At 72.0% G+C, this 57,038-nt stretch carries 50 protein-coding genes (2 of these 50 running past the window's edge); 28 read left to right on the top strand and 22 right to left on the bottom strand.

Annotated features, from left to right (window positions below):
• Positions 1-121, top strand: partial view of an alpha/beta hydrolase gene (locus CGL27_RS36370; RefSeq protein ID WP_119991975.1) — the final stretch only. Its footprint begins 647 nt before the window's first position; the window shows 121 of its 768 coding nt (coding positions 648-768); the start codon falls outside the window, past its left edge; it ends in the stop codon at positions 119-121.
• A 20-nt stretch (positions 122-141) separates the two neighbouring features.
• Here the strand turns inward: CGL27_RS36370 and CGL27_RS36365 are convergent, their stop codons facing one another.
• Entirely contained in the window at positions 142-1,167 is a 1,026-nt protein-coding gene (locus tag CGL27_RS36365; protein WP_119991974.1) for a membrane dipeptidase, read from the bottom strand.
• 176 nt (positions 1,168-1,343) lie between these two features.
• Between CGL27_RS36365 and CGL27_RS36360 the strand changes: the two genes are divergently transcribed.
• From CGL27_RS36360 to CGL27_RS36350, 3 genes are all read left to right on the top strand, one after another.
• On the top strand, positions 1,344-2,126 hold the full coding sequence (locus CGL27_RS36360; protein ID WP_119991973.1) for an MBL fold metallo-hydrolase: 783 nt from the start codon (positions 1,344-1,346) through the stop codon (positions 2,124-2,126).
• Positions 2,126-2,797 (top strand): VTT domain-containing protein, encoded by a 672-nt coding sequence (locus CGL27_RS36355; protein ID WP_119991972.1) that lies wholly within the window; start codon positions 2,126-2,128, stop codon positions 2,795-2,797. Before CGL27_RS36360 ends, CGL27_RS36355 begins: the two co-directional genes overlap by 1 nt.
• A 253-nt stretch (positions 2,798-3,050) precedes the next feature.
• Entirely contained in the window at positions 3,051-4,679 is a 1,629-nt protein-coding gene (locus CGL27_RS36350; protein ID WP_119986369.1) for an ISAzo13 family transposase, read from the top strand.
• Positions 4,680-4,692: 13 nt separating this feature from the next.
• On the opposite strand, the gene CGL27_RS36345 is transcribed toward CGL27_RS36350, so the two are convergent.
• On the bottom strand, positions 4,693-5,277 hold the full coding sequence (locus tag CGL27_RS36345; protein WP_119994728.1) for a DinB family protein: 585 nt from the start codon (positions 5,275-5,277) through the stop codon (positions 4,693-4,695).
• A 263-nt stretch (positions 5,278-5,540) separates the two neighbouring features.
• Positions 5,541-7,184 (bottom strand): FAD-dependent monooxygenase, encoded by a 1,644-nt coding sequence (locus CGL27_RS36340; protein ID WP_119991971.1) that lies wholly within the window; start codon positions 7,182-7,184, stop codon positions 5,541-5,543.
• Positions 7,185-7,349: 165 nt separating this feature from the next.
• Here CGL27_RS36340 and CGL27_RS36335 point away from each other — a divergent pair, with 165 nt between their 5' ends.
• From CGL27_RS36335 to CGL27_RS36295, 9 genes are all read left to right on the top strand, one after another.
• Positions 7,350-8,528 (top strand): SchA/CurD-like domain-containing protein, encoded by a 1,179-nt coding sequence (locus CGL27_RS36335; protein WP_119991970.1) that lies wholly within the window; start codon positions 7,350-7,352, stop codon positions 8,526-8,528.
• Positions 8,529-8,602: 74 nt separating this feature from the next.
• Entirely contained in the window at positions 8,603-9,010 is a 408-nt protein-coding gene (locus tag CGL27_RS36330; protein WP_078647270.1) for a cupin domain-containing protein, read from the top strand.
• Entirely contained in the window at positions 9,007-10,275 is a 1,269-nt protein-coding gene (locus CGL27_RS36325; protein ID WP_119991969.1) for a beta-ketoacyl-[acyl-carrier-protein] synthase family protein, read from the top strand. Before CGL27_RS36330 ends, CGL27_RS36325 begins: the two co-directional genes overlap by 4 nt.
• On the top strand, positions 10,272-11,522 hold the full coding sequence (locus CGL27_RS36320; RefSeq protein WP_240450753.1) for a ketosynthase chain-length factor: 1,251 nt from the start codon (positions 10,272-10,274) through the stop codon (positions 11,520-11,522). Before CGL27_RS36325 ends, CGL27_RS36320 begins: the two co-directional genes overlap by 4 nt.
• Complete coding sequence (locus tag CGL27_RS36315) at positions 11,522-11,779, top strand: acyl carrier protein (protein WP_014055766.1); 258 nt, start codon at positions 11,522-11,524, stop codon at positions 11,777-11,779. The genes CGL27_RS36320 and CGL27_RS36315 overlap by 1 nt, the downstream gene beginning before the upstream one ends.
• A 2-nt stretch (positions 11,780-11,781) precedes the next feature.
• Complete coding sequence (locus CGL27_RS36310; protein ID WP_119991968.1) at positions 11,782-12,246, top strand: SRPBCC family protein; 465 nt, start codon at positions 11,782-11,784, stop codon at positions 12,244-12,246.
• A complete protein-coding gene (locus CGL27_RS36305; RefSeq protein ID WP_078640277.1) occupies positions 12,243-12,578 on the top strand; it encodes a TcmI family type II polyketide cyclase in 336 nt (111 codons plus the stop codon). The genes CGL27_RS36310 and CGL27_RS36305 overlap by 4 nt, the downstream gene beginning before the upstream one ends.
• A gap of 321 nt (positions 12,579-12,899) precedes the next feature.
• Positions 12,900-13,517: a hypothetical protein gene (locus tag CGL27_RS36300; protein WP_119991967.1), complete on the top strand. Its 618-nt coding sequence runs from the start codon at positions 12,900-12,902 to the stop codon at positions 13,515-13,517.
• 149 nt (positions 13,518-13,666) lie between these two features.
• Positions 13,667-14,392, top strand: a complete 726-nt coding sequence (locus tag CGL27_RS36295; protein WP_119991966.1) for a class F sortase — start codon at positions 13,667-13,669, stop codon at positions 14,390-14,392.
• A gap of 85 nt (positions 14,393-14,477) precedes the next feature.
• Here CGL27_RS36295 and CGL27_RS36290 read toward each other — a convergent pair whose 3' ends face one another.
• The 4 genes from CGL27_RS36290 to CGL27_RS36275 all read right to left on the bottom strand — a co-directional run bounded on the left by CGL27_RS36290 (position 14,478) and on the right by CGL27_RS36275 (position 19,202).
• Positions 14,478-15,551: a methyltransferase gene (locus tag CGL27_RS36290; protein ID WP_119991965.1), complete on the bottom strand. Its 1,074-nt coding sequence runs from the start codon at positions 15,549-15,551 to the stop codon at positions 14,478-14,480.
• Positions 15,552-15,562: 11 nt separating this feature from the next.
• A complete protein-coding gene (locus tag CGL27_RS36285) occupies positions 15,563-16,648 on the bottom strand; it encodes a right-handed parallel beta-helix repeat-containing protein (RefSeq protein ID WP_119991964.1) in 1,086 nt (361 codons plus the stop codon).
• A gap of 84 nt (positions 16,649-16,732) precedes the next feature.
• Positions 16,733-17,908, bottom strand: coding sequence for an MBL fold metallo-hydrolase (locus tag CGL27_RS36280; protein ID WP_240450752.1), 1,176 nt, complete (start codon positions 17,906-17,908; stop codon positions 16,733-16,735).
• A gap of 70 nt (positions 17,909-17,978) precedes the next feature.
• The gene (locus CGL27_RS36275) at positions 17,979-19,202 is read right to left on the bottom strand and encodes an aminotransferase class I/II-fold pyridoxal phosphate-dependent enzyme (RefSeq protein ID WP_119991963.1); all 1,224 of its coding nucleotides are present in this window, start codon (positions 19,200-19,202) and stop codon (positions 17,979-17,981) included.
• Between the two features lie 104 nt (positions 19,203-19,306).
• Between CGL27_RS36275 and CGL27_RS36270 the strand changes: the two genes are divergently transcribed.
• Positions 19,307-19,849, top strand: a complete 543-nt coding sequence (locus CGL27_RS36270) for a hemerythrin domain-containing protein (protein ID WP_119991962.1) — start codon at positions 19,307-19,309, stop codon at positions 19,847-19,849.
• Here the strand turns inward: CGL27_RS36270 and CGL27_RS36265 are convergent.
• Positions 19,773-20,561 (bottom strand): GAF and ANTAR domain-containing protein, encoded by a 789-nt coding sequence (locus CGL27_RS36265; protein WP_119991961.1) that lies wholly within the window; start codon positions 20,559-20,561, stop codon positions 19,773-19,775. The two genes, CGL27_RS36270 and CGL27_RS36265, sit on opposite strands and share 77 nt — an antisense overlap.
• A 146-nt stretch (positions 20,562-20,707) precedes the next feature.
• Between CGL27_RS36265 and CGL27_RS36260 the strand changes: the two genes are divergently transcribed.
• The 5 genes from CGL27_RS36260 (at position 20,708) to CGL27_RS36240 (ending at position 28,116) form a co-directional block, all read left to right on the top strand.
• Positions 20,708-21,904 (top strand): PAS domain-containing protein, encoded by a 1,197-nt coding sequence (locus CGL27_RS36260; RefSeq protein WP_119991960.1) that lies wholly within the window; start codon positions 20,708-20,710, stop codon positions 21,902-21,904.
• Between the two features lie 497 nt (positions 21,905-22,401).
• Positions 22,402-23,367, top strand: a complete 966-nt coding sequence (locus CGL27_RS36255; RefSeq protein ID WP_119991959.1) for a TIGR03557 family F420-dependent LLM class oxidoreductase — start codon at positions 22,402-22,404, stop codon at positions 23,365-23,367.
• A gap of 157 nt (positions 23,368-23,524) precedes the next feature.
• Complete coding sequence (locus CGL27_RS36250; protein ID WP_119991958.1) at positions 23,525-25,354, top strand: thiamine pyrophosphate-requiring protein; 1,830 nt, start codon at positions 23,525-23,527, stop codon at positions 25,352-25,354.
• A 111-nt stretch (positions 25,355-25,465) separates the two neighbouring features.
• Complete coding sequence (locus CGL27_RS36245) at positions 25,466-26,020, top strand: type 1 glutamine amidotransferase domain-containing protein (RefSeq protein ID WP_119991957.1); 555 nt, start codon at positions 25,466-25,468, stop codon at positions 26,018-26,020.
• Entirely contained in the window at positions 26,017-28,116 is a 2,100-nt protein-coding gene (locus CGL27_RS36240; RefSeq protein ID WP_119991956.1) for a catalase, read from the top strand. Before CGL27_RS36245 ends, CGL27_RS36240 begins: the two co-directional genes overlap by 4 nt.
• Before the next feature lie 244 nt (positions 28,117-28,360).
• Here the strand turns inward: CGL27_RS36240 and CGL27_RS36235 are convergent, their stop codons facing one another.
• Positions 28,361-28,936 carry a TIGR03086 family metal-binding protein gene (locus tag CGL27_RS36235; RefSeq protein WP_119991955.1) on the bottom strand — a complete coding sequence of 192 codons (576 nt, stop codon included), beginning with the start codon at positions 28,934-28,936 and terminating at the stop codon, positions 28,361-28,363.
• A 76-nt stretch (positions 28,937-29,012) separates the two neighbouring features.
• Between CGL27_RS36235 and CGL27_RS52470 the strand changes: the two genes are divergently transcribed.
• From CGL27_RS52470 to CGL27_RS36210, 5 genes are all read left to right on the top strand, one after another.
• On the top strand, positions 29,013-29,315 hold the full coding sequence (locus CGL27_RS52470; protein WP_240450751.1) for a hypothetical protein: 303 nt from the start codon (positions 29,013-29,015) through the stop codon (positions 29,313-29,315).
• A 711-nt stretch (positions 29,316-30,026) separates the two neighbouring features.
• Positions 30,027-30,416: a DUF2795 domain-containing protein gene (locus CGL27_RS36225; RefSeq protein WP_078640300.1), complete on the top strand. Its 390-nt coding sequence runs from the start codon at positions 30,027-30,029 to the stop codon at positions 30,414-30,416.
• Positions 30,417-30,556: 140 nt separating this feature from the next.
• Entirely contained in the window at positions 30,557-30,940 is a 384-nt protein-coding gene (locus CGL27_RS36220) for a CBS domain-containing protein (RefSeq protein WP_078640302.1), read from the top strand.
• Positions 30,941-31,178: 238 nt separating this feature from the next.
• On the top strand, positions 31,179-31,994 hold the full coding sequence (locus tag CGL27_RS36215) for a class I SAM-dependent methyltransferase (RefSeq protein WP_078640303.1): 816 nt from the start codon (positions 31,179-31,181) through the stop codon (positions 31,992-31,994).
• Between the two features lie 23 nt (positions 31,995-32,017).
• Positions 32,018-32,371 carry a VOC family protein gene (locus CGL27_RS36210; RefSeq protein WP_014055744.1) on the top strand — a complete coding sequence of 118 codons (354 nt, stop codon included), beginning with the start codon at positions 32,018-32,020 and terminating at the stop codon, positions 32,369-32,371.
• A gap of 32 nt (positions 32,372-32,403) precedes the next feature.
• On the opposite strand, the gene CGL27_RS36205 is transcribed toward CGL27_RS36210, so the two are convergent.
• The 11 genes from CGL27_RS36205 to CGL27_RS36155 all read right to left on the bottom strand — a co-directional run bounded on the left by CGL27_RS36205 (position 32,404) and on the right by CGL27_RS36155 (position 48,148).
• Complete coding sequence (locus tag CGL27_RS36205) at positions 32,404-32,856, bottom strand: DUF5709 domain-containing protein (protein ID WP_119991953.1); 453 nt, start codon at positions 32,854-32,856, stop codon at positions 32,404-32,406.
• A gap of 680 nt (positions 32,857-33,536) precedes the next feature.
• A complete protein-coding gene (locus tag CGL27_RS36200; protein ID WP_119991952.1) occupies positions 33,537-35,756 on the bottom strand; it encodes a DUF5107 domain-containing protein in 2,220 nt (739 codons plus the stop codon).
• 117 nt (positions 35,757-35,873) lie between these two features.
• Positions 35,874-36,428 (bottom strand): GNAT family protein, encoded by a 555-nt coding sequence (locus CGL27_RS36195; protein WP_119991951.1) that lies wholly within the window; start codon positions 36,426-36,428, stop codon positions 35,874-35,876.
• The gene (locus tag CGL27_RS36190) at positions 36,421-37,164 is read right to left on the bottom strand and encodes a 4'-phosphopantetheinyl transferase superfamily protein (protein ID WP_119991950.1); all 744 of its coding nucleotides are present in this window, start codon (positions 37,162-37,164) and stop codon (positions 36,421-36,423) included. Before CGL27_RS36190 ends, CGL27_RS36195 begins: the two co-directional genes overlap by 8 nt.
• Positions 37,161-39,206 (bottom strand): prolyl oligopeptidase family serine peptidase, encoded by a 2,046-nt coding sequence (locus CGL27_RS36185; protein ID WP_119994725.1) that lies wholly within the window; start codon positions 39,204-39,206, stop codon positions 37,161-37,163. Before CGL27_RS36185 ends, CGL27_RS36190 begins: the two co-directional genes overlap by 4 nt.
• Positions 39,207-39,242: 36 nt before the next feature.
• Positions 39,243-40,583 carry a M20/M25/M40 family metallo-hydrolase gene (locus CGL27_RS36180; protein WP_119991949.1) on the bottom strand — a complete coding sequence of 447 codons (1,341 nt, stop codon included), beginning with the start codon at positions 40,581-40,583 and terminating at the stop codon, positions 39,243-39,245.
• Positions 40,576-41,409 (bottom strand): M55 family metallopeptidase, encoded by an 834-nt coding sequence (locus CGL27_RS36175; protein ID WP_119991948.1) that lies wholly within the window; start codon positions 41,407-41,409, stop codon positions 40,576-40,578. The genes CGL27_RS36180 and CGL27_RS36175 overlap by 8 nt, the downstream gene beginning before the upstream one ends.
• Positions 41,410-41,568: 159 nt before the next feature.
• Positions 41,569-42,288 carry a class I SAM-dependent methyltransferase gene (locus CGL27_RS36170; RefSeq protein ID WP_119991947.1) on the bottom strand — a complete coding sequence of 240 codons (720 nt, stop codon included), beginning with the start codon at positions 42,286-42,288 and terminating at the stop codon, positions 41,569-41,571.
• Positions 42,285-44,687, bottom strand: coding sequence for a SpoIIE family protein phosphatase (locus tag CGL27_RS36165; RefSeq protein WP_119994724.1), 2,403 nt, complete (start codon positions 44,685-44,687; stop codon positions 42,285-42,287). The genes CGL27_RS36170 and CGL27_RS36165 overlap by 4 nt, the downstream gene beginning before the upstream one ends.
• Positions 44,688-44,937: 250 nt before the next feature.
• Positions 44,938-47,328, bottom strand: a complete 2,391-nt coding sequence (locus tag CGL27_RS36160) for an MFS transporter (protein WP_240451039.1) — start codon at positions 47,326-47,328, stop codon at positions 44,938-44,940.
• A 367-nt stretch (positions 47,329-47,695) separates the two neighbouring features.
• A complete protein-coding gene (locus CGL27_RS36155) occupies positions 47,696-48,148 on the bottom strand; it encodes an SRPBCC family protein (protein ID WP_119991945.1) in 453 nt (150 codons plus the stop codon).
• Positions 48,149-48,306: 158 nt separating this feature from the next.
• Between CGL27_RS36155 and CGL27_RS36150 the strand changes: the two genes are divergently transcribed.
• A complete protein-coding gene (locus tag CGL27_RS36150; protein ID WP_119991944.1) occupies positions 48,307-49,350 on the top strand; it encodes an Rv2578c family radical SAM protein in 1,044 nt (347 codons plus the stop codon).
• Between the two features lie 76 nt (positions 49,351-49,426).
• On the opposite strand, the gene CGL27_RS36145 is transcribed toward CGL27_RS36150, so the two are convergent.
• Positions 49,427-50,107, bottom strand: a complete 681-nt coding sequence (locus tag CGL27_RS36145) for a HEAT repeat domain-containing protein (RefSeq protein WP_119991943.1) — start codon at positions 50,105-50,107, stop codon at positions 49,427-49,429.
• A 394-nt stretch (positions 50,108-50,501) separates the two neighbouring features.
• On the opposite strand from CGL27_RS36145, the gene CGL27_RS36140 reads away from it, so the two are divergent.
• Positions 50,502-52,340: a 3-hydroxybutyryl-CoA dehydrogenase gene (locus tag CGL27_RS36140; protein WP_119991942.1), complete on the top strand. Its 1,839-nt coding sequence runs from the start codon at positions 50,502-50,504 to the stop codon at positions 52,338-52,340.
• 115 nt (positions 52,341-52,455) lie between these two features.
• Positions 52,456-53,280 carry a TetR family transcriptional regulator gene (locus CGL27_RS36135; RefSeq protein ID WP_119991941.1) on the top strand — a complete coding sequence of 275 codons (825 nt, stop codon included), beginning with the start codon at positions 52,456-52,458 and terminating at the stop codon, positions 53,278-53,280.
• An 848-nt stretch (positions 53,281-54,128) separates the two neighbouring features.
• Here CGL27_RS36135 and CGL27_RS36130 read toward each other — a convergent pair.
• Positions 54,129-55,979: a glycoside hydrolase family 97 protein gene (locus tag CGL27_RS36130; RefSeq protein ID WP_119991940.1), complete on the bottom strand. Its 1,851-nt coding sequence runs from the start codon at positions 55,977-55,979 to the stop codon at positions 54,129-54,131.
• A 149-nt stretch (positions 55,980-56,128) separates the two neighbouring features.
• On the opposite strand from CGL27_RS36130, the gene CGL27_RS36125 reads away from it, so the two are divergent.
• On the top strand, positions 56,129-57,038 hold the beginning of the coding sequence (locus CGL27_RS36125; protein ID WP_119991939.1) for a twin-arginine translocation signal domain-containing protein. Its footprint extends 1,958 nt past the window's final position; only the first 910 of its 2,868 coding nucleotides appear in the window; the start codon lies at positions 56,129-56,131; the stop codon falls past the right edge of the window.

Raw genomic sequence — 57,038 nt, 5'->3', positions numbered from 1 at the left:
CGCCGCCATTCCGGGGGCGCGGTTCGAGCTGATCCCGGGCGCGGGCCACATCCCCACCCGGGAGGCCCCGGAGGCCACGTTCGCCGCGATCGACGCCTTCGCGGCCGCCATCGGGCAGTAGCGGCCGTCTTCGGGCACCTGTCAGGCGGGACGTCCCAGCTCCTTGCGGAAGAGCTCCAGCACATTGCCGCCGAGGATCTTCTCGACGTCCCCCTCGGGAAGGCCCCTTCGGACCAGCGCCTCGGTCACCAGAGGCAGTCCGCGGGGGCCTTCCAGGCCGGGTACCAGCAGCCGGGCGTACTCGACGTCCTCGCAGCAGGGCGGGGTGGTGTCGTCGCTGACCTCCTTGATGAAGTCCGGCCCCAGACCCACCCGGCCGACGCCGATCACCTCGGCGATATGGACGATGTGGTCCGCCAGCCGGTCCACCGTGCGGTCGGCCTGGGCGGTGGCCAGGAACTCGCCGAGGAAGTTGACGCACACCATGCCGCCGGTCGCGGCGATCCCGCGCAACTGCTCATCGGTGAGGTTGCGATGGTGGTCCAGGAGCGCGCGGGCGGAGGAGTGGGTGGCCAGTACGGGGCGGGTGGCCAGCTCCAGGACATGGGCGACTCCCGAAGCGCCGAGGTGGGAGACGTCGAAGAGGATGCCCAGCCGCTCCATCTCCCTCAGCGCCTGGACCCCGGCCTCGGTGAGCCGGCTTCCGGTGGCGTCCTCACCGCTGCCGTCGGCCAGGGCGGTGCGGCCCCAGTGGGCGAGCGAGGCGATGCGCACCCCGAGGCGGTGGAGGGTCGGGAGGAGCTCCACGTTCGCGTCCAGCCCGGGGGCGCTCTCCAGGGCCAGCACCAGGGCGATCCGGCCGTCGGCGAGGGCCGCGTCGATGTCGTCGCCGTCCAGGCACAGCCGTACCTCGTCGGCGTTGCCCTCGGCGAGGGTGTGGGCGCACTCGATCATCCGCAGCGTCTCGCGCAGCGCGCCCTCGGGGCGGAACTGGTCGTCGATGAAGACCGGCAGCACCTGCAGATCCACTCCGCCCTCGCGGAGCTGCGGCAGCCAGCGCTCCCGGAAGTAGCCGGCCCAGCGGTGCGGCGGGCGGGCGGTGACGGCGATCAGCAGATCGTTGTGGGCGTCGGCGACGACGGCGCGCTGGTGGAGGTCACGGCTCATAGGGCACGGCTCATAAGGACGACGGTGGCCTTTCGTGGGACGGGAAGCGGCGTCGGCCATCGTGACGTACGCGCCTGCCGCCGAGCCAGGAGTTTTCGGTGCGGCGGGCGGAATCCCCGAGCCCGTCGGCCGGGTGAGAGGATCGGACGGACGGGCCCGAGGGACGGAGGCGGGAGATGTCGGTGGAGATCACCTGGTGGGGGCACGCCACCGCGACCGTGCGGGACTCCGGGGTGCGGGTGCTGACCGACCCCCTGTTCGTACGGCGCCTGGCCCATCTGCGGCGCCGCCGCGGGGCCGTGCCACCGCCGGCCGCGGCGGTGGCGGACGTGGCGCTGGTCTCGCATCTGCACGCCGACCATCTGCACCCCGGCTCGCTGGCCAAACTGCTGCCCGGCACCCGGCTGGTGGTGCCGCGCGGGGCCGGGCGGGCGGTGCCCGGGCTGCGGCGGGTGGTGGCGGCGCGGGGGCTGCGGGTGACCGAGATGGCGCCGGGCGATGTGTGCGCGGTCGGCGAGGTGCGGATCCGGGCGGTACCGGCCGAGCACGACGGGCGGCGGCTGCCGTACGGGCCGAGCCGGGTGCCCGCGCTGGGGTATGTGCTGAGTGGCGAGTCGACCACGTACTTCGCGGGCGACACCGGGCTGTTCGACCGGATGGCGGAGGCGGTGGGAGAATGCGATGTGGCGCTGCTCCCGGTGGGCGGCTGGGGGCCGTACCTCGGCCCCGGCCATCTCGACGCGGGCCGCGCGGCACAGGCGCTGGCGCGGCTGGGGGCGCGCTGCGCGGTGCCGGTGCACTACGGGACGTACTGGCCGATCGGGATGGACGCGATCCGTCCGCATGAATTCCACGCCCCCGGCGAGGACTTCGTGCGCCACGCCGGGCGGCTGGCCCCCGACACGGTGGTGCACCGGCTGGGGCACGGGGAGTGCGTCCGGCTGGAGCCCGCCAGGTGATGGGGGATCTGGCGAATCTGGTGGACGTGGTCGATCTGGCCCGGAGTGTGCCGTCCGAGTCGACCCAGCAGGCGGTGGGGTATCCCTCGCTGTTCCTGCTGGTGGTGTTCGGGTCGCTGGTGCCGGTGGTGCCCACCGGCGCGGTGGTCTCCTCGGCCGCGGTGGTCGCCATCCACCAGACCGCTCCCCCGCTGTCGCTGCTGGTGGTCTTCGGGGTGGCCGCGCTGGCGGCCTTCTCGGGCGACGTGACGCTCTACTGGCTCGGGCGGCGCGGGGTGGCTTCGAAGAACGGCTCGCGGTGGCTGGAACGGATCCACGACCACGCGGCGCCGGAACGGCTGGACCAGGCACAGGCGCGGCTGGAAGAGCACGGGGTGGCGGTTCTGGTGCTGTCCCGGCTGATCCCGGCCGGGCGGATACCGGTGATGCTGGCCTGCCTGCTGGCACGCTGGCCACTACGCAGATTCGCCCGGGGCGCCGGGCCCGCGGCACTGGCCTGGGCGGTGACGTACCAACTGATCGGCATCCTGGGCGGCTCGCTCTTCGCCGAGCCGTGGGAGGGCGTGGCGGCGGCCGTGGTACTGACGGTGGTGATCAGCACGGCCCCCGCGGTGTGGCGGCGACTGCGGCGCCGTACCGACCGCGACGCGCGGAGCGAAGCCACGGGCTGACCGCGCCACCCTGAGAGTCGGAGCCTCCGACCGTGCCCCCGCCCCGACCGCTTCGGCGAACGCCGGGCCCAAGGAGACTCAGAGGTTGTCTCACGTGGCACGTTTCGCGAGGTTCATCAGGAACCAGACGCTTCGATAGATCAGCACCCACGACCGGCGGCATGCCGCACGAACATCAAGTCACGTGAGCAACCTCTAAGGGCTTGCAGATCATCAAGGTGTTGCTTCCCGTCCCATGGCTCGTTGATGTGGTATGCGCATCCCAAACGAGATCCGTACCCAACTCGCTGTGAAGTTCGCGGTGTTGTTCCCACATCTGGATGAGCGGCAGCGACGGCTGCTGATGGCCGCAGAGGCCCGTGTCCTGGGACACGGTGGTGTTCGGGCCGTCGCGCGGGCGGCCTCGGTGAGTGAGACCACGGTCCGCAAGGGCGTGTTCGAGTTGGAGGCCGGCGAGGAGCCTCTGGGGCGGGTGCGGCGGCCGGGCGGGGGCCGCAAGAGGGTCGCAGATCTCGATCCGGGGCTGCGGCCGGCCCTGCTGGCGCTGGTCGAGCCGGACGAGCGCGGTGATCCGATGTCGCCGCTGCGGTGGACGGTGAAGTCGACCCGCACGCTGGCGCGGGAGCTGGCCCGGAGCGGGCACAAAGTCAGTGCGGACACCGTCGCGGACCTGCTGCGGGAGGAAGGCTTCAGTCTGCAGGCCAACGCCAAGACCATCGAGGGCAGCCAGCATCCGGACCGGGATGCCCAGTTCCGCTATCTAAATGAGCAGGCCCGTGATCACCGGGATACCGGCCAGCCGGTGATCAGCGTGGACACCAAGAAGAAGGAGCTCGTCGGCGAGTTCAAGAACAACGGCCGCCAGTGGCGGCCTGTGGCTGATCCTGTGCCGGTGAACGTCCATGACTTCGCCGACCCGCATCTGGGCAAGGCCGTCCCGTATGGGATCTACGATCTCGCGGCGAACACCGGCTGGGTCAATGTGGGCACCGATCACGACACCGCCGCGTTCGCAGTGGAGTCGATCCGCCGCTGGTGGTGCGGCCAGGGCCGGGCCGCCTACCCGCAGGCAACACGACTGCTCATCACCGCCGACGCGGGCGGCTCGAACGGCTACCGCACCCGGGCCTGGAAGCTCGAACTCGCCCGGCTCGCGACCGAAACAGGACTGATGATCACCGTGTGCCACCTGCCGCCGGGCACATCGAAGTGGAACAAGATCGAGCATCGGCTCTTCTCGCACATCACCTTGAACTGGCGCGGCCGCCCGCTGACCAGCCACGAAGTCATCGTCCAGTCCATCGCTGCGACCACCACCCGCACCGGATTGCGCGTCATGGCCGAGCTGGACACCAACATCTACCCAACCGGAGTCCAGATCGGCGACGCGGAGATGGCGGCCCTGCCACTGACCCGACACGCCTTCCATGGCGACTGGAACTATGCCGTGCACCCCCAGCCGTGCCCTGCCATCCCAGCGCCCCGGGCTCCGCAGGAACCCGCCCCGGAGTGGGACCATGCTCTCCTGTCCGACCCCGTCCTGACCGGCATGTCCCGGCAGCAACTGAGCGATCTCACCAACACTTTGGCCCTCGACGGCAACGTCAAGCGCGGCCGCCCGCCCCGACTCGCCTTCCCCGACCAGGTCCTGGCGGCCGTCCTTCACCTGCGGGTCGCCCTGGCCGCGGAACCCCTCGCCGTGCTGTTCGACAGCAGCCGGACCGCCATGCACCGCACCCTGCTGAAGATCAGGGCACTGCTCAAGGCGCACGGCATCGTCATCCCGCCGGCGGTCACCCCGCCCTCCGCCCTCACAGCCCTCCAGGCTCGGGTTCGAGCCCTGAGTGCCGACCCCAGCAGCATGATCAAGACAACGTGTTAATGATCTGCAAGCCCTAAGCCTTGATTGGTGCGGCCGACCTGGCTGCCTGCTCGATCTTCGCGCAGTAGGCTGCACGGGCTTCCTCGTCGATCTGCTTCTCGTTTTCGGCGCGCACCCCGGTCCGGCCGTCGAGGCCCTCGCGCAGGATATCGGCGTGCCCGGCATGCCGGATGGACTCGCCGAGGACATGGACCATGATGGCGAACAGGTTCGTGTTGGGATAAGGCTCCGGCCACCACGGCACGTGGCCGGGGGCGTCGAGGGGAAGCTCGTTGATCGTCGCGTCCGAGTGTTCCCACGTACGCCGGTAGAACGCGACGATCTGATCGCGGGTCTCGTCCTCGGCCGCCCACAGATCGCTGCCGTCGGAGTCCTGCCACCGGGGCAGCGGCTCCGGGGAAGGGCGGTCGAAGACCTCGCCGAAGTACCTGGCCTCGACGGTGGCCACGTGTTTGACCAGGCCCAGGAGGTTGGTCCCGGTCGCTGTCATAGGCCGTCGGGCGTCGTATTCGGACAAGCCGTCGAGTTTCCAGAGCAGCGCCCTGCGGTCCCGCCGCAGTCTCCCGTGCAGGTTGCCTTTCGCGAATTCATCGATCATGCGGCATGAGCCTGCCATGGGCTGCTATGCCCAGGGCCTTCATCGCGGCAGCCGAGTTGAGGCGGTCCTTCGCCTCCGGGTCTTCGACACGGTCGACAGGAGCAGACGCCGACTGACCTGCCGCTGAGCCCTGCCCTGTCAGGGGCGGGGCTCAGCGACGTTTGCGGCCGCCGGGCCGGGGCGCCCCCGGCCCGGCGGCCAGGGCGGCGGGCCGTAACCATGAGCCGAGGGCGCCCGGGACACCGGCGCCCGGGAAGGCGGGGTCAGCCGTCCAGGCTCAGTACCCCGCGCAGCGCACGCGTCAGCGCGGACTCCGGGTCGGGCACCGAGCGCTCCACCCGCCAGGCGACGAAGCCGTCGGGGCGGACCAGGACGGCTCCGTCGGGGGCGGTGCCGTGCAGTTCGGCCCAGTCCACGCCCGGTTCGGGGGCGAGTTCATGGTCCGGCCCGTCGCCCACCCGGTAGCAGTCCAGCGGTACGCCGAGGGCGTCGGCGGCGCGGTGGCCCGCCTCGTACCAGGAGGCCCCGCCCGGCCCGGTGAGCAGTACACAGGTGCGCTCGTACAGATCGAGGGTGGACAGCCGCACCCCGCAGCGGTGCACCCACATATGGGGCGCGCGGCTGCCCGGCTCGGCCGAGACCATGAAGTGGTCGGGCACCGCGGGCGCGGCGGGGTCGGCGCCGACGACCGCGCCGCGCACATAGCGGTAGCCCATGGCGACGGCCATGACATTGCTCTGCGGGCCCTGGCCCTCGCTGGCGGGCGCCGAATAACCCGGGTGGCTGTGCTCGGCCGAACGGGTGGCGGCGCGGGCGCTGGTGGCCTGGGCGACCGGCCGCCGCTCCATGCCGTAGGTCTCCAGCAGCCCGGCGCCCGCCCAGCCGCCCATGACGGCGGCGATCTTCCACGCCAGGTTGTGGGCGTCCTGGATACCGGTGTTGGAGCCGAAGGCGCCGGTGGGCGACATCTCGTGCGCGGAGTCCCCGGCGAGGAAGACCCGGCCGTCGGAGTAGCGGTCCGCCACCCGCTCGGCCGCGTGCCAGGGCGCCTTTCCGGTGACCTCGACCTCCAGGTCGGACATGCCGACGGCGGTACGGATGTGCTGGGCGCAGCGCTCGTCGGTGAACTCCTCCAGCGCTTCGCCGCGCTCGGGGTGCCAGGGGGCGTGGAAGACCCACTGCTCCTGGTTGTCGACGGGCAGCAGCGCCCCGTCGGCCTCGGGGTTGGTGAGGTAGCAGGCGATGAAGTGGCGGTCCCCGACCGCGTCCGCGAGCCGCTTGGCGCGGAAGGTGATGGACACGTTGTGGAACAGCTCGCCGCGTCCGCTCTGCTCGACGTCGAGCGCCTCGCGCACCGGGCTGCGGGGGCCGTCGGCGGCGATGAGGTAGTCGGCGCGAACCGTGGAGCGCCGTTCGGACCTGCGGTCCAGGAGCACGGCGGTGACCCCGTCCGCGTCCTGCTCGAAGGAGATCAGCTCGGTGGAGAACCGCAGATCGCCACCGAGGTCCTGGGCCGCGCTCAGCAGCACGGGCTCCAGGTCGTTCTGGCTGCACAGACACCATCCGGCGGGGCTGATCCGGGCGGCCTTGCCACCCGGGTCCATCTCCCGGAAGAGCCAGTTGCCCTCCGTACCGGTCAGGGACGGGGTCTGCAGGATTCCGTGGTTGTCGGCCAGGACGGACGCGGCCTCGCGGATCGCGGACTCCACTCCGGCGGTGCGGAACAGCTCCATCGTCCGGATGTTGTTCCCCCGTCCGCGCGGGTGGTGCGAGGTGCGCGGGTGTTTTTCGACCAGTAGATGACCGATCCCCAGTCGGCCCAGGAACAGTGAGGCGGACAGGCCCACCAGGGAGCCGCCCGCGATGAGGACGGGCACACGCTCAGCATTGTCGGCAAGACGGTTCATTGTGCTGCTATGCCCAGTGTTTCCGGGCCCTTCCGGGACGCTGACGAGGCGTTCGCTCGGATGGCTCACATATCTCGCGCCATTGGTGGGTGCGCCCCACGATCGTCTAACGGGCGGGTGTCCTCGATGCCCGGAAGGACGCGTCCGCGAAATAAGGAGTGGAATATGAGCACCCTGTCCGACATTCCGGAGACCATGGTGAACCCATCGCCAACGACCGTGGAATCCGCGCTCACCGACACCAGATTGCGCGTCGTCTTGCTGGTGCAGGTCAACAGCGGTGCCGAGCAGCGCTTTCTGCGTGCCTATGACCAGTTGTCCCAGCAGGTGGCCGCGGTGCCCGGGCACATCAGCGACCAGCTCTGCCAGTCGATCGAGAATCCCTCCCAGTGGCTGATCACCAGTGAATGGGAAAGCGCTCCTCCGTTTCTGGCCTGGGTGGACTCTCCCGCGCACCGGGAGATGGTCAAACCCTTCCACGGCTGTGTCGAGGACACCCGCTCGCTGCGGTTCAGCATTCTGCGGGAGACCCTGACCGCCGGATCCGCGCCGGTCGATGTCACCACCCGGGGTGTCGACGCCGCGCTGCGGGTCGGCGACGGGCTGGTCCGGCAGGCGCTGACCTTCACCGTGAACCCCGGCAGTGAGGACACCGTCGCCAAGATCCTCGCCGATTACGCCTCACCGGAGGCACGGGTCGACCAGACCACCCGGCTCTCCCGCACCTCCGTCTTCATGAACGGCAACCGGGTCGTACGGGCCGTGGAGGTCAAGGGCGATCTGACCGCGGCACTGCGCTTCGTGGCCCGGCAGCCGGAGATCAAGGCCGTCGAGGAGGCCATCAATCCGTATCTGGAGGAGGACCGCAACCTCGACGACCCCAGCTCGGCACGGGAGTTCTTCGCCCGGGCGTCGCTTCCGGTGGTCCACCACATGATGGCCGGCGGCCCGCGTCCCGCCCAGGGCGTCCACCGGCACGCCCTGCTCTACCCGGTCAAGGCCGGCTGCGGACCGGCGGTGGCCAGTCTGCTGGCCCGGCAGGACGAGCTGGCGGTGAACAAGGAGACGACCGCGGAGCAGTCCGCGAAGACCTTGCTGAGCAGCACCATCTTCCAACGTGACGACATCGTGGTCCGGCTGGTGGACCTGAGCGTGCCGCTGGACCGGCATCCGGCCATGGCGGCCGGTGTGAGCGGACGGCGGGCGGCCGCCGTGCTGGGCCGTCTCCTCGACCTCGGGGCGGACGGGGCGGTGATCGACCTGTCCGTGGACGACGGGCTGCGCCGCTTCCTCGCCGACTGCGACATGACCCCGATCACCGACCGCCAAGCGGCGGACCACTGACGGCCCCTCTCCCCCCTCGCACCTTCCCACCCCCTGTGGCGCGGATCGCGCAACGCTACCTGGAGGAACTCATCATGACCACGCAGTCCCCTCTCGTCGTCGACCTCGCCGCGGTCGCCCCCAACCGCCGGCGCGGTGGCGATGTGCGCGCCATGCTCACGCCGCCTCTGGTGGGCGCCACGAGCGGCTTCATGGGGATGGCCATCGTGGGGCCCGGAGAACGGGTCACCGAGCACTACCACCCGTACTCCGAGGAGTTCGTGTACGTCGTCAGCGGCGACATGGAGGTGGACCTGGACGGCGAGGCGCATCCGCTCGGCCCCGACCAGGCGCTCCTGATCCCCATCAACGTGCGGCACCGGTTCCGCAACGTGGGCAGCACCGAGGCCCGGATGGTCTTCCACCTCGGCCCCCTGGCGCCGCGCCCCGAGCTCGGTCATGTGGACACGGAGTCCGCCGAACCCGCCGAGGCGACGTCGTGACCCGACGGGTGGTGGTCACCGGGCTCGGCGTCGTCGCCCCCGGGGGCATGGGCGTTCCGGCGTTCTGGGACATGCTCACCGCGGGCCGTACGGCCACCCGCAACATCACGCTCTTCGACGCGGAGCGGTTCCGCTCCCGGATCGCCGCCGAATGCGACTTCGACCCGCTGGCCGGCGGTCTGACCTTCGAGCAGATCGAACGCTCCGACCGCTATGTGCAGTTCGCGCTGGTGGCGGCCAAGGAAGCGGTCCGGGACTCCGGGCTGGACCTCCAAGCGCTCAACCCCTGGCGGATAGGGGTCTCCCTGGGCAGCGCGGTCGCCGCCTCCACCCGGCTGGAGCAGGACTACGTCAAGGTCAGCGACGCCGGAGAGCACTGGGATGTGGACCACCGCAAGGCGGGTCCGCATCTGCAGCACGCGTTCTCCCCGAGCGCGCTGTCCTCCGGGGTGGCGGAGCTGACCGGTGCGCAGGGCCCCGTGCAGTCCGTCTCCACCGGCTGCACCTCCGGTCTCGACGCGATCGGATACGCCTTCCAGGCGATCGAGGAGCGGCGGGCCGATGTGTGCATCGCCGGGGCCGCGGACTCGCCGATCACCCCGCTGACCGTGGCCTGCTTCGACTCGATCAAGGCCACCTCGGCGAACAACGACAACGCGGCCACCGCCTCCCGGCCGTTCGACGCCCACCGGGACGGCTTCGTCCTCGGCGAGGGCGCCGCCGTGCTGGTCCTGGAGGAACTGGAGCACGCCCGGGCCCGAGGGGCGCGGGCCTACTGCGAGTTCCGGGGCTTCGCCACCTACGGCAACGCGTACCACATGACCGGTCTGACGCGGGAGGGGCTGGAGATGTCCGAGGCGATCGACCACGCGCTCGGCCACGCCCGCGTCAACAGCGACGAGATCGACTACGTCAACGCGCACGGCTCGGGCACCAAGCAGAACGACCGGCATGAGACGGCGGCCGTGAAGCGGTCCCTGGGCGAGCACGCGTACAAGACCCCCATGAGCTCGATCAAGTCCATGGTGGGCCATTCGCTGGGGGCGATCGGCGCCATCGAGGTGGTCGCCTGCGCCATGGCTCTCGCCCATGGCGTGGTGCCGCCGACGGCCAACTACGAGACCCCCGACCCCGAATGCGACCTCGACTATGTCCCGCGCACCGCCCGCGCCCTCCCGCTGCGCAATGTGCTGTCGGTCGGCAGCGGGTTCGGCGGCTTCCAGTCCGCGGTGGTGCTGGGCCGGACGGACGGGAGGGCGGCATGAACGCGGCGATGAACACCCGGAACCGGGGCGCGGCCATCACGGGCATCGGTGTGATCGCCCCCAACGGGGTGGGCACCGACGCCTTCTGGAAGGCGACCCGGGAGGGAATCCCCTGCCTGGACCGGATCTCCCGCGAGGGCAGCGGCCACTTCCCGGTCCGGATCGGCGGCCAGGTCCGCGGCTTCGATCCGGGCTCGATGATCGAGGAGCGCTTCCTCGTCCAGACCGACCGCTTCACCCACTTCGCGATGGCCTCGGCCGATCTCGCGCTGGACGACGCCCGGCTGCCGGTGGACGACATGTCGCCGTTCGCGGTGGGCGTGGTGACCGCCTCCGGTTCCGGGGGCGGCGAGTTCGGCCAGCGCGAGCTGCAGCAGCTCTACGGCAAGGGGCCGCGCTATGTGGGCCCGTACCAGTCCATCGCGTGGTTCTACGCGGCCAGCACCGGCCAGGTCTCCATCCGGAATGGGTTCAAGGGCCCCTGCGGGGTGGTGGCGAACGACGAGGCCGGCGGTCTGGACGCGCTCGCACACGCCCGCCGGTCCATCCGGCGGGGGGCGGACGCGATGGTGGCCGGCGCCTCCGAGGCATCGCTGGCCCCGTACTCCATCGTCTGCATGCTCGGCTGGGACGAGCTCAGCCGGGCCCGCGACGCGGGCCGGGCCTATCTGCCGTTCACCGAGGACGCCTGCGGATTCGCGCCCGGGGAGGGCGGGGCGATGCTGGTCGTGGAGGAGGAGGGGGCCGCCCGGCGCCGCGGGGTGCGGATCCGGGGCTTCATCGCGGGGTACGGCTCGACCTTCACCGGGGCCTCCCGCTGGGAGCGGTCCCGGGAGGGGCTCGCCCAGGCCATCCGCGTCGCCCTGGAGGACGCGGAGTGCGCGCCGGAGGAGATCGACATGGTCTTCGCCGACGCCCTCGGCGTGCCCGAGGCCGACCGCGCCGAGGCGCTGGCCATCGCCGACGCCCTAGGGCCGCACGGCACGCGGGTCCCGGTGACCGCGCCGAAGACCGGATTCGGCCGGGTGCACTGCGCCGCCCCCACGCTCGACGTGGTGGCCGCCGTGCTCTCCATGGAGCACCGCGTCGTGCCCCCGACCCCGTACGTCACCGACGTCTGCCATGAGCTCGACCTGGTCACCCGCAGCTCCCGCCCCGCCGAGCCGCGGACGGCGCTGGTGCTCAGCCGAGGGCTCATGGGTTGCAACGCGGCGCTCGTGCTCCGCGGACCGGAAGGAGATTACTGATGTCCAGTCAACTGTCCTATGGGGAACTGGCCACGCTGATGAAGCGGTGCGCCGGGCTCACCGTCGATCCGGACACGATGCAGACCCGGCCGGACTCCACCTTCGAGGAGTACGGCCTGGACTCGCTTGGTCTGCTCGCCATCGTCGGTGAGCTGGAGAACCGGTACGGCACCCCGATCGAGCCGGGTGCCGAAAGCTGCAAGACCCCCGGGGACTTCCTCGACGTCATCAACACCTCACTTACCTCAGGAGCATGAAGATGGCAGGCCACACCGACAACGAGGTCATGATCAAGGCGCCGTTCGACCTCGTCTGGAACATGACCAACGACCTGGAGAACTGGCCGCAGCTCTTCAGCGAGTACGCCGCGGTCGAGGTGCTCCAGCGGACCGGGGACACCACCACCTTCCGCCTCACCATGCACCCCGATGAGGACGGCAAGGTCTGGAGCTGGGTCTCGGAGCGGGAGACGGCCCGCGATGTGCGCACGGTGTGGGCCCGCCGCGTCGAGCCCGGCCCCTTCGCGTACATGAACATCCGCTGGGAGTACGAGGAGGAGTCCGAGGGCACTCGCATGCGCTGGACCCAGGACTTCGAGATGCGGCCCGACGCGCCGGTCGACGACCCCACGATGACCGACCACATCAACCGCAACTCCCGTATCCAGATGGATCTGATCCGGGACAAGATCGAGCAGCGGGCCCGGGAGACGGTGAGGGCATGAGCAGGTACCGCACCATGATCGTCGCCAAGATGCAGCGGGACGCGGCCCCCCAGGTCGCCAAGATCTTCGCGGAGTCCGACCGCGGCGAACTCCCCAAGCTGATCGGCGTCACCGGCCGCAGCCTCTTTCAGTTCGGCGATGTGTATCTGCATCTGGTCGAGGCCGACCGGCCGCCGACCACCGAGGTCACCAAGTACGCCAAGCACCCGGAGTTCCGCGACATCAGCGCCCGTCTCCAGCCGTATATGCAGGCGTACGACCCGGCGACCTGGCGCGAGCCCAAGGACGCCATGGCGCATGAGTTCTACCGCTGGGAGCGCGACGGGGGCTAGCGGACGCGTCCCCCCGCACGGGGCCGCCGACGGAGTTCACACTCCCGGCGGCCCTTTCCTTATGCCCCGTCAGCGAAAATCTCACACTACTGGGCTCATCGGAATGATGTCTGCCGAAAAGGTGAAAGGGCGTCAGTCCATTCGCGCGGCGAATGAGTGATCATTGCGCTTATCTACACCCAGAGGGCTTACAACAGAGCAGATCGCAGGCCGCGCCGAGTGGCAGGGGGAGCCCTCTTCGCTGACGGTGGACAAGACGCCGATGCGATCCCTTTATCTGGCAAATAGTCAGTATCGCGACGGCGCCGGAAGGAATGACTCATGCGATCTACTCGCGCACTCTTCACCGGGGCGGCGATTGCCGCCACCCTGACCCTGGGCGCCCCCGCCGCCGCGTTCGCCGCCGACGTCTCGGACCCGGGCGGTCACGGTGGGTACTCGAGCAGCCAGGAGTCCTCCGAGGACGGCTACGGCCAGGGCGGCAGCTCCTGGAAGGACAAGGACGACCACGGCCGCGAGGACGGCCGGGAAGACCACGGTCGCGAGGACGGCCGGGAAGACCACGGTCGCGAGGACGGCCGGGAAGACCACGGCAAGGAAGAGATGAAGGGCAAGGACGAGGGCGGCGACTTCGACCACGGCAAGGACGAGGGCCGCGACTTCGACCACGGCAAGGACGAGGGCCGCGACTTCGACCACGGCAAGGACGAGGGCCGAGAGCACGAGTGGGACGGCAAGAAGGACGACCACGAGTGGTCCGGCGGTTCCTGGAAGGACCACGAGAAGGGCGAGAAGCCGCGCGGTGGCGTCCACACCGGTGGTGGCGGCATGGCCACCACGGGCAGCGGCATGGCCGCCGGCTCCGTCCTGCTCCTCGGTGGTCTCGGCGCCGGCGCCTACGCCCTGCGTCGCCGCAAGCCGACCGGCACCGCGATCTGAGCCTGACGCTTTCGTAATTCCGTGCTGCCGTGGCACCTCCGCCGAGCGGTGGTGCCACGGCAGCGCCACGAGCACTGCGAAAAAGCAGCTGTGAGAAAAGCACCGCGAGAAAGACACCGAAAGGCGCTGTGAGAAAGGCGAACACCCCTATGGGAAAGCCGGCCAAGCAGGGCGCTGCCGACAGCAACACCCGCATCCTCCGCTGGGGAGCCGCGTCGGCCCTCATCGGCGTATTCCTCATCTACAACTCCGTCGACGCCGCCTCCCAGAACACCCCGGCGTCGGCCCGGCCCGCGGCCAGTTCCCCCGCGTCCATCTCCGAACCGGAGAGCGATACTTCGGTCGAGGAGGAGTACTCGGACTCGCCGGATTCGACGGCCGCCCCCGAGTCCCGTCCCGGACCCGCGCTGCCGCGCTCCCCCGCGTCCCATCTGGACATCCCCTCGATCGGCGTGAGCGCGCCCTTCACCCCCCTCGCGCTGGACGCGTCGGGTGTGCTGGTCCCGCCTCCGGACACCGAGCAGAACCTGGTGGGCTGGTACCAGGGCGGCCCCTCCCCCGGTGAACGCGGCAACGCCATCGTGGCCGGGCACGTGGACACCAAGATCGGCCCGGCGGTGTTCGCCACCCTCAGCCAGCTCAAGCCGCAGGGCAAGGTGGCCATCACCCGCGAGGACGGGATCGTCGCGACCTTCGTCGTCGACAAGATCAAGACGTTCAAGAAGAACGCCTTCCCCGACCAGAAGGTGTACGGGGACACCCCCAATGCCCAGCTCCGGCTGATCACCTGCGGCGGGGTCTATGACCACACGGCCAAGGACTACACGGCCAATGTGGTGGTGTTCGCGCACCTCAGTTCGTACCGCTACAGCTGACGGACCGACAAGCAAACCCAGCACACGCCACGGTGCCCGCGTCGTCGAGGACGGACGACGCGGGCACCGTGCGTGGCGTGTGCGGCTAGCGGCGGCCCGTGGCGGGCACCGTGGAGTCGAAGGCGTGCAGCGCGCCGTTGACCGGCCGGATGTCGGTCACGTTCAGACCGGCCTCGGTCATCCGCGTCACCATGCTGTCCTCGGTGTGCTTCCGGCCGCCCACGTTGAGCAGCAGGAACAGGTCCATCGCCGTGGTGAAGGAGGAGGGGCTGTTGTCGACGAGGTTCTCGATGACGACCACCCTGGCGCCGGGCCGCGCCGCCGCGACCACGTTGGCGAGCGTCCGGCGGGTGCTCTCGTCGTTCCATTCGAGGATGTTCTTGATGATGTAGAGGTCGGCCTCGACGGGGACCTCACGACGGCAGTCACCGGGCACCAGCGTCGCCCGCGAGGCCAGTGGCCCGCCGTCCCGCAGCCGCGGATCGGCGTTGGCCACCACCTGCGGCAGGTCCAGCAGCGCGCCCTGCAGCGCCGGATGCCGCTCCAGGAGGCTCGCCAGCACATGGCCCTGGCCGCCGCCGATGTCCACCACGTCCTTGACCCCGTCGAGGTCGAGGAAGGCGGCGACATCGGCGGCGGACTGCCGGCTGGAGGTGGTCATCGCGGCGTCGAACACCCGGGCCGACTCGGGCGCGTCCTCATGGAGATAGGCGAAGAAATCCTTGCCGTAGATCTCATTGACGACACAGCCGCCGCCGCGCACCGCCCGGTCCAGCAGCGGCCACGCCTCCCAGGTCCACGGCTCGGTGCACCACAGGGCGATGTTCCGCAGACTGCCCGGGGTGTCCTCGCGCAGCAGCCGGGACATCTCGGTGTGCCGGAAGTGGCCGTCCGCGGTCTCCGCGAAGATCTGACAGCAGGCCAGGGAGCGCAGCAGCCGGCGCAGCGGATCGGGCTCGACGTCCACGGCGGAGGCCAGTTCGCCGATGGAGGCGGGCTGCTCCCCCAGCGCGTCGGCGATCCGCAGCCGGACCGCGGCGCGCACGGAGGCCGCCCGTGCGGCGCCGAAGACGATCTCCCGCAGTCGCATGGGCGGCGGGAGCGCGGCCGGTGGGGGCTGTGCCGCGGCCCCGGGGGTGGTGGTGTCCACAGTGGTCATGACGTCGCCTCTCAGCACCGGCCCGTGGGCGCGGACAGCTCGCACACGTTGTCGGTGAAGGTGTTGTCGGGGCCCTTGTCCCGGTCGGCCAGGTCGGCGGGCTTGTTGCCGCTCATCACGTTCCGGCTGATGGCGTTCTTGGCGTTGGGGGCGCCCACGGAGCTGGTGAACAGCACGATCCCGCCGGACATGGGCGAGGTGCCCACGTTGCCGGTCACCTGGTTGCCCGTCACCCGGGTGCCCTCGGTGCCGGTGAGCACGATGCCCGCGCCCTGGATGAAGGGGAGCCGGTCGGTGGCCTCGCAGTAGGCGTTGTTCTCGTACACGGAGTTGTGGCGGACGTTCAGGTCCCCGGCGCGCGGGGTCGATTCGTCGCCGACGACGAACACCCCGGCGCAGTTGCCGGTGATGGTGTTCCGCTCGACGGTGAGGTCGCGCAGCCGGCGGACCACGACACCGGTCCGGTTGCCGCTGAGCTGGTTGCCGGCGACCAGGGTGCCCAGGGCGTCGGTGGCGCCGCCCTCGGCGTCCATGGTGTTGGCCAGGAAGATGCCGGACTGCTTGTTGCTCCGCGAGACGTTGTCGGCGAAGGTGCCGCGGGTGGACATCTCCTGGCCCATGCCCTGCTGGCCGTTGTCCTCGGCGACGGTGTCCCGCACGGTCATCCGGTCGGTGCCGGAGCCCCAGATGCCGTTCTTGGCGAAGCCGGTGACCTTCAGTGAGCCGATCCGTACATCCGAGACGGGGTCTTCGGCCGTCCCGGTGACGCAGATGCCGTGACCGGCCGCGCCGCAGGCGTTGTCCGACGGCTTCGCGGCCGGGGAGAGCACGGTGCTCTCGCCCGCGCCGAGCAGGGTCAGCCGGTCGGTGGTGATCTGGATGTTCTCCCGGTAGGTGCCGGGCCGGAGCTCGATGGTGTCGCCGGGCTTGGCGGCGTCCACGGCGGCCTGGACGGACTGGCCCGGCTGCACCACATGGCGGGTCGCGGCCTGGTCGGCGGGGTCGACGGGGGCGGCGTGGGCTCCGGGGAGCTGGGCGAGTTCGATGACGAGGACGGCCGTGAGGCCGGCGAGGTGACGAAGTTTCGGAGTGCGCATGAACAGGAAGCTAGGTGCGCTCCGCACCACTCGCCACTTATGATCTGCCTGTCACCTATGCACCGGATTCCCCCACTTGGCCCCCTATTCGAGCACGCGCGAGGCCCCGACCGGCAGATCCCACAGCTCCGCGCGCGGGCGGCCGGTGGCCTCCCAGGCCGCGCGGATCCGGTGCAGCGGCTCCAGGGGCGGCTCGGCCGCGAGCAGAAAGGTCGACCAGTGCATGGGCGCCAGCACCCGCGCCCCCAGGTCCTGATGCGCCCGTACGGCGTCCTCCGGATCGGTGTGCACCCCGTCCAGCATCCAGCGCGGCTCATAGGCGCCGATGGGCAGCAGCGCCAGATCGATGCCCGGGTAGCGGCGGCCGATCTGCCGGAACCAGTGGCCGTAGCCGGTGTCCCCGGCGAAGTACACCCGTCGGCCGCCGGGCGCGGTGATGACCCATCCGCCCCACAGCGAGCGGCAGGTGTCGGTGAGAGTGCGCTTGCTCCAGTGGTGCGCCGGGACGAAGTCGAAGCGGACCGGGCCGTCCTCGCCGGGCAGTTCGGCCGCCTCCCACCAGTCGAGCTCGGTCACCCGGGTGAATCCGCGGGTCCGGAACCAGCCGGCGAGCCCGGCCGGGACGAAGACCGGCGTCGTCCTCGGCAGCCGTTTGACGGTGGGTGCGTCCAGATGGTCGTAGTGGTTGTGGCTGATGACGACCGCGTCGACGGGCGGCAGATCCTCCCAGCGGACCCCCACCGGAGTGACCCGGGCCGGGGTGCCGAGGATCCTGCGGGACCAGACCGGGTCGGTGAGCACGGTGAGCCCGCCGATCCGCACCACCCAACTGGCGTGTCCCGCCCAGGTGAGCGCGGTCCGGCCGGGGACGGGGAACGGCAGCGGCCCCGGTTCGAAGGGCAGCTCGGGGATCTGGCGGAGCGACTCCACGGACGGTCTGAGCCGCCCCTCCCGAGCCAGCCGGGCCACCGCCCGCACCCCCGGCAGCGGGGAGGTGAGCCGATCGGCGAACGACCGCGGCCAGCGGCGGATCTCGTACAGCGGACGGGGGGCGGTCGAGTCGGGGATGGCTGGACCGGGGGCGGCCGGATCGGAGGTGACCGGACCGGGGCCGGCCGGCTCGGAAGTGGCCGACCAGGGGGCCGCCGGATCGGAGGCGATCGGATCAGGGATAGCCGGATCGGGGACGGCCGGATCGGACGTGGCCGGGAGCGGCCGGGGCCGTTCGGCCGGTTCCGCCGGCTCGGCCTGCTCGGTCATGGCCTGGCTCCCTTCCCTCTCTGGTCCGGCCCTTCCGTGCCGGCGCGTCATGGCTGCGGTCCCGGGCGGCTCAGGCCACCGGACCGTCCTCGATCAGGTCACGGAAGGCCGACTCGAAGGCGGCCAACGCCGCGGCCACATGGGGCAGTTCCAGCGGATCGGGCGCCTGGAGCGCCCGCAGCCGCAACTCCTCCGCCGCGCCGAGCAGCGGCAGCGTCGCCAGCCGGAGCCGCAGGGTGTGCGGGGGGTCGCCGAAGCGATGGCCCCCGGCCACGCTCCGGCCGATCCGCCGCACCAGCTCGCGCTCCAGCTCCACCGAGTCGGTGATGCCACGGGCGGCGAGCACCCCGCGCAGCTCGTCGAGGTCGGCGTAGAGATGGCGGCCGGCCTGCGGCGGGCGGGCCAGCGCCCCGACGGCGGTCAGCGCGCGGTAGGCGGCCGCGGCCACGGCCCCGTGCGCCCGGGCCGCGGCGGCCATCCGGCCCCGGACCGGCTCGGGCTCGCCGAGGGCGTACACGGTGGCCGCCGTGATGGACGCGGGCAGCCCGGAGCGTACGGCGGTGAGCAGGGACAGCACCCGGCCGCGCAGCTCCACACCGCGCTCGGTGGCCGGGAACCGGGCGATCGCGGCGGGCCAGCCCGCCGGAGTGAAGGCGCCCACCAGATCGGAGAGCACGATCACGTTCTCGGGGCTCATCTCGGCGGGGCTGAGCAGCACCGTGCCGTGCGGATGGTGGACGGTGTCCCGCCAGGTCTCATCGCTGACGATCAGCAGCCCCTCGGCCACGGCCGCCTCGCACACCTCGTGCAGCAGCTCGGGCGGGGCCACGGTGCCGGTGGGGTCGTCGGCCACCGAGAGCAGCAGGACCCTGGGCACCCCGCCCTCGGCGCGGATCCTGCGGACGATCTCCAGCAGCGCGAACGGATCGGGCAGCCCACCGCATTCGGCCGGGACGGGCGCGTGGTGGGCGCGCCGGTTCACCAGCCGTACCAGCGGCGCGTACCAGGCGGCGCAGGGGCGGGGCAGCAGTACATCGCCGCCGGGGGCCGAGGCGAGCAGCGCCAGCAGCAGCGGCTCGGCGCCGGGGGCGACCACGACATGCTCCGGGTCGGTCCACAGCCCGCGCCGCGACCAGTAGTCGCAGGCCGCCGAGCGCAGCCCGGCCGAGCCGCCGACCGGCTCCGGCGCGGTGCGGCCGGCCGTCGCGACGAAGCTGTCGAGCAGCTCCGGGAGGACCGGCAGCCCGCCGTCGTCCCGGTCCGCCGGAGCCGGGGCGGTCCACTGCCGCTGCATTCGCCACACCTCCGCCCGCGCCGGACGCGTCACCACCTGCGTATGTCCACCTTCGCAGATCTCCGGCGCCGTTTCGCGGAAGGCGGCCGGGGGACCCGGGCGCCATGACAGCCATGCCGGAACAGCACGATGTGGTGGACGTCCTCACCGCGGACCACCACGCGGTGCGCAACCTCTTCGAGGGGTACCGCGCCACCACCGACCCCGACCAGCGGCGGCAGCTCGTCGACCGGATGACGGTGGAGGTGGTGCGGCACTCCGTGGCCGAGGAGATCTATCTGTACCCCACGGTCCGCAAGGCGCTGCCGAACGGCGACCGGATCGCCGACAAGGAGATCGAGGAGCTGACCGAGGCCGAGCGGATCCTGTCCGACCTGGACGGCGTGGACCCCCGGGACCGGCGGTTCGACCCGCTGGTACGGGATCTGATGGACGTGGTGTCCATGCATATCCGCGGCGAGGAGGACCTCGTCTTCCCCGAGCTGCGGGAGCGGCTCACGCCCGAGGAGCGGATGATGCTGGGCCTGCGCGTCGGTGAGGCGGCGGCCGCGGCGCAGGGCGTACCCCCGGTCAGCCCGGAAGGTCCCGGTCCGGGCCGGACGCTGGCCGACCGCGTCCGGGAGCGGCTGACCGGCCGAACGCGATGAGCTCCTTCTCCAGGCCACGGCCGCGGGTGCGCACCACGGTCTCGGCGAGCTCCGCCAGCTTGTTGTTGGTCCGCTGGGAGAACCGGCGCAGCAGATCGAACGCCTGGTCCGCGTCGCACCCCAGGACGTACATGACGATGCCGCACGCCTGGTCGACCACCGGCCGGGTGCGCAGCGCCGTGTCCAGCTGGTCGACCTGGACGAGGGCGGCGCGGTAGAGCCGGTCCCGGGCCATGCTCTCGGTGGCCAGGTCGCCGAGCAGCTCGGTGGCGCCCTGGGCGGCCTTCTTCAGGGGGCCGGGGCGCAGCCCGTAGACCGAGATGGTCACGGTGAGCCCGTCGCAGACGAAGGGCAGGGTGGCGGTGGACCGGACGCCCGCGTCCAGCGCCCGGGCCCGGTAGCGCGGCCAGCGGTCGTCGTGGAGCAGATCGTCGGCGCCCGCCGGGCGGCCGGTGTCGAGCGCCGCGAGGATCGGGCCCTCCCCGGCGCGCATCTGGACCGACACCAGCGCGGACAGATCGGGGTGGGTGGCCGCCGTGGTCCGGTCGGCGGCGGCGGCGCCGGAGGACTCCTCGGCGAGCACGGCGGTGGCGGTGGCCCCGCAGCTGTCGGGCGTGCCCGCGGCGGCCTGCTCGGCCAGTTCGGCCAGGCCGCGGCCGAGGGAGGGCGCGTCGGTCTGGCAGGCCGTGCGGATGTGCGTACGGTCGGGCATCGCCGGGTCCGCTCCTTTCGCTCCGGTGCGATGTGCGCTTACGGCCCCGTCCCCGTCCGGGCCCCGATTTCTTCGCCTTCCCACGGCATTGAGCGGAAAACGACACCCGGGCCGTCCGCCGCGTCCGGTCAGGCTACGGTGTGCCCATGCCAGGCGCTCAGGAGTTTGGTGCGGAGCTCACAGATTTCCGCAGACGGGTGGACGAATTGCGGACCGCGCGGGCCTCGCTGCCCGCGCAGGAGCGGCTGTCCTTGCTGGACGCCGCTCTTTTCGAGCTCCAGCACGTGGCCGACGTGCTGTGGCCGCGGTACGAGGGGCTGACGGCGGCCTCCCGGAGCCGCGGTGGGGACCGGGCCGACCCGCAGGAGCAGCAACTGCTGCGGGCGCTGTTCCAGCGGCTGCCGGTCCCGGCGGTCCTGCTGGACCGCGACACCGTGGTGCGGCGCATGAACTTCGCCGCCACCCAGCTCTTCAACACCCGCGCCGGATACGCCACCGGGCGCCCGCTCGCCGCCTCGCTGCGGCGCGACGGGCAGGCGGCGCTGCGCTCGCAGGTCGCCGCGGTCGCGCGCGGCGAGGGCGACCGCAGTCTGACGGTGCGGCTGTCGCAGCCGTCGGCCGACGGTGAGGTGCGGGTGACCCTGGCCGCGCTGCGACCGCCGGGCGAACCCCATCCGGCGGTGCTGGCGGCGTTCCAGCCCGGGATGACCGGCCCCCCGGCGGGCGAGGGGACGGCCGGGGCGCGGCGCCCGGAGTCCCGGCCGGACCTGGCGGAGGTGACCCGCCATGCCGAACTGCTGGACCTGGCCGACGACATGGCGGCGGCGCTGCTGAGGGTGGCGCTGGCCGGGGGCGGTCCGGAGGCCGTGCTGGCCAGGGCCGCGGAGGTGCTGCACGGCCGGTTCGCGGACTGGGTGATCGCCGACCTGGCCCCGGAGAGCGGTCCCGGCGCCCCGCGCCGGGTGGTCGCGCTCGGCCCGCGGGACGCGGTGGGCGACCGTACGGCGTCCCTGGCCGAGCAGGACCCGGCCGACTGCCCCCTGGTGGTGGACGCGCTGTCCGACGGGGTCTCCGCGCTGCGGGTGAGCCCGGCCGACGCCGACGCCTTCGGCCGGGACGCGACGGGTGCGCCCGTGCTGGTGCGGGAGGAGGTCACCTCGCTGCTGTGCATACCCCTGCGCGCCTCCGCCACGGATCCGGTCCGCGGGGCGCTCACGCTCTTCCGTACGGGCGGGCGCGGCGCCTTCGAGATGGCGGAGGCGGGCGTGGCGGACCGGATCTCCCGCCATGTCGCCCTGGCCATGCCGCGTACGGCTCGGCGCGCACCGGCGCCGGGGGCGTGAGCCGGGGCCTGAGCCGGAGCCTGACCCGCTTCCGGTCCCGGCTCAGGCAGCAGCCGCCGACCCGTCCGACCCGCGTCCAGCCCCGGCCCAGGCTGCACCGGCACCGGCCCGCCTGGGCGGGCGGGCGCGTAGGGCGGGTGTCGCCGATCGGGCGGAAGACGTGCGTCCGGGAGGCACCGAGCCGGTCCGCGATCTGGCCCTGAAAGTACCGCTTGACCTCCCCGGCCACGGGCGGGATCGACGGCCCGTCCGGCAGGGCGGCGGTCCGTAGCCCACTGGGCGGGTGCCCGTCAGCACACCGGGCGCATGCCCGTTCCAGCGCGGGGCGCGCGTGCCCGTTCGGCACAGCGCGTACCCCAGCGCCGGGCGCGTGCCGCCCCAGCACCGGGCGACCCACGTGCCCGTCCCGCGCCGGATCAAACGAGGTTTCCTTCACCTGGCGCCGGTTACCCGTCGCATCTGCCGACATTCGCCGGCTCCGCGCTCGAGGAGGGCCCATGACCGAGTACGGCTATTTCCTGGCCGCCGAAGAACACGGGCCCGCGGACCTCGTCGAGCAGGCCCGGATGGCGGAGCAGGCCGGTTTCAGCGCGTTGTGGATCTCCGACCACTACCACCCCTGGAACGACGCCCAGGGCCAGAGTCCCTTCGTCTGGTCGGTGATCGGCGCACTCGCGCAGGCCACCAGCCTGCCCGTGCAGACCGCGGTGACCTGCCCCATCATCCGTATCCACCCGGCCATCGTGGCCCAGGCCGCCGCGACCGGTTCGGTGCTGCTGGAGGGCCGCTTCCGGCTGGGCGTGGGCAGCGGCGAGGCGCTGAACGAGCATGTGCTGGGCGACCGCTGGCCGCCCGCGCCGATCCGGCTGGAGATGCTGGAAGAGGCCGTGATGCTGATGCGCCAGCTCTTCGAGGGGCGCCGCGTCACCCATCACGGCAAGCACTACACGGTGGAGAACGCACGGCTGTACACGGTGCCCGAGGAGCCGGTGCCCATCGACATCGCGGCGTTCGGATCGGCCGCCGCCGCGCTGGCCGGGCGGGTCGGCGACGGCTTCATCACCACGGTCCCGGACGCGGAGCTGGTGGCCCGGTTCCGGCGCGGCAGCGGCGCCGGGGGCAACAGCAAACCGGTCCGCGGCGGGGTGAAGGTCTGCTACGGCCCGGACGCCGACGAGGCGCTGCGCACCGCCCACCGGCTGTGGCCGACCGAGGCGCTGCCCGGCGGGGTGCTGTCGACGCTGACCACCCCGGGCCAGTTCGAGCAGGCCGCCCGGCTCGTCACCCCCGAGCGGCTGGCCGAAAAGGTGGTCTGCGGGGATGACGTGGAGGCGCATATCGGCGCGCTGAACGCGTACGCCGACGCCGGATTCGACACCGTCTACGTCCATCAGATCGGCCCCGACCAGCGGGGCTTCTTCGACTTCTACCGCACCAAGGTGCTGCCGCAGGTGGCCCGCTGAGAACCGCCGCGGGGGGCCGGGGCCGACAACCGCCACGCGTGGCCGGTGGAGGACCGCCACACGTGGCCGAGTGAGGGCCGCCACGGGCGCCCGGCGGGGAACGGCCCGCCCCGAACCGTGAGAACGGCTGAACCACCGAGAGGAGCGATGACCCACCATGACCATGAAAGTGGCCGACTACATCCTCGCCCGACTGTCCGAGTGGGGTGTCGAGCATGTCTTCGGCTACCCGGGGGACGGCATCAACGGCCTGCTCGCCGCATGGGGGCGGGCCGAGAACGAGCCCCGGTTCATCCAGGCCCGGCACGAGGAGATGGCGGCCTTCGACGCCGTCGGCTACGCCAAGTTCAGCGGGCGCCTCGGGGTGTGCGCGGCCACCTCGGGCCCCGGCGCGATCCACCTGCTGAACGGGCTGTACGACGCCAAACTGGACCATGTGCCGGTGGTGGCCCTGGTCGGCCAGACCCACCGCAGCGCGATGGGCGGCTCGTACCAGCAGGAGGTGGATCTGCACAGCCTCTTCAAGGACGTGGCCTCCGACTTCCTGGAGACGGTCACCGTCCCCGAGCAGCTGCCCAATGTCCTGGACCGGGCGATCCGCACCGCCTACGCCCGCCGCGCCCCCACCGCCGTGATCATCCCGGCGGATGTGCAGGAGCTGGACTACTCCCCGCCCACCCATGAGTTCAAGATGGTGCCCTCCAGCCTGGACCGCAGCGGCTGGTCCGCGGTGCCGTCCAGCACCGCGGTGGAGCGGGCCGCGGAGGTGCTGAACGCGGGCGAGCGGGTGGCGATCATGGTCGGCCAGGGCGCCGCCGGGGCGCGCGCGGAGGTCCAGCGGATCGCCGAGACCCTCGGCGCCGGTGTCGCCAAAGCGCTGCTCGGCCTGGATGTGCTCAGCGATGAACTGCCCTATGTCACCGGGTCCATCGGGCTGCTGGGCACCCGGCCCTCGTACGAGATGATGCGGGACTGCGACACGCTGCTGACGATCGGCTCCAGCTTTCCGTACGCCCAGTTCCTGCCGGAGTTCGGCAAGGCGCGCGGCGTCCAGATCGATCTCGATCCGCACATGATCGGGATGCGCTATCCGTACGAGGTCAATCTGGTCGGCGACGCGCGCGAGACCCTGCTCCGGCTGCTGCCGCAACTGGAGCGCAAGAAGGCGCGCGGCTGGCAGGAGGAGATCATCTCGGCCGTACGGCGCTGGCGCGAGGTGACATCCCAGCGCGCGGAGGTGTCCGCCGACCCGATCAACCCCGAGTATGTGGCCCACTGTCTGGATCCGCTGCTGCCCTCCGACGCCATCATCACCTGCGACTCCGGCTCCGTCGCCAACTGGTACGCCCGCCATCTGCGGATGCGCGGCGAGATGCGCGCCTCGCTGTCGGGCACGCTGGCCACGATGGGCTGTGGGGTGCCGTATGCGATCGGCGCCAAGTTCGCCCATCCGGACCGGCCGGCGGTGGCGCTGGTCGGGGACGGCGCGATGCAGATGAACGGCATGGCGGAGCTGATCACGGTGGCCAAGTACCGCCAGACGTGGGAGGACCCCCGGCTGGTGATCGGCGTCTGGAACAACCAGGACCTCAACCAGGTCAGCTGGGAGATGCGGGCGATGGGCGGGGCGCCGCAGTTCCTGCCCTCGCAGGAGCTCCCCGACGTCTCCTACGCGCGGTTCGCCGAATCGCTCGGCATGACCGGCATCCGGGTGGAGAAGCCCGAGCAGGTCGAGCAGGCGTGGCGGGAGGCGCTGGCCGCGGACGGCCCGGCGGTCGTGGAGTTCCTCACCGATCCGGCCGTACCGCCGATCCCGCCGCATGCCACCTGGGAGCAGATGGAGGCCACGGTCGAGTCGATCATCAAGGGCGACTCGGACCGGGCGGGCATGGTCCGCCAGGGCCTGAAGGCGAAGGTGCAGGGGTACCTGCCGCACCGGAAGAAGGCTGCGGAGGACAAGGCCACGGACGCCACGGACGACGCCTGACGTACCCATGGCCACCCGTAGCCCCTGAGGTACCCGTTTCGACCCCGTCCGCGCTGGCTACCCGCCGCATCGGACGAATGCGATACCCGGACCGGAAGGACGTGAGCAGCAATGAAGGTCGCCTTTCTCGTCGCCCCGGAAGGCGTGGAACAGGTCGAGCTGACCGACCCCTGGCAGTCGGTCCGGGACGCCGGGGGCGCCCCTCGTCTGGTGTCCACCAAGCCCGGCCGCATCCAGGCGTTCGACCACCTCGACAAGGCGGACACCTTCGAGGTCGACCAGGTGGTCAAGGACGCCACGGTCGGGGAGTACGACGCCCTGGTGCTGCCCGGCGGGGTCGCCAACCCCGACTTCCTGCGCCTGGACAAGGCGGCCGTCGCCTTCGCCAAGGGCTTCTTCGACGCGGGGAAGCCGGTGGCCGCGATCTGTCACGCCCCCTGGACGCTGGTGGAGGCCGATGTGCTGCGCGGCCGCACCCTGACCTCCTGGCCGAGTCTGCGCACCGACATCACCAACGCCGGCGGGACCTGGGTGGACGAGCAGGTCAAGGTCTGCACCAGCGGTCCCAACGCCCTGATCACCAGCCGTAAGCCCGATGATCTCAAGGCGTTCAGTGAGGCGTTCCTGGAGGAGTTCTCGAAGACGACGAAGGGATCGGCATCATGACGGAGGACCGCAAGGAGCGGCAGCGCGACCACTACCGCGCCCCCGACCCGGCCGAAGGACCGCTGACCACCGACCAGGGCGTGGCGGTCGACCACACCGATGACTCCCTCACCGTGGGCGAACGCGGCCCGACGCTGATGGAGGACTTCCACTTCCGCGAGAAGGTGACCCATTTCGACCATGAGCGCATCCCGGAGCGGGTGGTGCACGCGCGGGGCGCGGGCGCGTACGGCTACTTCGAGCCGTACGAGTCCTGCGCGGAGTTCACCCGCGCCGCCTTCCTCCAGGATCCGTCCGTGCGCACCCCGGTCTTCGTACGGTTCTCCACCGTGCAGGGGCCCCGGGGCTCGGCGGACACGGTGCGGGACGTGCGGGGCTTCGCGACGAAGTTCTACACCTCGGAGGGCAACTACGACCTGGTCGGCAACAACATGCCGGTCTTCTTCATCCAGGACGGGATCAAGTTCCCCGACTTCGTGCACGCGCTCAAGCCGGAGCCGCAGAACGACATCCCGACCGGCGCCTCCGCCCATGACACCCTGTGGGACTTCGTCTCCCTGCAGCCCGAGACCATGCACATGATGATGTGGCTGATGTCGGACCGGGCGATTCCGCGCAGCTTCCGGATGATGCAGGGCTTCGGGGTGCACACCTTCCGCTTCGTGGACGCGCAGGGGCACGGCACCTTCGTGAAGTTCCACTGGAAGCCGAAGCTGGGCGTCCACTCGCTGGTGTGGGACGAGGCGCAGGAGACCGCGGGCCGCGACCCGGACTTCAACCGGCGCGATCTGTGGGAGGCGATCGAGGCGGGGCAGTACCCCGAGTACGAGCTGGGGGTGCAGCTGATCCCGGAGGAGGACGAGTTCAACTTCGACTTCGATCTGCTCGACGCCACGAAGCTCATTCCGGAGGAGCAGGTGCCGGTGCGGCCGATCGGCCACATGGTCCTGAACCGCAACCCGGACAACTTCTTCGCGGAGACCGAGCAGGTGGCCTTCCACACCGGGAACGTCGTCCCCGGTATCGACTTCACCAACGACCCGCTGCTGCAGGCCCGGAACTTCTCGTATCTGGACACCCAGCTCATCCGGCTGGGCGGCCCCAACTTCTCGCAGCTCCCGGTCAACCAGCCGGTCACCCCGGCCCGGACCAACCACCGGGACGGCTACCACCAGACCATGCTCCACAAGGGCACCAACTACTCCCCCAACTCACTCGGCGGGGGCTGCCCGGCCCTCGCGGGCGCGGACGGCTACGCCTTCTCCCACTACGCGGAGCGGGTCGAGGGCCACAAGATCCGCGAGCGGAGCGAGTCCTTCAAGGACTTCTACAGCCAGGCCGCGCTGTTCTGGAACAGCATGAGCGACTGGGAGAAGCGCCATATCGTGGACGCCTTCCGCTTCGAGCTGGGCAAGGTCGGCGCGATGCATGTGCGGGAGCGCACGGTCGAGCAGCTGGCCCAGATCGACTACGACCTGGCCTCGCAGGTGGCCCAGGGCATCGGCGTGGCGATGCCGGAACCGGGCGCCAACAACCACAAGCCGCAAGCCTCGCCCGCGCTGAGCCTGGAGAACCTCCAGGGCGACGGCTCGATCCGCACCCGCCAGATCGCGGTACTGGTCACGGACGGGGTGGACACCGCCCAGCTCACCCAGGCCCAGGAGGCACTCACCGCCCAGGGCGCCGTCGTCGAGGCCCTCGCCCCGCACGACGGCAAGGTGGTCGGCGCCGACGGCAACGGCTACGCGGTCGACCGCGCCCTCCCCACGGTCGCGTCCGTCCTCTACGACGCCGTCCTCCTCCCCGGCGGCCCCACCGGCACCCCCGACCTGGCCTCCGACAGCGCGGCCATGCGCTTCGTCCGCGACGCCTACCGCCACGGCAAACCCATCGGCGCACTCGGCTCAGGCGTCGGCGTCCTCTCCTCCCTCGACCCGCAGGGCCTCCACATCGCCTCCGGCCACGGCCACGTCTGCGCCGACCGCGGCGTGGTCACGGACACGACGACGGGCGCGGCGAGCGAAGAATTCACCAGGGCCTTCATCGAAGCGGTAGCGGCCCACCGGCACTGGGACCGCCCGCAGGTCCGCTGCTGAATTGCGCGGGGCGCGGTGGGCCGGTAAGCGGGCGGGGGTGTGGAGCGGAGTGTCCTCCGCTCCACACCCCCGCCTACGGCGTTTGAGGAGCCGGGGCACCAGCCCCTCCGGCGTTTGAGGAGCGGGGTCGAGGGGCGGAGCCCCTCGTTTCGGGAAGGGGCGGGGTGGGGGCTCTCCGCCGGAGGCGCCCACGCACCCGCGCCCCAAGGCACGCACGCCCCAAGGCACGCACGCCCCGCCCCCGCTACGGCTCGCGGCCGAGCAGGGCCAGGAGTCGGGCCTGCGCATCCGCCCCCGACGGTGGCTCCACAGGCGCCGCGAAAAGCCCGCTCTCCTCCAAGTCCGCCGCATACGGCGCGACCTCCCGCACCGAAAAGTCCACCAGCGGCTTCGGAATGCGCTCCTCCGCCCCGATGGCCCGCGACAGATCCCACGCGTGGACGGCCGCGTCAGCCGTCATCTGGGCGCAGTAATGCGTGGCGGGGCTCTCTCCGTACGAGAGTTCGACCATCCGGTCGAGGGCTCCCGGCTCGCGGAAGGCGTCCCGCGCCGCGGCGACCACCACGTCCCACGTGGCGACCGGGTCGTCACCGAGCAGATCGCCTTCCAGCGCATTGCTCTGGTCGGCGACGCTCGCCCCCTCCCGGACCAGCGCTGGCACCCACATCTGCTCGACCGCGAGATGGTTCACCAGATCCCGTACGGTCCACTCGGCGCAGGGCGTCGGGTCGTCCCACTGATTGGGCCGGATCGCGTGCACCCGTTCGGTGAAGAGGTCCAGCGCCTCGCCGTGCCTGGCCAGCAGCGGATTCTCCGTCATGGGCGATCACCCCGTCTGAGGAGGCTGAGGGGGCTGAGGAGGCGCCCCGGACCCCGGTGCCGGAGGTGTCGGCGGCGTGGGAGGCGCGGAGGGCCCGGAGCGGCCGGAGGGGCCCGAGGGACCAGCGGAACCCGGAGCGGCGGGCCCCGAAGGGCCCGTGGACGGGGCAGGCCCCGAAGGCCCCGAGGGTGCCGAAGGCGCGGTCGGCCCAGAAGCCACGCCCGGCCCCGGCCGCGGCCCCGACGCCTGCGCCGCGGAGTTCTTCAGCCACCCCGCCGCCACCAGCAACAGCGCGAAAACAATCAGCGCCGCCGCCCACGCCGGAAGCGCGAGGGCGAAGAGCAGCACCAGGCACGCCGTCAGCGCACCCCCGGCGTAGAGCGCGGCCGCCGCCGCGCCACCGTAGAGGCGGACCGCGCGCCGCCCGGACTGCTCCCGCAGCTCCCTGCGGACTTCGTCGCGGACGGCCCGTGCGACCGGCTCCGCCAGGTCCCCGGCCGAGGGTATGCCCGCCTTCGGGTAGCCCGATTTATCAGTCATGCGCCGCCGGGTACCCGTGCCCCATCGTCGCTAACAGGTCCCAGCCAACATGGGCGGGGCGCGGGACGGAACACGGATACGCGGGCACATCCGCAGGGCAAGACAGGGCACGGCGTCGAACGCGGCCCCTGATCTCCCACGTCCGACGCCGCTCCTCACTCCCTGACTCCCTACGGGCCGCTCGGCCACACGACGGGTCCCCGCCCCCGGGGTCCTCAAACGCGCCCGACAACCTCGTGTCGATGCCATCGCGACGGGTACGCGTGGGGGACGCGAAATCTGGAGGGAGTACACGCGACTCGGACATCTCCAACCGCTCTACGACCGCCCCGACGAGTCCGCGGCCCAGGAGCGGGAACGCGCCGCCCGCCAGGCAAGTCGCCGGCCGGCAGGGCAGGGCGCCGACCGGGCCACCTGCCGTGCGGTGCGCCGGCCGTACGAGGGCGGCGCGGACTGACCATCCCGGGAGACGACCACCTCGGAAGATGACCGACCGGGAAGATGACCGACCCGGAAGACACATACGGACCCGCTGAGGAAGGGGACCGACATGCAGCGAGGCAGCGATCGGCTGAGCGTCCACAAGGACGACGAGATGAAGCACGAGCTCCAGGGGCTGATCCGCTCCGGGCACCCGACCCGTGCCGAGGAGTGGCACGACCCGGAGCCGGCCGCCGACGACGACCCGGACGTGACCCTGGGGCCGGTCCCGGCCCGCGGGACGACCGGCGAGGCCGAGGCCGAGGCGGTGCGGTTCGAATTCGCGCGCCGGCTGGGACGTACGTCGTTCCCTGCCGATCGTGAGGAGCTGTTGCGCGTCCTGGAGGAACGGCACACACCGGACGGTCTGATCGCTCTGGCCGAGGAACTGCCCGCGGACCGGACGTTCCACACGGTGCAGGAGGTGGTCTCGGCGCTGGGGCTGCGCCCGGCCTCGTAAGACTCTCGTCAGACCCTCGTAAGACATGGAGGGACGGCGAGACCATGGCTTATGGAGGGACGGCGCACACCGGCACGCATAGCACCCGCCCCGCGCGGGTACTGCGGGCAGCACATCACCCACGAAGGGGAGGTGGACAGATGGCCCAGGACCCACCTCGCTATGTGCGGGAAGTCATGACGCGGCCCGTGATCTGGGTGCACCCCGATGCCTCGCTGGTGGAAGCAGCTCAGCTGATGCGCGCACAGGGCATCGGCGATGTGCTGGTCGCCAGCGACGGGGAGCTGCTCGGTGTGCTCACCGACCGCGACATCACCCTCCGCGCCGTCGCCGAGGGCATCGACCCCCTCGCCGTCACCTGCCATGCCGTGTGCACTCCGGACCCGGTGACCATCGGGCCGGACGAGGAGGTGGCCGAGGCGGCCGCGCTGATGCGGCGACATGCGGTGGGGCGGCTTCCGGTCGTCGAGGCGGGGCGTCCGCTGGGCGTGATCAGCCTGGGCGATGTGACGGAGCCGCCCTGAATTCCCGCAGCACGTTCCGCCGAAGGGGCGGCGGGGGGTCCTCCCCCGCCGCCCCTTCGCCATGAGACCGCCGTCGCCCCTTCGCCATGAGACCGCCGTCGCCCCTTCGCCATGAGTCCGCCGCCTCTTTCCGCATGGCACCCACACCGCTTACATAGTGAGACGGTTCTTCTCGTGATGCGAGATGCCTTCTACCGTGGAGCCACCCGCTCACCGGTCCCGAAGGGGGAGTTCCGCCATGTCGAAGGACGCCGCCGTCTACACCCACGGCCACCATGAGTCGGTGCTGCGCTCGCACACCTGGCGCACGGCGGCCAACTCCGCCGCGTATCTGACCGGCCACCTCCGGCCCCATATGCGGATCCTGGACATCGGCTGCGGCCCCGGCACCATCACCGCCGACCTGGCCGAACTGGTCCCCCAGGGGCAGGTCACGGGCGTCGACGCCGAGGACTCCATCCTGGAGCGGGCCCGCTCGGTGGCCGAGGAGCGCGGGCTGACGAACGTGTCCTTCGCGGTCGCCGACGTCCACGCGCTGGACTACCCCGACGACTCCTTCTGCGTGGTCCACGCCCATCAGGTGCTGCAGCACGTCGGCGACCCGGTGGGGGCGCTGCGCGAGATGCGACGGGTGTGCGCGCCGGGCGGCATCGTGGCGGTGCGCGACTCCGACTACGCCGCCATGACCTGGTATCCGTCCGTCCCCGGCCTGGACGGCTGGCTGGATCTCTACCACCGGGTCGCGCGGGCCAACGGCGGCGAGCCGGACGCCGGTCGCAGGCTGCGCTCCTGGGCGCTGGAGGCGGGGTTCACCGACATCGACATCACCTCGACCGCCTCGGCGTGGTGCTACGCCACCGAGGAGGAGCGGGCGTGGTGGAGCGGGCTGTGGGCGGACCGCACGGTCGCCTCCTCCTACGCCCGGCGCGCGGTGGACGGCGGCCATGCCACCGAGGAGGAACTGCGGTCGATCGCGGAGGCGTGGCGGGCGTGGGGCGAGGCCCCGGACGGTTGGTTCGCCGTCCTGCACGGTGAGATCCTCTGCCGCGTCTGAGCAGTTCAACTAGGCTCGCCCGCATGGATATTCTGGGGACTTCACTCCGCGTGTGCGTCGACGATCTGGATTCGGCGATCGCCGTCTACGAACGGCTGACCGGAGCCGAGGCGGTGCGCTTCCAGCGCGGCCCCGTCTCGGTCGCGGCGGTCGGCTGCTTCTTTCTGATGAGCGGTCCGGAGTCGGAGCTGTCGATTCTCCGCAAGATCACGGCGACGATCGCGGTGAAGGACGTGGACGAGGCGATCGCGGATCTCACGGCGGTCGGCGGGCAGATCGTGGCCGGTCCGCTGCCCGCCCCCGTGGGCCGGACCCTGGTGGCGCGCCACCCCGACGGCTCGATCTTCGAGTACGTCGACCGGAACCCGATGGCGTGACCCGCCCGTGAACTCACCGTCCGGCAGACCCGTCAGGAGGGCGGTCCCGGATCCTCGGTGAGCTCCCCGTCGTCGAACTCCTCGTACGCCTCGTAGAGATCGTCTACATCACGGAGCTCATCGCTCTTGATCCGGACCGCCTCCTCCTCGGCGGACAGCCCGCTGGTCGAGCCCTCCTGGGAGTAGACGTCCTGCTCGCGCGGGAAGTCGGGGTCCGGCTCGTCGTACAGCAGCCCCGCCCGTTCCGCCTCGATGCCGACCGGCTCCCCCGTCTCCGGCTCCTCATCGGTCAAGCGCTCCTCGAGCGACTCCCGCTCATGCGTCTCCGCACTCGTGGTGTCCCGGTATTCGGCGATCGTCGGCTCGTCCCCGGGCACGGGCAACTGCTCAGGATCCTCGGCCCGCTGCTGCTCGGGCGTACCGTCCTGCAGATCGGGGTTCCCCTCGTCCTCGGGATCCGCGCCGGGGTCATGCGGTGTCCTCACGGTCGCGGCTCCTTCCGCTCGCTCGTGCGCTATGCCGACATCCACGACCGGGTACCCCCTTGGGCCAGCCCTATGCGGGCCGCACCGCGCAACCCGAACGCGGGCGCGAGCGCAGCCGCGCGGCATCCATGGCGGATGCACCCCACTCACAGGTGCAGGCCACTCGCCCCAGCGCCCCGGGCAGGCCCGCTCTCGGGCGAGATCGCCTGCGGGCGCGCACCGGGCCGCCCCAATGCGGGCCGCAGACCACTTGGACGGCGCAGTCCGCCTGCGGGCACGACCCAAGCAGGCCCGCTCTCGGCCAAGACCGCCGCCGGACACAAGCCAGACAGGCCCGCTTCCGGACGAAGCCGCCTGAGGGCACAACCCGGCCAAGCCATGCGCCACATGCAGGAGCGCAACCCGGGCAGGCTGCCCTGCGGCCCGCAGGCCACTTGGAGGGTGCAGGCCACCTGCGGCCGCAAGCCGGGCAGGCCCGCTTCCAGACAAGACCGCATGCGAGCACAACCCGGCCAAGCCACGCGCCATGCGGGGGCGCGCAACCCGGGGAGGTCGCCATGTGGCCCGCAGGCCAGTGACAGGACACAGACCGCTCACGCTCACGCCCCGGGCAGGCCCGCTCGAGGCCGAGGCCGCCTGCGGGCGCACCCCGGATCGTCCCAATGCGGGCCGTGGGCCCGCTATGTGGGGCGCATGCGGAACTCGTAGCGGCCGGGCAGCGGGTGCTCGGTCCTGGCCCGGGCCCTTGCCTCCTCGGTCAGGGGCTCGTCGGTCCCCGTCACCAGCCGTTCCACGATCGCGTACCAGGTGTCGCTCAACGCTTCGTCACCCTCGCGCAGATCGCAGACCTCGAAGCCCTCGTCGAAGACGGCGCGGGCTGCGAAGGCGTCACCCTGGGCCAGCAGCACCTGTGCGCGCAGCAGCCGGAAGCGGCCGCGGGCCCGGATGGCGGGGCGCAGGGCGTCGAGGACCGCCCGTGCGTCGTCGGCGCGGTCGGCCGCGAGCAGCGCAACGATCGCCTCCCGGCCGAGTGCCGCCTCGGCCGCCTCCAGGGCGACCGGGTCGGCGGCGGCAGCGACGGGCGGCGCGGCCAGCGAGACGGCGGTCGGCGCTCCGGCCGCCTCCGCCCTCTGTCCCGTTCCCGCTCCTACTCCCGGCCCCTGCCCCGCTCCCGCCGCTTCGAGCACCGGGTCCGCTTCGAGCACCGGGTCTGCCTCCGGCGGCGGGACGGTGCCCGAGGCGAGGAGGAGCTGTACGGCGCGCAGCAGCCGGTCCGCCGCGCGCGCCGGATGGCCGGAGGCGGTGTCGGCGACGGCCAGACAGCGCAGTGCCCAGGGCGTTTCGGCGCACCGCAGCGACCGCTCCCAGCTGCGCTCGGCCTGTGCGCGGTCGCCCGCATGCCACTGGGCGACGCCCAGGTGGTATTCGGCGCCCGCGGTCGAGGGGGCCGCTTCGAGGAGGTCGCGCCAGACGGGCGCGACCAGGGAGGCGCCGGGGTCGGCCTGGGAGGGGCCCGGCTCCCAGTCGGGGAGGGCGCCGGTGCGCAGCAACCGGCGCCACGGCTCCTGCTCCTCCCCCAACGTGCCCGGGTCGAATGGCGTACCGGGCAGCTGGAACCCGCCCCGCTCGGCCTCCAGCGCGCCCCACCCGGAGCCGGTCGCGAGCTGCTCCGCCGGTTCCGCGTCGGCGTACGGGCGCCAGGCGGCGTAGGCCGCGTCTACCGCGGCGCGCGGCAGCGCCGCCTCGAGCCGGGTCTCGGTCTCGCGGCGGGCGGTGGCCCAGTCGGTGCCGTGGACGGCGGCCGGGTCGGCGGTCAGCGGACCGTACGCCTCCAGCCAGGCGAACTCCTCGCCCGCCTCCAGCGGGATGTGCTCAAGCTGGGTGCGGGCGAGCCCGGCCTGGATCTCGGCGTAGCCGCCGGTGCCGGGCTCGGTCAGCCACTGCTGCCAGCGCCGTCCCCCGGGGCCCGCGCCCCAGACGAAGAGCTTGCGCCCGCGCAGCAGATCGGTCGAGGTCTGGACGAGGCCGCTGCCGCCGGCGTCGAGGGAGGCGATCCAGCGGCGGGTGCCGTCGGGCACCTCGTAGAAGTAGTCGGCGGGGTAGGCGCCGCGCAGCGGATAGGTGCGGTCGGCGCCGTCCCACTCCGGGACCGGAACCCTGCTCAGGCTGCGGGCGTAGCCGAAGTGCCAGGCGTCGTCGGCGGGGGCGAGGACGCGGGTGTGCTCGTCCTCGGGGACGGCGATGTTGGACCACCAGTAGACGGGGGCGGGGAGGTGGTGGGGGTTGCGGATCCTGACGCCCACGTAGAGGAACGCGGAGTCGGCGGGCAGCCACAGATCCACCTGGAAGGGCAGATCGCGCAGCCGCTCCCACTCCCACAGCCGCACCATCGCGCCCCCGTCGGCGGCGTCGGGGGCGGGGACGCGGGCGGCGTGCAGCGGTGCGCAGGACAGGGTGGTGTGGCCGGTGGCGCCGATGTTCCACTCGATCCCGCCGGAGAACCAGGCGCCGTTGAGGGCGAAGTCGGCGGGCTGGAGCACCGGGTTGCGGTACAGCAGCTCGGTGTCGGCGGAATCGCCGGTGGCCTTGTGGATCAGCGAGTGGACCCGGCCGCCGAGCCCGGGCAGCACCGTGGCCCGCAACCGGTCGTTCTCCAGGACGATGGCGTCGAGCGTGGCGGGGGCGCGGTCGCGGGCGTAGCCGTCGCGCAGCCGCACCGGCAGCACCGACCGCAGGGGGGCATGGGCGACCTGACGGGCCATGTCGGAGGGGAGCGTGGCCCAGACACGGTCGTCCACGCGGTGCACCTCGTCGAGGGGGCGCAGCGCGGGCAGGGGGTTGTCGGGCCCGACGGGGGCGGTGGGAAGGGTCAGGGTGGTACGTCGCACGCTCGTGGCCACGGGCTGCCTCGCTCCGACTGCCTTGGGTCACCTCGGTGCGGCGACCGTCCGATGACCATGGAACAACGTCGTGGGGCCCGCTGAACAGAGCCGCTTCGGACCGATCATGGTGCCCCGTCAGCCAGGACCGGTCGGCTGGTCCAGCATGTCGCTGGTCATGGCCCAGCGCTCATGGTCGCGCCACGCGCCCTCGATATAGAGGAAGTCTGGGGAAAACCCTTCCAGCCGGAAGCCATGGCGCTTCACCAGCCCCAACGACGCCTTGTTGCCCGGCTGGATGTTGACCTCGACGCGGTGCAGCCCCAGCGGCCCGAAGGCATGGCGCAGAACGAGCCCCAGTGCCTCGGACATATAGCCCTGTCCGGCAGCGGGCGGAAAGGCCCCGTAGCCGATCGAGCCGCACTGGAAGGCGCCGCGCACGATGTTGTTGATGTTGATGAAGCCGACCATGTCCCCGGTTTCCCGGGCACAGACGAGGAAGCCCTCGCGGTCCTCGCGCTCAAGCTGGGCGATGTACTGCAGATAGGCCCGCTCGGTGGTGGGGAGGGTGAGCCAGGGTCGGTGGAACTCCATGCTCTCCCGGGCGCGCCTGACGAACTCCGCACCGTCCGCGCGGGTGGTGCGGCGGATGGCCGCCCGGGTTCCCTCGGTGACATACCGGACGTCAGGCATGCGGCAATGATGACAGCAGCGCCATGGCCGCCGCATAGCCGGAGCCACCGGATATGGCCTCGCCCACGGGGATGTCGGTCATCGCCCACGGGCCGACGGGCACGGGGGCGAGCCCGGTACCGACGTAGTTGACCGCCGGGTCCCGGGACAGGCCGGTGCCCAGGCCCTTGAGATAGGCCTCCTTACGGGTCCAGCAGCGGGCGAAGGCGGCGGGCCGGTCGGCCGGCGCCAGCGCGTCCAGCTCGGCGCGCTCCTTGGGATGCAGGCTCTCGGCGACCTGATCGACCACCGAGGCGGGCTGCAGCTTCTCCACATCCACGCCGACCGGGGAGCCCGCGAAGGCGAAGAGCACCAGATCACCGGCGTGCGACATGTTGAAGTGCAGCGGCGTGCCGGACACGGCGGGGCGGCCGTGCGGCCCACCGCAGCCGGGACATGTCTCGCGGGTGAACGGAACGTCGGCCGGGGGCAAGCCCAGATAGGCGCCGAGCAGCTCCCGCAGCCCCAGATGAGCCGCCGTATAGCGCTCGCGGTCCTCCGCCCGCAGGAACTTCGCGGCCCGCTCCCGCTCCTCGGCGTCCAGGATCGTGCCGGGCGCGCCCGCGTCCATGGCCGCGGTGTACCGGGAGACGCTGAGCAGCCAGGTCTCGGGCTCGCCGCCCTGCGGCCAGGCACCGGCGACGGCGGTGGGCAGCGGCTCGGAGCCGACGATGCGCGGGGCCGATGGGGGTGTCAACTCGCTCCTCCAGTGGAGTTCGGGGCCGCTGATGTCAGCAGCTCCAGGGTAGGCACATCGGATCTGATCAGCCCGAAGGTCTGGATGTACAGCGACAATTCGGCCTCCAGGGCGCGGATCATCGTATCGGCGCGGCGGAAGCCATGGCCCTCGCCCTCGAAGGTGAGGTAGGCGTGCGGGATGCCGCGCCCGGAGACCGCCTCCAGGAACCGCTCGCACTGCTCGGGCGGGCAGATGGTGTCGTCCAGCCCCTGGAGCAGGACAAAGGGCGAGCCGATGCGGTCGGCCCGGTGCAGCGGGGAGCGCTCGCGGTAGCGGTCCGCCACCTCCGCGAGCGGGCCGACCAGCGATTCGGTGTAGCGCGACTCGAAGTCATGGGTGCCGCCGGTGGCCCAGGAGACCAGGTCGAGGATGGGGTAGGTGACGGTGGCGCAGGCGTAGAGATCCGTGGCGGTGAGGGAGGCCGCCGCCGTCCAGCCGCCCGCGCTGCCGCCGCGGATCGCGAGCCGGGCGCGGTCGGCGATGCCCTCGTCGGCGAGCGCCCCGGCGACGGCGGCGCAGTCCTCGACGTCGACCACGCCCCACTGCTCGCGCAGCCGCTCGCGGTAGACGCGGCCATAGCCCGTGGAGCCCCCGTAGTTGACCTCGGCGACGCCGATGCCACGTGAGGTGAAATAGGCGATCTCCAGGTCGAGCACGAGCGGGGCGCGGCCGGTGGGCCCGCCGTGGGCCCAGATCACATACGGCGGAAGCTCTCCGTCCGGTGCGGTGTGGCCTGGATGGCGCGGTGGATGGAGCTGGGCGTGGATCTCCCGGCCGTCCGGTCCGGTGAAGGTGCGGGCCAGCGGCCGGGGATAGTACGCGGGGTCCACGGGGTCGGTGTACGCGTTGCCGATGACCCGGGAGCGGCCGGTGCAGACGTCCAGCTCCATCACCTCATGGCCACTGTGCGGGCTCGCCGCGACGCCGACCACGCGCGTGCCGTTCACGGCCAGCGTCGGCTCCCATTCGGTCCAGGGGCCCGGCACATCGGCCGTCCCGCCGGTCCGTGGATCGAGGATGCCGAGGGCCGCCGCGCCCCGGCCGTGCAGCACCGCGATCAGACCGCCGGCCAGCGGGGCGAACCAGCGGTGGCCCAGCTTCCACAGCGGCCCGCCGAACTCCTCCTCGCGGGGGCACAGCGCCACCGGCCGACCGGCCCGGGCCCATTCCCGCGCACCGGTCCCCTCCGCCGGCGGCTCCAGACGGTGCAGATTCCACCAGCCGGTGCGGTCGGTGGCCGCGAGCAGCGCGCCGTCCTCGGCCCACTCGATCTGGGCGACCGACTCATCCGGCCCGCCCAGCACCGTCCGGGCGCCGGTGAAGGAGCCGTCCTCCGCGACATCGGCCAGCATCACCTCCGTGCCGTCCCAGGGCATCCGGGGGTGGTCCCAGACGATCCAGGCGGCCCGCCGGCCGTCGGGCGAGAGCCGGGGTCCGGTGAGGAACCGATGCCGGTCGTCGGTCAGCTCGCGCACCGCCGCGCGATCTTCGGCGGCCGAACCGTCCAGCGGTACGGCGGCGATCACCCGCCGCACATCCGTCGGCCCCTCGCCCGTGAACTCCTCCAGCACACACCACACCTCGCCGCGCTCCGGGCGCAGCACCGGATCCGCCCAGCGCAGCCCCTCCCCCACCGCCGACAGCGGGGTCAGCGGGCGCGGCGCGCCCCCGGCCGGGGCGTCCGGCTCATGGATGTACAACCGCTGGTCGGCGAAGTGGACGAACACCACCAGCGGGCCGCCGCTCGCGCGGTCCACCGCGGCCCAGGGCATCCCGCCGTACCCCATCACCTTGCTGCGCACATTCCACGGCGGGGCCAGCACCGGGACCTCCGCGCCGTCGGTCCGCCGCCGGATCAGGGCGCGGCGGCCGCCCTCGCCGGGGCGCGGCGCGGTCCACCACACCTCCTCGCCGACCGTGCCCACATACTCCGGATGGCCGTCGTACGAGGCGACGAGCGCGGCGTCGACCGGGGAACTCCAGGCTCCGTAGGGGGCCATGACGGCCGTCTGCTGCTGCACCGTTCGCACCGATCCTCACGCCCTCTGCAGGAAGTGGTCGAGCACCCGGACGCCGAAGTGCAGGGCCTCCACCGGGACCCGCTCGTCCACGGCGTGGTAGAGCGCCTGGTAGTCGAAGCCCTCGGGCAGGCGCAGCGGTGAGAAGCCGTATCCGGCGATGCCGAGCCGGGAGAACTGCTTGGCGTCGGTGCCGCCCGACATGCAGTACGGCACGGCGTGGGCGCCCGGGTCGAAGTGCTCGACGGCGGCACGCATCGCCCGGTAGGTGGGGGTGTCGATCGGCGCCTCCAGCGGGCACTCGCGGTGGTGGAACTCCCACTCCACGTCCGGTCCGGTGAGCCGGTCCAGGGTGTCGTGGAATTCGTCCTCGCCGCCGGGCAGCATCCGCCCGTCCACATAGGCGGTGGCGCTGCCGGGGATCACATTGACCTTGTAACCGGCCTCCAGCACCGTGGGGTTGGCGCTGTTGCGCACGGTCGGCTCGATCAGGGCGGCGGCGGGCCCCAGCTTGGCCAGCAGGGCGTCGACGTCGAAGTCCGCGGCGTCCACATCGGCCGGGATGCCCTGGAGCGCGGCCAGTTCGGTGAGCGCGGCCTTCACCGTGGGCGTCAGCCGGACCGGCCAGCGGTGCTCGCCGATCCGGGCGACGGCGGCGGCCAGCCGGCTGACCGCGTTGTCCCGGTTGACCTTGGAGCCGTGTCCGGCGCGGCCGTGCGCGGCGAGCTTCAGCCAGGCCGTGCCGCGCTCCCCCGCCCCGATGGGGTAGATCCGCGCCCCGGGCCCGGCGTGGAAGGTGAAGGCTCCGGACTCGCTGATGCCCTCGGTGCAGCCCTCGAAGAGGTCGGCGTGGCGCTCGGCGAGGAAGCCGGAGCCCCAGGCGGCGCTGTCCTCCTCATCGGCGGTGAAGGCCAGCACGATGTCCCGGCGCGGCCGCACGCCCGTCCGCGCCCAGGCCCGCACGACCGCGAGCACCATCGCGTCCATGTTCTTCATGTCGATGGCGCCCCGGCCCCAGACGACGCCGTCGCGCACCTCCCCGGAGAAGGGGTGCACGGTCCAGTCGGCGGGCTCGGCGGGCACCACGTCCAGATGGCCGTGGACCAGCAGCGCGGGCGCGGACGGATCGGTGCCCTCGATCCGGGCCACGACGTTGGTGCGCCCCGGCGAGCGCTCCAGCAAGGTGGGCTCGATCTCCACATCGCCGAGCATCTCCGCCACATACTCGGCGGCCGGGCGCTCCGAGCAGTCACCCCCGCCGCGGTTGGTGGTGTCGATCCTGATCAGCTCGGAGGTGAACCGCACCACCTCGTCGAGCGTCTGGGCGTCGATGGTCTCCGGACGGTCCGTGTCAGCCATATTGCTCCTCCACCGCGGCCGAGACGACCGTCGTGACGGCCTTGAAGCAGCGGATCCCCTCGTACATGGTCGGTGAGGTGTACGCGACGCGACGCTCGCCACTGCGCTCCACGCCCGGCACGACGCTCGCCGCCCCCACCAGATGCTCGGCGTCGAATTCCAGCTCCACCGTGAACGGCCCGCCGCGGGCGGGCTCGTGGCGCACCGCCAGCACCGCCGCCTCCCGCGCCGCCGCCCGGATGTCCGCCGCCGTGCGGGCGGGGGTGCGGCAGACCGCCGCATAGCGCGAGACATAGTCCTTGACCGCGATCGAACGGGCGCCCGGCGCATAGTCTCCGGCGTCCTCACAGGTCTTGTCGTCCCCGGTCACCAGCACCACCGGCACCCCGTACTCGGCTGCCACCAGGGCGTTGAGCCGGCCTTCGCTCGCCCGCGCGCCGTTCACCCACACTCCGGTGATGGAGTTGGCGAGGTAGGTGTGGGCGAGGACGCCCTCGGTGCCCGCGCCGGTGTGATAGCCGACGAACGCCACTCCGTCCACATCACCGTGCTGCACGCCCTCGACCATGCTCAGGCTCTTGTGCCGGCCGGTGAGCATCTGGGCTCGATCGTCCAGCTCTTCCAGCAGCAGATTGCGCATGGTCCAATGCGCCTCGTTGATGAGCACCTCGTCCGCACCGCCGTCGAGGAATCCGGTGACGGCCGCGCTCACATCGGAGGTGAACAGACGGCGGCAGCGCTCCCACTGGGGGGTGCCGGGCAGCACATCAGCCGGCCAGGTGACGCCGGTGGCGCCCTCCATGTCGGCGCTGATGAGGATCTTCATGCCTCGTCACGTTACGCGCCGCGCCCGACCCGAACCACCCCTGTGGATAACTGGTCCAGTCCACTGCCGGGACCGGCCCATGCCCGCCTCGTCCGGCGCGCGCCCGCCGCGCCCCAACCGCCCGCGGGCACACGCCCCGACCGCCCGCGGGCAAGGGCCCTACACCCGCGACACCACGAACCAGCGGGCCGGGAGCTCGACCCGTGAGCCGTCCGGCCACTGCTCCGTCTGGGCCAGCGCCGTCGGGCCCTCGGCGAGGATCTCCAGCCCGGCCTCCGCCAGCACCTCCGGCACCTCCTTGTCCGCCGCGTCGGCCGGCCGCAGCCCGTGGTCGAAGACCCGGCGCAGCTTCAGCGGCGGACCGCCCGGGCTCGCCGCCAGCTCCGCCAGCACGGCCTTGGAGTCCGCCGTCAGCTCCGCGACGAACCCCCGCCCGCGCCGCCCCAGCAGCGTGGCCACCGCCTCCGCGACCGGACGCCGGTCGGCGGCGTCGCTCTGGTGGATGACGGCGCGCATATACACATTGGCGTCGCCGAGCCGCCGGGCCAGTTCCGCCACCCCGGCCGCGTCCGTCAGGCTCAACTGCCGGTACTCCGCCGTGCCCGCCGGATCGGCGTGCCTCGCGTGCTCCACCGCGGCGCGGGACAGGTCGACGCCCACCGCCCGTCCGAAGCGGGCGGCCAGATAGCGGGTCTGGGTGCCGTTGCCGCAGCCCAGGTCGACGATCGGCAGCGAGGGGTCGGCGTACGGCGCCAGCAGGTCCAGATGCGGGGCGGCGCTCAGCGAGGGGTCCGCGTCCCAGATGGCGTCCCCCGGGGCATCCGAGGTCTGCTGCCAGTAGCTCTCCCACGCCTGCCGGTAGCGCTCCGAGACGCTCATCGCCGCTCCCCTGGGTGTGCCAGCGCCTGTTCGAACCACACCGTTTTACCGCGCCCCGTGCGACTCGTACCCCACTCGCGCGCCAGTTTGCTGATCACTCGCAGCCCGCGCCCGTTCTCGTCGTCACGGTCCGCGCTCAGCAGCGCCGGCAGTTCGTGGTCGTCGTCGGTGACCTCGCACAGCAGGGCGTCGGTGCGGACCAGGCGCAGCCGCACATGGTGGGTGTGGGCATGCCGTATCGCGTTGGTCACCGCCTCGCTCACCAGAAGCTCGGCGGTCTCCACGGACTCCGGCAGCCCCCACCGCAGCAGCCGCTCGCGGACGAGCCGGCGGGCCCGCCCGACCTCGCTCGGGTCCAGCGCGAGCCGCCATTGGGCGACCTGCTCGGCCGGTATGCCGCCCAGCCGGGCCATCAGCAGCGCCACGTCGTCCTTACGGCCGTCACGGCCGTCCTCGTCCCGGGAGGCGGCGGCCAGCGCCCGGATGATGGTGTCGCACGCGTCGTCCATGGACGCCGCCGGATGCGCCGCGGACTCGCACAGCGCGGCGATCCCGGCGCCGATGTCCTGGCCGCGCACCTCGACCAGGCCGTCCGTGCACAGCACCAGCCGGTCCCCGGGCTCCACCCGTACCGTCACCGCCTCGAAGGGCACCCCGCCCACGCCGATCGGCGCCCCGGTCGGCAGGTCCAGCAGTTCGCTGCGGCCGTCCTGGGCCCGCACCAGCACGGGCGGGATATGGCCCGCGTTGGAGAGCACCAGCTCGGAGCAGACAGGGTCGTAGACGGCGTACAGACAGGTGGCCAGATAGTGCTCGCCGAGCCGCTGGGCCAGGTCGTCGAGATTGCGCAGGAGTTGGGCGGGCGGCAGATCGAGCGCGGCCATGGTCTGCACGGCGGTGCGCAACTGCCCCATCATCGCCGCCGAGGTGAGCCCGTGCCCCATCACATCGCCGACCACCAGCGCGGTGCGCGACCCGGGCAGCTTGATGGTGTCGAACCAGTCTCCGCCGACCCGGCCGAGCCGGGTCCCGGGCAGATAGCGGGTCGCGGTGTCGCAGCCCGCCATGCGCGGGGTCACCTGGGGCAGCATGCTGTCCTGGAGCGTCTCGGCGACGTTCTCCTGGTAGGTGTACATCCGGGCGTTGTCCAGGACGAGACCTGCGCGGGCGGCCAGTTCGGCGCCGGTCGTGCGGTCCATGTCGTCGAACGGCTCACGCCCGGGGCGCCGCAGCAACACCATGAAGCCCAGCACCACATCGCGCGCCTTGAGCGGCACGATCAGGATCGACCGGCCGTTGATCAGCGGCCTGAGGTCGCGCTTCTCGAACTGCCCGGCGATCCGGTCGCCCACCTCGTCGCTGATGTAAGGGATCAGCACCGGCTCGCCCGTGACCATGCACTGGAAGAACGGGGTGTGCTCGGGAAACGCGATGCTCTCCCCGACCGGCACGGTGTCGTCCCAGCGGCCCGGTTCGTCGTTGTGCTCGACCCAGACGCGGTGCCAGACGGTGGTGACGTCGGGCGGGCCGTCGGGGAACCCCTCGCCCGCCAGGACCTGGGCGCGCAGATGGGTACCGGCGAAGTCCGCGAAGCGCGGCACGGCGGCGCTGGTCACCTCGCGGATGGTGCGGGCGAGGTCCAGGGAGGTGCCGATGCGGCCGCTGACCTCGTTGAGGAACTCCAGCCGCTCACGGACCGCCGCGTACTCCAGGTCCACCTCATCGGGGTCCAGCGACCGCCCGGAGGCGTGCACGCGATCCGGTGCGCCGTCCGCCGTGACCGCGCGCCGCAGTACGGCCTCCTGGCGCGCCCGGCGCTCGCGGTAGCGCGGCATCCCCCAGTCCGGCGTTACCGGGACGCGCTCGTGGTGGCTGATCTCCAGTACCGGATAGCCCAGTTCCAGCACCTGGGCGACGATCCGGCCGGCCGTGGCCGGGCCCATGTTGGGCAGGATGTCCGGCAGCCGGCCGGACAGCCGCTCGGCGCCGGGGAACTCGGTGTGCAGCGCGAAGCCGGGTGCGATCCGCCCGTCCGGTTCCAGCGCGTCCCCGCCCACTCCGTTGGCGTCCGTCGCCAGTACCAGCAGCCGCTCCGGCCCGGGGCCCACCAGCGGATACGCCCACCACAGGACGTCCGCCTGGCCATGCGCCGGATCCGCCATACGGGCCCGCCCCGCGGTGGGGTAGTACATGGCGCCGAGCCGCGAATCGTCGAGTTCCGGGTGGCCCGTCGCGTCGGTGCGCACCTCCGCGCCGCGTAACGCCCCCGAGACCGGCATCAGGTCGACGGCGGGGCAGCCGACGGCCTGTTCGCGCGTGGGTCCGAAGAGCCTGCGGGCCCCCGAACTCCAATGCGTGACGCGCCCTTCGGCATCGATGACGACGACCGCGAGCGGCATCCTCCCGTGGACACCCCTGCACTGCTCCGGCACCGCGGGCGGCTCGCCCTGGCCGTCGTCGCAGCGCGACGTGCCGTACTCCATAGGCGGAAGACTCCTTCGCACGCAAGATCTGCGACAGCGCTACCCACGGTACGGCTGTTGCGGGCGTCCGCGGGAGGCAATACCCGAATAGGTGTCATGTGTGTGCGGGTGCGAATGAGTTGCCGCCGGGAGGCGCCGCGGCGCGCCTCCCGGCAGGGCGCTGGGCCTAGTCCTCGTAGCCCAGTTGGAGATCGCGCTCCGTACGGCCGCCGCCCGCGACCTGGAGGACCGTCGCCACCGGCGGGTAGCCGGCCGCGATGACCGTGTACTCGCCCGCCGACAGGTCGATGAAGCGGAACGCGCCGTCCGGGCCGGTTGTCGCCGTGTCGACCACATTGCCCGCCGCGTCCAGCAGCGTGACCCGGGCATCCTCCACCACCCGGCCGCCGGTGGCCCGGACGACCCCGCGCAGGACCGCGCCACCGGCCAGTTCGATGTCCTGCCGGGTCTCGCGGGCGGCCTGGACGGAGACGGGGAGGGCGGCGGGGCGGAACGCGGGGGCGCTGGCGGCGAGGGTGTATTCACCCGCCACCAACTCGTCCATCACATAGCCGCCTTCGCGACCGCTGCGGGTCGCCGCGACGACCTCGCCGCGCACATCGGTCAGGGTGACGGTCGCCTCCCTTACGGGGGTGCCGTCCGCCATAAGGACGGCACCGGCGAGCCGCCCCGCCCCGCCGAGGACCACGTCCAGGTCGACCGGCCGGTCCCCGACGGTGACGCTGACCGCCCGCGGCTGGTGACCGCCGGCCGCCGCGATCAGGACGTACGACCCGGCGCCGGGCGTGCTCAGCGCGTACCGCCCGTCCTCCCCGGTGGCACCGCGCCCGATCTGGCGCCCGCCGATGTCGATGAGGGTCAGGGCCGCCCGTGGGACCGAGGTGCCGTCGTGGTGCTGGACCGTGCCGCAGACCGGGACGCCGGCGGAGGGTGGCGGCGCGGCGGGCGCGCCCGCCGCGGCGTGCCGGGCGCCCGTGCGCGCGGCCGGCACCACGGGGTCTTGCAGGTCTTGCTGGACGGCATAGTCGGTGTGGGACACCAGAGGTTTCTCCTTCAGGAGGAAGGCGAGCAGGAAGCCCAGGACGAGCACCGGCACGAGATAGAGGAAGATCCGCGGCATGGCGTGGGCGTACGCCGCGATGTAGCCGTCCCGCAGGGCGCCCGGCATCGCGTGCACCATCTGCGGGGTGACCGAGTCGGGGTCGGGCAGACCGGTTCCGTCGCCGCCGCGCCCGTACGCCGCTCCGGAGGGCAGGTCGACCTCGAGGCGGTCGGCGAGCCGGTTGGCGAAGAGCGTGCCGAAGACGGCCGCGCCGACGCTGCCGCCGATCTGCCGGAAGTAGTTGTTGGCGCTGGTGGCCGAGCCGAGGTCGGCCGCGGGCACGGCGTTCTGCACGGCGAGGATGAGCACCGGCAGGACGAGCCCCAGACCGAGCCCGAGGACGCCCATCCACAGGCTGTAGTCCTGGCGGGAGGTGTCCTCCTCCAGCCGGGAGAGCAGCCACATGCCGACGACGGAGATCAGCCCGCCGACGATGGGGAAGACCTTGTAGCGGCCGGTGGCGCTGATGAGCTGGCCGGAGATGATCGAGGCCAGCACCATGCCGCCCATCATGGGCACCATCAGCAGCCCCGACTCGGTGGCCGAGACGCCGTCGACCATCTGCAGGAAGGTCGGCAGATAGCTGGCGGCGCCGAAGAGGGCGACGCCGATGACGGCGCCGATCAGCCCGCTGACGCAGAAGACCGAGTCGCGGAAGAGCCGCATGGGGATGATCGGTTCGGGGACGACGCACTCCACGACGACGAAGAGGATCGCCGAACCCGCCGCCCCCAGGGCGAGCCCGAGGATGACGCGGGAGCCCCACGCGTACTCCGTGCCGCCCCAACTCGTCAGCAGCACCGCGCAGGTGGAGAACAGCGACAGGAACAGCGCGCCCAGATAGTCGAAGCGCGCCCGCCGCGGCGGCTCCGGGACTTTGAGGACGGCGGCCACGACGGCGAGGGTGACCAGCCCGAAGGGGACGTTGACATAGAAGCACCAGCGCCAGGAGGCATGGTCGGTGAAGAACCCGCCGAGCAGCGGCCCGGCCACCGAGGCGAGGCCGAACGCGGCGCCGATGAGCCCCATATAGCGGCCGCGTTCCCGGGGCGGAACGATATCGGCCATGATCGCCTGGACGCCGATCATCAGACCGCCGGCGCCCACACCCTGCACCGCGCGGAAGGCGATCAGCTCGTCCATCGTGCGGGACCAGCCCGCGAGCGCGGATCCGGCGACGAAGACGACGATCGCGAAGACGAAGACGCTCTTACGGCCGATGAGGTCGCCCAGCTTGCCGTAGACCGGCAGCACGATGGTGACCGCGAGGAGGTAGGAGGTGACGGTCCAGGACATCTTGTCCAGGCCGTGGAGTTCGCCGACCACCTCGGGGAGGGCGGTGGCGACGATGGTCTGATCGAGGGCCGCGAGCAGCAGCGCGAGCATCAGCCCGAAGAAGACCATCCGCACCCGGGCGGGGCTGAGCGGGGTGGGCGCCGGGGCGGCGCCCTCCACCGGAGGCGGTGCCGCGCCCGCCCCGGCGCCCCCGGACCCGTCGGGTCCGTCGTCGGTGGTGTGGGCGGGAGGGCCCGCCGGTTCGTACCCCCCGTGCCGCTCGTGGCTCTCTCGCCGCTTCGGCACGGTGGCCCCGGTGGTCCCGGTGGTGCCGCCCACGTCCTTCTCCCCTCGTCACGCCTGCGCCGCCCATTTCTCGCATCACGCGCAACCAGGGGCAAACAGCAACGAATCACGTACGAGGGGTTATCGACGGCATTCCCCCCGGTGGGAGTGTGTGCGGGGGTATGCCGGACCGTGGAGAAAACCACCCGAACCGGTGAGTGCGACGTTCGGTCCGGGGGACGGGATCAGGACGCGCCGAGCGCTACTGGGCGGTCTGGGCCGCCTCGGCGGCGAGCTTGGCCAGCAGTTCGTCGTAGATCCGGGCCAGTCCCTTGGGGGCGAAGGTCCGCTCGAAGAAGCCGCCGATGCCACTCGCGCCGGTCCAGGTCGAGGTGACGACAACCCGCGACTTGCCCTCACCCGACGGGGTGACCGTCCAGGTGGTGACCATGGAGGAGTTGCGGTCCTTCTCGACAAGCCGGCCGTCGCTCGGCTCGGAGACCTCGAGCAGGCAGTCGCGCACCCGCTTGCTGGTGGCCTGGAGCTTCCAGTGCACGACGGTGCCCTCACCGTCGCCGCCCTCGCGCACCTCGTACTCGCTGAACTGCTGCGGAAGCAGCCGGGGGCGGGTCTCGCGGTAGTCGGCGAGTGCGTCGAACACGTCCTCGGGCTTACCCGTGACGATCCGCTCCGTAGTGGCCTCGACCTGGCCCATCGCATGTCCCTCCGCGCTCGACGTGGCGCCCCCAGCCCGTGACGCCTTGACGAGCGCAAGCCAACCACCTCAGGGTCACCCGCCCAAATCGGGGGTTGACGAAAACCAATCAAACATGTGTTCTATTGTGGTACGAGCGAGACCCGGAGGTGCCTGCGATGCGCTGGGACAACCTGACCCGAGACGACACATCGGCCACCCCGGCCCTCTTCGCCGCGGACGCGGTGACCACCCGAACCTTCGACACTCCGGAGTTCCGCGGGATCACCTTCCACGAGATCCGGGCGCGCTCGATCATCAACCGGGTGCCCGGGGCCTCCCGCATGCCCTTCGAGTGGACGGTGAACCCGTACCGCGGCTGCACCCACGCCTGCGTCTACTGCTTCGCGCGCAAGACGCACAGCTATCTCGACCTGGACACCGGGACCGGCTTCGACTCCCAGATCGTGGTGAAGACCAACGCGCCGGAGCTGCTCCGCCGCGAGCTGGCCTCCCGCCGCTGGGCCGGCGAGCACATCGCCATGGGGACCAACGTGGACTGCTACCAGCGCGCCGAGGGCCGGTACCAGCTGATGCCCGGCATCCTTACGGCGCTCGTGGAGCGCGCCAACCCCTTCTCGATCCTCACCAAGGGCACGCTGATCCTGCGCGATCTGGAGCTGCTGCGGCGGGCCTCACGCGTGACCGACATCGGCGTCTCGGTCTCGGTCGGCTTCACCGACGGCGAGCTGTGGCGCACCGTCGAGCCGGGCACGCCCTCGCCCGAGCGGCGCCTGGACGTCGTACGGACGCTGTCCTCCCACGGGATCCCGTGCGGCGTGCTGATGGCGCCGGTGATCCCCTTCCTCGGCGACTCCCCCGAGCAGTTGCGCGCCACCGTAAGGGCGATCGCTCAGGCCGGAGCCACCTCCGTGACCCCGCTGGTGCTCCATCTGCGCCCGGGCGCCCGTGAGTGGTTCACCACCTGGCTCACCCACCACCACCCTCGGCTGCTGCGGCGGTACGACGCGCTGTACGAGGGCGGCTCCTACGCCCCGAAGTGGTACCAGCGGCGGATCACCGGGATGGTCCACGACTTCGCCACCGAGTACGGCATCGGCCCGTACGCGGCGGGCACGCACCGCAATGTGCCGGAGGAGCCGGAGAAGCCGGACGCCCGGGCCGACTCACCGCCGGCGCCCGCCCAGCTGTCCCTGCTGTGAGCACGCGCGTGTGTGAGCACGCGCGTCACCGCCGTGAGCACACGCACCCCCCGGCGGGCCGTTTCCCTGCTGTCCCTCACGGCACGCGCGCCTCACCCACCTTCTCCGCCGCGCCGCCCTTGCCCGCAGGCTCCGGGGCGCCTCCGCCCGTGACGGCGCCTTCGCCGGTGATGCGGGCCAGGGCGGCGGCGGCAGCCGCGCTGAGGCGTATGTGCTGGGCGGCGGCGGTCAGCGCCGGGATGGCGCGCTCGTCGCCGATCGCGCCCAGGCCCTCGACGCAGGCGCGGGCGATCGCCCAGTGGCGGTCACGGGCCCCCAACTGCCTTTCCAGCGCGGCGACCAGGGACGGCACGGACTCGGCGGCCCGCAGCTCCACCAGCAGCCGGATGGGGTGCAGGGAGTACGCGGTGCGCAGCGGGTTCGTGGCCAGGGCGGCGGCGGCCCGCGCGGTGCGCGGATCGCCGAGGCGGGCCAGCACCCGGGCGGCGGTCGCACAGCGGGCCGGCTCGCGGTAGTTGAGCAGCAGGACAAGGGTTTCGAAGGCCCTGCGGTCTCCTGCGCTGCCGAGCACAAAGGCGGCCGTCTCCCGCGCCCACAGCGGCTGCTCCGGCGCCACCAGGATGCGGGCGAGCTGTTCACGCGCGGCGGGGGTGCCCTGCCGTACGAGCGCGAGCAGCGAGGCATGGGCCGCCGTTTCCTGCGGGGTTGAGAGCGAGGCCCGTACCCGCTCCGTCAGCGTCCGGAATTCTTCGTCCATACGAGGTCTCCCCTCCCCGGTGGGCCGCGCCCGGGCACGGCCGCACTATGAGCTCTGGCATCTTGGTTACCCACGAGTTAATATGGCGACACGAGCAGTACCCCTGCTCCGGCGGCCTGGTGACGCAGCCGCCTTGTGTGACGTCGGTTCGGCACTTCCAGAAAAGCGAGTACGGCATGGCCCCGGGACAGGGTCGGCCGGGTGTCTCCCACGGGCAGTTTCCTCCGTACGGCGCTGTCCGTAAGGGAGCGTGCAAGCCCTTCCATCGGGGATTTGTGTCAGCCGCGTCAGCCCCCCGCGCATGCGTGGCGTGAACGGCGTCAGTGGCATGGCACGAGCTCCCCTCAGTCGTCACTTCATCCCCTTTCGCGGGGAACACCCTCTGGAGTCCGCGATGGACCGTCTCCCACACACCGGCGTCAGCACTGCGTCCCCCTCTGATCTCTCCCCCTCCCGGGCCCCGCTCACTACTGTCGCCGTCGTCGGGCTCGGCACGATGGGCACCGGCATCGCCGAAATCCTGGCCCGGGCGGGCCGCGAGGTGATCGGCGTCGACCTCAACGAAAGCGCCTGCCGCCGAGCCGTCACCGCGCTCGAGGTCGCCACCGCCCGCGCCGTGCACCGCGAGCGGATCAGCGAGCGGGAGCGCGCCGGGATCCTCGACCGCTTCCGCGTCTCCACCGATCTGCGCGCCGCCGCCGACGCGGAGCTGGTGATCGAGGTGGTGCCCGAGGACTACGACACCAAGCACGAGGTCTTCGCCGCGCTGGACACCGTCGTCAGCCCCTCAGCGATCATCGCGACCGGCACCAACGCGCTGTCGGTGACCCGGCTGGCCGCCGAATCCGCCCATCCGGAGCGGGTCTTGGGCCTGCACTTCTTCAATCCGGCGCCCGCGATGAAGCTCGTCGAGATCGTCTCCAGCGTGCTGACCGCCCCCGCGGCCATCGAGGCGGTCACCGCGCTCGCCCGCGATCTGGGCAAGGAGCCGGTGGCGCTCGGCGACCGGCCCGGCTTCGTCGCCGACGGGCTGCTGTTCGGCTATCTCAACCAGGCCGCGGCGATGTACGAGGCAAAGTACGCGGCGCGGGAGGACATCGACGCCGCGATGCGGCTCGGCTGCGGGCTGCCGATGGGCCCGCTGGCCCTGCTCGACCTGATCGGCATCGACACCGCCCGTACCGTCCTTGAGGCCATGTACTCCGCCTCCGGCGACCGGCTGCACGCGCCCGCGCCCATCCTGGGGCAGCTCTCCGAGGCCGGTCTCACCGGCCGTAAGGCGGGCCGCGGCTTCTATACGTACGAGGCGCCGGGCAGCGCCACCGTCGTCCCGGACGCCGCGACGGCCGAGGTGCGGCACTCCACGGAAGGCGCGCGTCCGGTGCGCGCCGTGGGCGTCGCCGGCTCGGGCACGATGGCCTCCGGGATCGCCGAGGTCTTCGCGAAGGCGGGCCTGGAGGTGGTGCTGGCCGGCCGGACCCTGGAGAAGGCCGAGCGGGCGAAGGCCCGTATAGGGAAATCCCTGGAACGCTCGGTGTCCAAGGGGCGGATGACCAGCCGGGCCCGGGAGCAGGCGCTGGAGCGGATCACCGCGGCCGACGCACTCGACGCGTTCGCCGAGGTGGATCTGGCCGTGGAGGCGGTGGCCGAGGATCTGGTCGTCAAGCAGGAGCTCTTCAAGGTGCTCGACAAGGTCTGCAAACCGGGTGCGGTGCTGGCCACGACCACCTCCTCGCTGCCCGTCGTGGCCTGCGCGCGGGCGACCTCGCGCCCGCAGGACGTGGTGGGCCTGCACTTCTTCAACCCGGCGCCGGCGATGAAGCTGGTCGAGGTGGTGCGCACCGTGCTGACCGCGGACGATGTGCGCGCGACCGCGCACGCCGTGTGCGCGGCGGTGGGCAAGCATCCGGTGGACTGCGGCGACCGGGCGGGCTTCATCGTGAACGCCCTGCTGTTCCCGTACCTCAACAACGCCGTGAAGATGGTGCAGGAGCACTACGCCACCCCGGACGCCATCGACGCCGCGATGAAGCTGGGCGGCGGCTATCCGATGGGGCCCTTCGAACTGCTCGATGTCGTGGGGCTCGATGTGTCGCTGGCCATCGAGCGGGTGCTGCACCGGGAGTTCCGTGAACCGGGCCTGGCGCCCGCGCCGCTGCTGGAGCATCTGGTGGCCGCGGGGTGCCTGGGGCGCAAGACCGGGCGCGGCTTCCGCGAGTATGCAAAAGCCTGAATTCTGCTCCGGGTGGGGCGGACCGTCTGAGTCCGGTTCCGGGTGGGGCGGGCTGCTGGAGCCTTCCGTCGGTCTGCCCCCGCACCGGCACTCACAGGCGTGTTACGTTCCCCACATGTCCCAGCCCGTGAAGGCCACGCGTACGGAGCGTACGAAGCGATCCCCCTCATCCGGTGGCGGTGAGAGCGCGGGAAGTCGCCGCGCCGCGGCCCAACGTCTGTCCATGCGCCGCAAACTCGCGGCCGCGGCGATGGAGTTGTTCGCGACGCAGGGGTACGAGGCGACGACCGTCGACGAGATCGCGGCCAGGGCGGGAGTGGCCCGCCGCACCTTCTTCCGGCACTTCCGCTCCAAGGAAGAGGCGATCTTCCCGGACCACGACGACACACTGGTGCGGGCCGCGGCGGTGCTGGACGCGGCGCCTCCGCATGAGCACCCTCTGGACACCGTGTGCCGCGGGATCAAGGAGGTCATGCGGATGTACGCGAGCGCGCCGACCGTCTCCGTGGAGCGCTACCGGCTGACCCGTGAGGTACCGGCGCTGCGGGAGCGGGAGATCGCCTCGGTGGCCCGCTACGAGCGGCTGTTCACCAGCTATCTGCTGGGCCACTTCGACGAGGGGGCCCACCACGACGGCGACGACGATCCGCTGCTGGCCGAGGTGGCCGCGTCGGCCGTGGTCACGGCCCACAACCATGTGCTGCGGCGCTGGCTGCGGGCAGGCGGCCAGGGCGATGTGGAAAACCAGCTGGACCACGCCTTCGCGATCGTCCGCGAAACCTTCGGGAGCGGCATCGGCGCCCGCCCCGTCCCGTCCGGCAGCCGTCCCGCGGCGACGGTGTCGGCGACGGACGAGGACGAGGTGGTGGTGATGGTGGCGCGGACGGACGCGCCGCTGGCCGAGGTGATGCGCACGATCAAGGAAGCGCTCAAGCGGTAGCGCTGGCGCTGGCGCTGGCGCTGGCGCTGGCGCTTGAGGTTCGCCACCCGGTCCGGGCTCGCCTCCCGGACCGGGTGGCCCACGTCTTGGGCCGGGGTGGTGCGCCGGGGTGGTGCGCCGGGGTGGTGCGCCGGGGTGTGTCGTGAGTGGCGGGGGCGGGGCCTCCGGTGCGGCGCGTGCGGGGTGCGCGGTCCGTTGGGTGGTGGGTGCCGGGGGCGGGGCCTCCGGTGCGGCGCCCTGGACCGCATATTTACGGCGCCGGTGCCCGGGGGCGTGGAGTGGGCCGGGGATTGGCGCCACAAATATGCGAAAGCGTCCAGGACACCACCCCTGCGACCCCACCCCCTCCCGTCTCGTCGGCGGCTCCCCATCGGTGGCACAGGGCGCCCGTCCGTTCCACGTTCAGCCCGGGGGCCGGGTGTTGGGTGGGCGCGGCCGTCTCGCCGTCTCGCGGCTCCCCGTCGGTGGCACAGGGCACCCGTCCGTTCCACGTTCAGCCCGGGGGCCGGGTGTTGGGTGGGCGCGGCCGTCTCGCCGTCTCGCGGCCACCCGCCGGTGGCCCAGGGCACCCGTCCGTTCCACGTTCAGCCCGGGGGCCGGGTGTTGGGTGGGCGCGGCCGTCCCGCTGGCGGCTATCCGCCGCCGCTTGCCGTCGTGGGGCCGGCCCAGCGGTAGCCCCGCGACCGGCCCGGGCGCACGCGCAGCGCCGGGCGGGTCTTCGGCCGGGGTGGCCCGCCCATGCGGACGGCTCCGTCGCGGCGGAGGGAGGGGCGGGGCCCGCCCCCCACAGGAAGGCCCCGCCCCCGCCGGGCCGCGACCCGCCCCGGTGCCGGGGCGGGTCGGGCGCGTCAGCCGGTCTTGGTGAGCTTCGCGGCGAAGCCGCCGTTCTTCGGGACGTCCACCGAGAGCCGCGAGTCCCGTGTGACCTCGTGGGTTTCGGTGACGACCTTGCCGTCCGGACCGTCCTTCCACACCTCGATCCGCCAACTGCCCTTGCCGAGGAAGCTCAGCGGCTCGTCCAGCGTGCGGGCCGCGCCCGAGGTGATCGCGCCCAGGTACCAGGTGTCGCCGGAGCGGCGGGCCAGGACGGCGCGGTCGCCGGGGTCGCCGTCGACCAGCCGCGTCTCGTCCCACACCGTGGGCACCTGGTTCAGGAACTTCAGCTCCACCGGCCGGCTCTCGTAGGACTCCACGCTGTCGGCGAAGTGCTGCACGCCGGACTCGTAGACGACCGAGAGCGCGAGTTCGGCCGCGTCACTCGTGGGCCGCACGCCTGTGAAGGTCACCGGTGTGAAGTCCATGGGCCCGATGAGGTTCCGGGTGAAGGGCAGGGTCGTGTAGTGCGCCGCCGGGAAGGGCTGGCGGCCCGGCTTGGGGCGGGTGCCCTCGGCGCCCTTGACCGCCTCGGTGCTCATCAGCTGCGGCCAGGTCCGCTCCTGGCCGCGCGGGATGGTGGCGCCGTGGAAGTTCAGCATCAGCTGGTTCCGGGCGCTGTCCTTGAAGACCGCGTCGTACCAGCGCATCCGGTCCTGGCCGTCCGACTCCAGGAAGTCGATCTTCAGCCCGGCGATCCCCCAGGACTTCCACAGCGGGAAGAGCCGGTCGCGCTCGCTCTGCGCGTCGATGGTCTGCCAGCGGGCCCACAGCCAGACGCCGACGCCCTTCTCCTTGGCGTACGCGGTCAGCTCGGGCATCCAGGAGTCGCTCCAGCCGGAGTCCACCAGGATGTACTCCCAGCCCTCACGCGACGCGAAGTCCACGAACTTCTTCTGGGCGTCCAGGCTGGTCGGGCTCTGCCCGTCGGACCACCAGGACCACGCCGCCCGGCCCGGTTTGATCCATGAGGTGTCGGCGACCTTCGAGGGGGCGGCCAGATCGGTCGGCAGATCGCTCTCGGTGACGGTGGCGAGGTCCCCGATGACCATGGTGCGCCAGGGCGTGGTCAGCCCGGGGCCGCTGACCTCGGCGGGGTCGGGGAGGGTGAGCTTGAAGCGGTCGGTGGCGGAGTCGAGGGCGAGCCGGGAGCCGCCGTACGAGCTGTTCAGGTCCGCTTCCTCGATCAGCATCCAGCTCTTGCCGATGTGGAAGAGCGACGGATAGCCGTAGTCGCCCGCCTTGGCGTCGGCGACCTTGCCGTGGTCATGGGCGGATTCGTAGTCCTGGCGGCCGTTGTCGTACGGCAGGAGGAAGGAGTCGGCGGACGGCGGGACGGCGAACTCCGAGTGCTCGCCGAGGACGGTGACCGTCCCCTTGTCCGGCACCACATAGCGGTAGGCCAGCCCCTCGGCCGAGACCCGGATGATCACCTTCAGCGTCCGCCCGTCCTTGCGGAAGGTGAAGGTCGACTCGGAGGCGTCGGAGGTGTGCTGGGTGCGGCGGCCGGTGGTGGTCGTATAGGTCTCGTGGACCTTACGGTCGCTGCGCCCCGCGAACCGCAAGCCCTTGCTGAAATCGGTCTCCGCGGTGCGGATACCCAGGCCCGACGGCCGCAGCACGGTGGTGGCGCCATGGCGCGCGGCCAGCGTCAGCCCGCCCTCGTTGCTCAGCCTGAGCTCGCCGCTGACCTGCCCCTTTCCGGTCAGCCGCCAGTCCTGCGCACGACCGTCCGATGCCGCCGCCGCCCGGAGCGGCACCAGCACGGCGGCCGCGCAGGCGAGGGCGGCCACGGCTCTGGTGACCTTTGATCGTGCCGTATGCATCGTTCCTCCTCGTTCACCGCAACTTCGATGCGGCGCTCGATACATCAGAGCAATCCCCTACCTTGACGCATCATCAGCCCGTTTCTACGCTCCCGTCTAGCCAAATCATCGGATCAATTTGATCGCTTCGGGGACGGGAGATAATCGGGATGCCAGTCAGCAGACGTGGGTTCCTGGGCCGGGTGGCGGCGGGCGCGGCCGCGAGCACGGCCGTCGGCGCGGCCCTCCCCGAACAGGAGGCGGCCGCACAGCCACAGCAGTCGGTGGCCCTGCGGGGCATGCGTACCGACCGGGAGTGGGAGCGCTTTCTGGGCGGCCAGGATCTGATCTGGAAGCGCTTGCCGAGAACCTGGTACGAGGGGCCGTTCCTGGGCAATGGGCTGCTCGGCTCGATGATCTATCAGGAGCCCGGCGAGAACGCGCTGCGCTTCACCATCCACCACAGCGAGGTGCAGGACCACCGGCCCACCGAAGGCGGCAGCGACTGGGGGGTGGCACGGCTTCCGGTCGGCAATCTGCTGCTGCGCCCGGTCGGCGCCATCACCGGCGTCGATCTGCGACTGGATCTGTGGAACGCCGAACTGCGCGGCACGATCACCACGGACAAGGGAAAGCTCGAGCTCCGCGCCCTGGTGCACAACGACCGCACCATGCTGCTGGCCACCGTCGAGGCGAGCGCCGGCGAGGAGGGATTCCGCTGGGAGTTCAAGCCGTCACCGGCGGTCAGCCCGCGCATCGTCCGCGAGGATCCGCCCAAGGGCTTCGAGCCCAACCCGGCCCCGGTCACGCGCACCGAGGACGGGCTCGGCAGCACCGTCCAGTCGCTGGTGGCGGGCGGGCAGACGGTGAGCGCGTACCGGCAGCGCGGCAGCGGCCGGGAGCGCACGTACTACCTGGCCGTGGCGCACTCCCACCCCGGTACGGACGCGGAGGGCCGGGCCCGGACCACCGTGCGCAAGGCGTCGGCGCTGCCGGTCTCCAGCCTGCGGCGCACCCACTACGAGTGGTGGCACCGCTTCTACCGCAAGAGCTTCATCTCGGTGCCCGACGGGATGCTGC

Origin of the sequence: Streptomyces sp. 11-1-2 (assembly GCF_003595545.1) — a bacterium.
In the GTDB taxonomy this organism is placed as follows: Bacteria; Actinomycetota; Actinomycetes; order Streptomycetales; family Streptomycetaceae; genus Streptomyces; species Streptomyces hygroscopicus_B.
Note: the sequence above shows the minus strand (reverse complement) of the source record. Positions and strands in the feature narration are given on the sequence as shown.

Coding starts and splice junctions, on each gene's coding strand:
- CGL27_RS36365 (WP_119991974.1), bottom strand. CDS start 1,167: ATGAGCCGTGACCTCCACCAGCGCGCCGTCGTCGCCGACGCCCACAAC.
- CGL27_RS36360 (WP_119991973.1), top strand. CDS start 1,344: ATGTCGGTGGAGATCACCTGGTGGGGGCACGCCACCGCGACCGTGCGG.
- CGL27_RS36355 (WP_119991972.1), top strand. CDS start 2,126: ATGGGGGATCTGGCGAATCTGGTGGACGTGGTCGATCTGGCCCGGAGT.
- CGL27_RS36350 (WP_119986369.1), top strand. CDS start 3,051: ATGCGCATCCCAAACGAGATCCGTACCCAACTCGCTGTGAAGTTCGCG.
- CGL27_RS36345 (WP_119994728.1), bottom strand. CDS start 5,277: ATGATCGATGAATTCGCGAAAGGCAACCTGCACGGGAGACTGCGGCGG.
- CGL27_RS36340 (WP_119991971.1), bottom strand. CDS start 7,184: ATGAACCGTCTTGCCGACAATGCTGAGCGTGTGCCCGTCCTCATCGCG.
- CGL27_RS36335 (WP_119991970.1), top strand. CDS start 7,350: ATGAGCACCCTGTCCGACATTCCGGAGACCATGGTGAACCCATCGCCA.
- CGL27_RS36330 (WP_078647270.1), top strand. CDS start 8,603: ATGACCACGCAGTCCCCTCTCGTCGTCGACCTCGCCGCGGTCGCCCCC.
- CGL27_RS36320 (WP_240450753.1), top strand. CDS start 10,272: ATGAACGCGGCGATGAACACCCGGAACCGGGGCGCGGCCATCACGGGC.
- CGL27_RS36315 (WP_014055766.1), top strand. CDS start 11,522: ATGTCCAGTCAACTGTCCTATGGGGAACTGGCCACGCTGATGAAGCGG.
- CGL27_RS36310 (WP_119991968.1), top strand. CDS start 11,782: ATGGCAGGCCACACCGACAACGAGGTCATGATCAAGGCGCCGTTCGAC.
- CGL27_RS36305 (WP_078640277.1), top strand. CDS start 12,243: ATGAGCAGGTACCGCACCATGATCGTCGCCAAGATGCAGCGGGACGCG.
- CGL27_RS36300 (WP_119991967.1), top strand. CDS start 12,900: ATGCGATCTACTCGCGCACTCTTCACCGGGGCGGCGATTGCCGCCACC.
- CGL27_RS36295 (WP_119991966.1), top strand. CDS start 13,667: ATGGGAAAGCCGGCCAAGCAGGGCGCTGCCGACAGCAACACCCGCATC.
- CGL27_RS36290 (WP_119991965.1), bottom strand. CDS start 15,551: ATGACCACTGTGGACACCACCACCCCCGGGGCCGCGGCACAGCCCCCA.
- CGL27_RS36285 (WP_119991964.1), bottom strand. CDS start 16,648: ATGCGCACTCCGAAACTTCGTCACCTCGCCGGCCTCACGGCCGTCCTC.
- CGL27_RS36280 (WP_240450752.1), bottom strand. CDS start 17,908: ATGACCGAGCAGGCCGAGCCGGCGGAACCGGCCGAACGGCCCCGGCCG.
- CGL27_RS36275 (WP_119991963.1), bottom strand. CDS start 19,202: ATGCAGCGGCAGTGGACCGCCCCGGCTCCGGCGGACCGGGACGACGGC.
- CGL27_RS36270 (WP_119991962.1), top strand. CDS start 19,307: ATGACAGCCATGCCGGAACAGCACGATGTGGTGGACGTCCTCACCGCG.
- CGL27_RS36265 (WP_119991961.1), bottom strand. CDS start 20,561: ATGCCCGACCGTACGCACATCCGCACGGCCTGCCAGACCGACGCGCCC.
- CGL27_RS36260 (WP_119991960.1), top strand. CDS start 20,708: ATGCCAGGCGCTCAGGAGTTTGGTGCGGAGCTCACAGATTTCCGCAGA.
- CGL27_RS36255 (WP_119991959.1), top strand. CDS start 22,402: ATGACCGAGTACGGCTATTTCCTGGCCGCCGAAGAACACGGGCCCGCG.
- CGL27_RS36250 (WP_119991958.1), top strand. CDS start 23,525: ATGACCATGAAAGTGGCCGACTACATCCTCGCCCGACTGTCCGAGTGG.
- CGL27_RS36245 (WP_119991957.1), top strand. CDS start 25,466: ATGAAGGTCGCCTTTCTCGTCGCCCCGGAAGGCGTGGAACAGGTCGAG.
- CGL27_RS36240 (WP_119991956.1), top strand. CDS start 26,017: ATGACGGAGGACCGCAAGGAGCGGCAGCGCGACCACTACCGCGCCCCC.
- CGL27_RS36235 (WP_119991955.1), bottom strand. CDS start 28,936: ATGACGGAGAATCCGCTGCTGGCCAGGCACGGCGAGGCGCTGGACCTC.
- CGL27_RS36225 (WP_078640300.1), top strand. CDS start 30,027: ATGCAGCGAGGCAGCGATCGGCTGAGCGTCCACAAGGACGACGAGATG.
- CGL27_RS36220 (WP_078640302.1), top strand. CDS start 30,557: ATGGCCCAGGACCCACCTCGCTATGTGCGGGAAGTCATGACGCGGCCC.
- CGL27_RS36215 (WP_078640303.1), top strand. CDS start 31,179: ATGTCGAAGGACGCCGCCGTCTACACCCACGGCCACCATGAGTCGGTG.
- CGL27_RS36210 (WP_014055744.1), top strand. CDS start 32,018: ATGGATATTCTGGGGACTTCACTCCGCGTGTGCGTCGACGATCTGGAT.
- CGL27_RS36195 (WP_119991951.1), bottom strand. CDS start 36,428: ATGCCTGACGTCCGGTATGTCACCGAGGGAACCCGGGCGGCCATCCGC.
- CGL27_RS36185 (WP_119994725.1), bottom strand. CDS start 39,206: ATGGCCCCCTACGGAGCCTGGAGTTCCCCGGTCGACGCCGCGCTCGTC.
- CGL27_RS36180 (WP_119991949.1), bottom strand. CDS start 40,583: ATGGCTGACACGGACCGTCCGGAGACCATCGACGCCCAGACGCTCGAC.
- CGL27_RS36175 (WP_119991948.1), bottom strand. CDS start 41,409: ATGAAGATCCTCATCAGCGCCGACATGGAGGGCGCCACCGGCGTCACC.
- CGL27_RS36170 (WP_119991947.1), bottom strand. CDS start 42,288: ATGAGCGTCTCGGAGCGCTACCGGCAGGCGTGGGAGAGCTACTGGCAG.
- CGL27_RS36165 (WP_119994724.1), bottom strand. CDS start 44,687: ATGCCGCTCGCGGTCGTCGTCATCGATGCCGAAGGGCGCGTCACGCAT.
- CGL27_RS36155 (WP_119991945.1), bottom strand. CDS start 48,148: ATGGGCCAGGTCGAGGCCACTACGGAGCGGATCGTCACGGGTAAGCCC.
- CGL27_RS36150 (WP_119991944.1), top strand. CDS start 48,307: ATGCGCTGGGACAACCTGACCCGAGACGACACATCGGCCACCCCGGCC.
- CGL27_RS36145 (WP_119991943.1), bottom strand. CDS start 50,107: ATGGACGAAGAATTCCGGACGCTGACGGAGCGGGTACGGGCCTCGCTC.
- CGL27_RS36140 (WP_119991942.1), top strand. CDS start 50,502: ATGGACCGTCTCCCACACACCGGCGTCAGCACTGCGTCCCCCTCTGAT.
- CGL27_RS36135 (WP_119991941.1), top strand. CDS start 52,456: ATGTCCCAGCCCGTGAAGGCCACGCGTACGGAGCGTACGAAGCGATCC.
- CGL27_RS36130 (WP_119991940.1), bottom strand. CDS start 55,979: ATGCATACGGCACGATCAAAGGTCACCAGAGCCGTGGCCGCCCTCGCC.